Origin of the sequence: Escherichia sp. MOD1-EC7003, from assembly GCF_002965065.1 — a bacterium.
Classification (GTDB): domain Bacteria; phylum Pseudomonadota; class Gammaproteobacteria; order Enterobacterales; family Enterobacteriaceae; genus Escherichia.
In genome coordinates this window covers 1-55014 of record NZ_PTRE01000033.1, presented here as the reverse complement: position 1 = coordinate 55014, position 55014 = coordinate 1, and the positions used below count along the sequence as shown (strand labels likewise).

Here is a 55014-nt window from a genome sequence, read left to right as displayed (position 1 = left end):
CAGTGCCTCCCCGAATCGTCGCCCCATTGCCGCTGCACTCTGCAGTTCGGCAGAGGTCGACTTAACAGGCGTCAGCAGGTCAGTAAACCAGCCCCACAGCGCCTGCACTTTGTCTCCAATCCACTGGAACACAGGCTTAAGTGGTTCGAATGCGGCACTGATGGGACCAGCCGCTGCTTTGAATCCTTCCACCACGCCACCGAGAAATGCGGTGATGGGTTGCCAGTATTTCCAGACAACCAGCGCCACACCCGCCAGTGCAGTAACCACAAGACCTATCGGACTGAGCAAAGCACCTAACAGACCTGATACGGCATACAGGGCAACGCGCAGCATCGCCAGCGAACCGGATGCCAGCACACGCAGCACCGCGCCTGCGGCAGCAAACCCGCCGCGTAGTGCTGCCAGTGGATTCATAAACATCACAGCAACTGCACGTAAACCGGATAATCCAGACCGCAAAAGTGCAACCGGCGCACCTGCTACAGTTTTCAGGACATTTCCCGTCAGTGATGCCGTGCGGCGCAAAGACGACAACGGCGCAGTAAGTAAACCCGCAGCGTTGCCCGATGAAGCAAGCCCGCGTCGCAGCAGTGCCAGTGGTGCGCCAGCCAGCCAGGACAACGCGCTGCTGGTTCGGGTTACTGCTGCCGTAACGGAAGGTAACGTTTTGATACCCAGCACAGAGAACCCCAGACGGATGACTGCCAGCGGCCCCAGCACTGCAGCCAGCGCCACCGCTAAGGTGCCGAGGCCCACGGTAACGGCAGCCACCACAGCGGCTACTTTCATCAGTGTGCCCGTCAGTTCCGGGTTAGCTTCCACCCAACGACGCGACGCTCCCGTGACGCTTTTCACCATGTACAGAATATCCATCAGCGGCTGGCGCAGCGTTTCGCCCAGGCTGCTGAAGGTGTTCTGCGCTCCGGTTTTAACCAGCAACCACTGCGCAGAAAGTGAGTCCTTGTTAATGTCGGATTCTTTCTGCATGGAGCCGAGCGCATCATTGCCCGCTGTCAGTTTTAGCTGGCGCTGCAGTTCCGGCAGGTTGTTTGCCAGTTTCGCCGCGTCATCACCAAACTCTTTACCAAACAACATGGTCATGGCAGACAGACGCTTGTCCTGCGGCAGTGCGTTCACCTTCTCCAGCACGCGCTGGATGGTTCCCATCGCATCCTTCGTCATCTGCTTTTCAATCACTTCAGGATTGAGTTTCAGCAGATTCATCCCTTCAAAGAAACTCTTGCTTTGCATGGTGGCAATGGACAATTCACGCACCATCGCGTTTGCTGCACTGGCTGCAACCTCTGGCGCAGCGCCCAGTGTCAGGAAGGTGGAACCCAGCGCCGCCGCTTTACGATAATCCAGACGATCAGCCACACCACCCAGGCGTTGCATGACATCAATGATATCTGCCCCTTTCGACATGGCGTTATCATCCAGATAGTTCAGCGCATCACCGAGCTGTTCAATATTGCGGGTAGGGATTTTGTAGAGCTGGGCGATTTTCCCCAGACTTTCTGACAGTTCATCCGCTGGCAGCTCAAAGGCTGTTGCCGCCTTTGCTGCCGTACTGGCGAAGGCCAGCAGGTCACGTTTCTGGTCTTCCCAGCTGTCGTCAGGGTTTGCGACGTTCATGCGCGCACCACCTTCAACCAGTGCAGCGAAATCCACCGCACCGTTTTCCATCGGCAACTGTTCGCTGGCAGCCTTGATGGCATCCTGCATTTCATAAAAACGTGCAGTGCGGTTGCCATTATCGTCACGCAGACCATTGACCTGCTTTGCCACACCTTTCATGGCATCTTCCATGCTGGTATAGCTTTTTACTGCCGCCATCACTGGTGCGCCCATTGCCAGCCCTGCAGCCGTGGTGGTGGCTCCGGCACCTGCAATACGATCGCGCACCTCCAGCGAACGGGCATAACTGGCACGTGCTGCATTCATCCTGCGCTGAGCTTCCCCCAGTCGCTTCAGCCGCGCCTCCTGTTTCGACAATTCCTGGTTATAACGTGATGTTTCACGGGCTAAACGGGCGGTTGCTCCCGCATCATCTTTCGCAGAAATTCCCGCCCGGTACAGCTCTGCACGCACAAGCGCCGTTTGCTTCTGCAAATATTTTTGCTGTTCTTCCAGGCGTTGGACTGCCAGCGTTTGCCGACCTAAAGCCACAAGGTGCCGTTGTGATGGTTGTTCCATCGCCTCCAGCTCAGAGCTAAGCAAATTAGCCTTCTGTCTGGCATAGTTCAGCCTGTCGCCTAACTTCTTGTTATCAGCCTGCAGCTTGCGAAATTTTTCCAGGCTGTTACCCGCCTGATTGAGTTGCTTTAATGCGTCACGGGAGTTTCTGATTGCGCCAGCCAGCTCTTTCGAACTGGCCTGTGCAGCACGGAATGGGCGGGTGAGTTTGTCAACCGCATTAAGAATGACCTGCAGCCGCAGGTTATTATCACTCATCGTTGGCCCCGCTTCTCTGAATCGCTTTATACCGCCATTCCAGCACTTCGGTCAGCGGCATAACGTCAGTAACGGATGGCGGCCAGTGAAAGATGGTGGCGATATCAGCCACCAGATCGTCAACCGTCAGGCTGTCGGTAAACCGGCAAGCACCGACTTCTTCAACAAAAAAATGACAACCTCAACCGACATGGCAGTGAGATCTGCCGGGTCCATCTCTGCAATTTCCTGTGCAGTCAGTGCCGGACTGGAGATGCGGGGGATCACGGTCATCATCGCATTCACATCCATATCCATAATGGCCTGCAGGCGTGTACCGCGCAGCGCACCGGACTGCGGTTTACGCAGCACAATTTCGGTGATTTCCGTTTTTCCGCGCTTGATGGGGGTATCCAGTTGAATGGTCTTTTCAGTCTGCTTATCGCTCATTTTGTTGTCCTGTAAATTGGGTTCTGGCGCGGAATCCCGCGCCGTTCAGATACATCAGAGGCCGAGGGCGTTGCGGTGCGCTTCCATCAGGTCCACACCGTCCACAATTTCCACCATGTTGATGAGGTCCACTTCATAGAGCACCTCACCATTGATGGTCAGCTTCGCGTAGCTGTTGGTACTGGTCACTTTGGTGGTGTTGCTTTCGCCCGTCTTCCACTCACCGGAATCCACTTCTTTGTGACGTCCACGCACCACAAGCTCCACGGCCTGCACTTCCCCGGTATCGTCACGCTGGATAGAGCCGGTAAAGCGCAGCTGGATGCCATCCACCGTGGCTTTGCCCATCTGTTTAAACAGCAGCAGTTCAGTACCACCAATGGAAAATTCTGTGTCCAGCGCACTGTCATCAAGCCCCAGATCCACATCCACTGCACCCGGCATTCCGCCGCCGCGATACTTCTCATATTTGCGGGTGAATTTCGGCAGCGTCAGCGACTCAACGATCCCCTGCCAGTTGTTCCCGTCGTTAAACAGGTTCAGGTGTTTTAATTTGCGTGGTAAAGCCATGTTGTCCCCTTACGCGCTGACCTGGCTGGCGAAATTCACCAGGTACTGATCGGTGATGCGCTGGCGCAGCATCAGATTTTCAAGTGGCGGCACTGGCGTGTAGTCATAGTCGATGGTGAGTTTTCCGGCTTTCAGCGTGTCTTTGTCGTTCACCGACTCATCCAGCCAGCAATCACCACCAATGAGATAGCCCTGGCTTACCAGACTGCGCATTTTGGCGCGGATACCTTCGATAATGTCGCGGGCCAGCGACGGGTTAAGCGGTTTGTCCACCGCCCACATGTGCGCTTCTGCCATCGTGTCCGTCAGCACCTGCGCCGTGCGGGTGTAGTTTTCGAAGGCAAAGAGCGGATCATCACTCAGACAGCGGGAACCCCAGAAGCGGAAACCGTCCTTGCGGATAAGGGTGGTGACGTCGTTCTGGTTAAGCAGACCTGCATCGGTTGCCGGGTCCTGCAGATCCCAGAACACATCAGCAGAAATTCCGGTGACACCGTTCACGCCTACGTTGGACAGGCTCTTGTGCCACCCGGTCTGCTCATCAATTTTGGCGCGCAGACCGAGCGCACGGGCGGTGGCATATGCCGTTGCTTCGTCATTCAGCACCGTGTCCCAGCCAGTAAAGTCAGGCCAGATCAGCATCCCTTCGCGCTGGCTGAAGTTTTCACGGTAAGTGATCGCCTCCTGTACCGTCTTGCAGCCATACGCTGACAGGTAAGCAAACCCACGCAGGCTTTGCGCCACGCTCAGCAACTCAGTCGCAACGGCTTTGTTATCGTGACCTGGCACGCCGAGAATGCGCGGTTTAACGCCGAGCTGTGTCTGGGCAGATAACAGGGCTTTCATGCCTGTTTTTTTACCTTCAGCGGTCACTGCGCCGATAATATTAGTCGTGGTTTCTTCTTCCGTTTCACCCTGCGGCACACGCACAACAACGGTCACGGGTTTTGCCTGGTCAGCGATGGCATCCAGCGAACGGGCCAGCGTGCCGGACTCACCCGCTTTACCGCTGGCGGTCAGTACATCAGTGATCAGCACGGGTTTATTAAGAGGAAACATTTTTGCATCGGCATCATCGCCCGTGCAGACCATGCCCACGATGGCGGTGCTCACCGTGGTAATGGATCGGGTGCCTTCGTTGACTTCAACAACGCGCACCCCGTGGTGGTAATCCTGAGCCATAGTGGCGAACCTCCTGATTGGATTAGGCTTCGCCCTATGTTGAAGTGATTGTGCCTGACAAACAGCTAAGCGCAGTTGTACCGTTATTCACACAAAATGACGGTATTTGTCTACTTGCAGGGATAATCAAAATAATGCTGATTCAGGGAGATTCATTACTCTTATTTGCCGGAAATTTTCTATAAATTGTGGAAACACCCACATCAAAAATCAGTGCAATACGCTGTCTTGATTCTCCGGCCTCGAGTAAGCGTCCAATCTGTGCCCACTGTTCGATGGTCAACTTAGGACGGCGTCCACCTACTCTGCCTTTGGCGCGAGCTGCAGCAAGCCCCGCCCTGGTACGTTCAACTATCAGTTCGCGTTCCATTTCAGCCAGGGCACCCATGACATGAAAAAAGAAACGGCCCATTGGAGTACATAGCCTATTAGCATTAGCTCTCCTTTTGTTACCTTGATAAATTTCACTTGTAATGTATATTTATTGGCACCGAAACGAAGTTAAAACTTAAAAACATTTATCGAACATTTATGTAATAATAACCTTCATAGCATCTATAAGGAAAATAAAAATGGAACAGAGAAAACTATATGCTTACTTAAATTTAAACAATCCAATTGTTGCCTGGGAGGTTGCAATAGGAAGAATTGAATCAATCTGTTATAAAAGTGAGTTTGGAGTATCTATTTGGTTCTACAATCTAGTAAGAAAATACTTATCAGATAATCACAATGAAAAATTACAAAATGAGTTAGCTCTTGAAAAGGTACGCTCAGACAATTTCAGAGATAAAGTTTCCCGCCTAACCGGAATATATCTATTCAAAACAAAAGAAATGGCTGAAATAGCAATTGACCGTTTGGGTTTAAATCAAAACTATAAAAACACTATTGCAGAAATTGATTTTCATGGTTTGAACTTTACAGAGGTGGACTCAGAGTGGATCACTGATTATCTCGGCTCTCCGCTTGAGCAAAATGCGCCCTGGATGCACAACTATTGGTCTGGAGTAACTCGCGGGGAAAATCCATTAACCGAAGTTTTGGCCAGTGGCATTGGATATATCAACGATAAAAAAATCAGAAGCATGGCTATCAAAAAACTATATGAAAAATGGGCTACTTCATCTTTGTTATTTAATGCAGCGATTGCCGGTTTTTCTACTGGAGAAATGGATCAGATATGTCGTGTCAAACCAGCGATACTACGTGAAGATGATGGGACCCTATCTGGAGAAATTTTTATTGACATGAAAGAATTCAGTCAAAATCAGACAAAAATAGTAGCCGCTTTAAAGAAAATGTATGACAACGGATATGAGCCTCCTATTGTTGTACCGAATGACCAAAATGCTGCCTTTGCATTACCGGACCTTAAAGATATGTTTTTTAGTACTAAAAACGAAGTAACTAAAAACCTGTTCAACTTATTACATGCTAGTTAACTGCGAACCACCATTTATATAAAATGGTGGCATCTATCTTACTTTTAATAAAAACTTATTAGTTTAATTTATATGAGATTGTGGTTGCTACCGAAGCAGAGAAACAACTGCGAATAGACTAGGCTAACGAGTTTATAAACAGTAAGCAATGGTCTGATAAAGCAGCTATTTATCGCCTGAAAGGTGGCGAACTGGAACAATATAATTCGTGGGTGAGTTATCTGGATGCACTAGAACTGGTCGATACACCCCGTGCTCCAGATATTGAATGACCTACGCCTCCGACAGTTCAGGCCAGATGACATCCGGCGCAGTGCTGGTATCCGTTGTCGTCACCGCATCGATGTAATCCAGCACAGTGTTAAGTCGGGTGGTCTCTGCCTGCATCAGCTTCCGCCCGGCCTGCAATTTCAACTGAATCAGACTAATGGAAGCCATTGCAGCATCAATCAGTGACTGACGCTGTGCTTCTGCTGCGTCTACTGCGGCGCTATGCTGTGCCTCGGTATCCGTCACCCATTTCTCACCATCCCATTTATCGTATGGCGTTAACGGGGCGATAGTGGTTGTATTTTCAGGATAATTACCCGGCACCGTGATTTCTTTTGCTTCTCCTGTTTCGGTGCTATAGATAATTTCACCGCGATGGTCTGGCATATATTCCCATGAGTTTAAATCTACTGAACGGCAGATTGCATAACCAGCCTTATATGTGCCAGGAGCATCTAAACAGGAATATGCCGGGATACCGACACCAACGGCAAGATATTCATTTGAAGTGGAAATATATTCCCGTGTTTCTCCATCATAGTTATAGACAGTAATATTCCCCGCCTTCGTGGCAATAAGCTCGCTATTTAATACAGCGTTATCCATTATGCAGCCCTCACGATAAAGTTAAATGCAATATTTCGCGGACGGGTTTCGCTTCCACCTGTGTTACCAATACTCCCTCGTGTATGTAGCGTTGGTGATGGAATCAGAGTCCCTCCGACATCAGCAGCATCAAGCCCCCGGCCTTGCGTGTATGCTCTTCTGAAGATTGTCGCCAGTTCCCATTCCTCTTTTGAATCATACCCATCGTTGGCAACAACAATATGGCGATGTTTTTCCAGCATCCCAGTCTGAATGCTCAATAAAGCACGTCCAGCATCAACGCCTCGTCCGTCATCCCAGCCACGAATAAACTCACCACGGAGATCAGGTAGTTTCCCTGATGGATATGCTGTAGCAAGACGGGGATATTTAACCTTATCAAAGGCAGCGCCATTGCATTTCAACCAGCCTGTCGGCAGAGTGGCTGAAGGCCACGGAACTGGTACTCCTACAGGTAATGCAGAACCTTCTCCCAAACCAAGGTATGCGAGAAGACCAGCAACATCCTTTCCACTCAAATTAGTCAGCGTATTGTCCAGCGGTTGTTTACCTGCCAGTGCATTAAGCATTGTCGTGGCAAAGTTCGGGTCATTCCCCAGCGCCGCCGCCAGTTCGTTCAGTGTATCCAGTGCCGCAGGTGCAGAACCCACCATTGCCGCAATCGCCGATTTCACAAATGCCGTGGTGGCAATCTGTGTATTGTTGACCGACTGTGCCGCAGTCGGTGCGGTTGGCGTTCCGGTGAGTGCCGGACTCGACAGCGGCGCTTTCAGTGCCAGCGCATTGTTAATGGTGGTACTGAATTTCGGGTCATTGTTTATGGCTGCGGCAATTTCTTTCAGCGTGTCCAGCGTGGCTGGCGCACCATTAATAAGAGCCGTCAGTGCCGCCTGAACAAACGCGGTGGTCGCAACCTGCGTGGTATTATTCCCCGCCGCTGGCGTTGGCGCTTTGGGTGTCCCGGTAAACGTAGGACTTTCTTTGGGTGCATACTGTGAATGCGGGTCCGGTGCTGCAAGATGTTTTGCCATCTGATCATCCACGTACACCTTCAGCTCCAGTACCTTATCATCCACATACTTGCGGGTTGCCAGCACGACGGCAGGGTCGATTTTCAGGGTGATATTGTCCGTGCTGCTGGTAATCAACACCATGCGCACGGTCTGGGTGCGCCCGCTGCCTTCAGCCAGTTGCGGCTTATAGCTTTCCGGGCAGTTGCCCACGGCAATCAATGCCCCGGATTCATCAAACAGGCCCACTTCACGTATCCACCAACCGCCCTCGTTTTCAGGGATCACCTGTTCAGCAATAATCTGGCTGCTGTTTTGCGGGTCGATATAGAGCATATTCAGCGCAGCCCGGCGTTTCTCATTTACCAGTGCAGTCTGCTTTGCGTCCGGCGTTGGTAATGTTCCGCCGCCATCGCCGACCGCCATATGGGTAATTTTTAACGGCACACCGAGCGCGGCGGCGCTGGCAAGTTTCGCCGCGCCAATATCCGTCAGCAGGGTATAAAATTTTGTGCTCATGGATTCACTCTCATTGTGTCAATAACATGGACCGCCCCGCCTTCATGCGCGGTGCCGCCAGAAATAATTGTTTCGTTGATATACGGATAGATCGTGATTTCTTCACCAAGATAGCTGGCGGCCCCTACCCAGTGCGGGCCACTGGTTTGCAGATTGATGGACATGCCGATCATGTGACGGCTACATGGTTTGGCATCGCTTATCAGCCGCTCAAGTTCCAGATAGGTATCTTCAGTGATGCCCTGGTCCTGCACGCCGATGTCCAGGCGAAACGTGCCCGGTGTTTCTCCAGTCTGCCACCACTCAATAATGCGGATCAGGAATCCGAACGGTTCCACCACCCGCCGCACGGCACTGGTGGTTCCTTTATGCTGATGAATATAAAAAGCATCCTTCACTACCTGGCGTTTGACGCTTTCTGTCCAGCCCTCGTCCCAGCGATCCACAGAGAACGCCCAGGCGAGATAAGGCAGGAAGCTGACCGGACAGGTAGCCGGATTCCACAAGTCACGCAGCGGCACCTGCAAATCAGAAATCCCGCTACAGGTTTGCGCCAGTCGGCGCTCCAGTGAAGTTGAACCCGGTGGCAGCAGACTATTCATCCGTTCCTCCGTTGGTTACGCTCCACTGCGTACATGATGCCGCCTGTGTTTTGTTCAGGACCACATCCGCCAGCGGAGAAGCCAGTTCCACACGTTGAACACCCTCAACATGCAGAGCAGCAAAGATGGCGCTACGGCGAATATCCCGACCAAGCCTCGTCTGGCTGGCAATGTACTTCTGCAGACTGGCTTTTGCCGCTGCCATTACCGGCTCTGCTTCCGGTCCCGGATAGAGAAAAATGGTGGCTTCCACGCGATACGGGATGATTTCTGCGCTGCGAACCGTAAGACGGTCAGCCACCGGGCGGACGTTCTCACTGTTCAGAGCTTTTTCCACCACGTCCAGCAGGTCTTTTTCTGCAGTTCCATCGCCTTCGCGGCTAAGGACAGTCAGCACCACCTCTGCAGGTGCCGGGCTGGTTGCACTGGCATCCGCCACCCGACCGTCGGCGCTTCGGGCATGAAATTCATAAGCTGCAGTTGGCCCCGCAACAGAAAGCCCTTCAAAGGCTGCAGGCACACGCAGGCGCAACGCTTCATCGCTTTCCATCACAGCTGCAACGGGCGGCACAGCATCATTATCAGCAGGCGTCACCGTCAGGCGTGTCACGTTGTAGTTGGCAGCGAGCTGGTCAAGATCGCCGCCCATCGCGTAAGCCACCATCACCGCCTGCGCGGCTTCGTTAATACGCTGGCGCAGAAGCAACTCACGGTAAGCGTTCTCCTGCAACAATTTAGTGGCGGGTTCAGATTCCAGTTCCAGCGTGCGGATCACTGCTTCCTGCTCATCTTTCGGATGAAGCGCCACAAATTCTGCCTTGCGTTCGGCAAGCAGCGTCTCAAAGTCCGGCACATCCACAATCTGCGGTGCAGGCAACTGCGAAAGGTCAATCACTGCCATTCTCTGCTCCTGTTGATACGGAAAGGGACACAGGCACACCGTTATTCCGCCGCCCGGTCAGCTCCACCACCATTGAACCGTCAAAATTGCTGTTGATGGTGATGGAATCCAGCGTCAACCGTGGCTCCCAGCGACTCAGCGCCACATACACTGCCGACATGACCTGCAGGCGTAATGCCGGATTTTGTGGCTGATCTATCAGTGCCGACAGCAGGGAACCATATTCCCGGCGGGCAATACGGCTACCCTGCGGTGTCAGCAGAATGTCCCGCACCGACTGGCGCAGATGATCAATATCAGTAATGACTTTGCCGCTGGTATTGTTCATCCCGCTATAAAGCGTCATACCGGGCCTCCGGTTGTATCGCCGCCTTTCAGGACGCCAGTATGCTGATGCGCATCAACCACGATCCCGTTAGAACTCATCGCTCCGCCGCCCTGGGTAACGCCACCATTGATCACCACTTCGCTGTTAATGCGCGTGCGGTCAGCCTCCAGTACAAACTCACTGGTTTTCATGGTGATGTTGTCAGCAGCCTCAATGACCATTGATTTGATGCCCCTGACATACCAGCGCCCGGTGGCGGGTTCGTATTCAAACCAGCCACCGTCAGGATGTTCTGTCACGCAGGCGTCCGCCGACGTCGACGGTGGTGCGAACTGATTCGAATAGACAGCGGGCAGCGCAAAGGCGGTTTCCAGATTGCCGCCCAGACTCAGCAGCACCACCTGCTCACCTTCCGATGGTCGCCACCATGTACGGGCATTCCCGGCACGCAGCGTCAGCCAGCTGATCCAGTTGGTTTCAAGCTCGCCCGTTTTCACCCGGCAAAGCCAGTTTTCCCTGTCCACTTCGGTGACTACCCCTGTGCGGATCAGGTTGGTGATAAGGCGCATGATTTCGGTTAATTGTGCGTTCATAGGGAAAGGTTGCCATCAGGGGAAGAAAGGCGGCAGTGCTGCAACTTGTATCAGTGCTGATACAAAGATCACCCCGCCAGCCATTGCAGAATCATGTCGCGGGTCATTGCCTCAACATCATCATTTACACCCAGCAGGCGGCGCTCTGCGTAACGGACCTCCGGTCCTTTGCGACTGACGCGATCACGCAGGCCGTAATGGTGAACACGGGCAATACGCTGCACCTTGCCTTCAAACTGTACGCTGGCAGAGTCGGCGCTGGCGGCAGTTTTCAGGTATTTTGTGGTGCGCAACTTTGCAAACATCTGACGTTTGATGCGGCCTTTTTTGCTGCGTGCTGTTACCCTGCGCGGTTCATAACTGCTGCCATCTGGATTGCGCTGCATCCTGATATTCTGCTGCTGTGTCCGGCGCAGTTCCTGCGCCAGCTGGCGCATCATGCGGCTTCTCGTGGCTGGTTCCAGATTCGCCAGCAAGGCACTCAGCCAGTCGTCCACCTTCTGCAGTTCAGCCACGTTTCACCGTCCACATTTCTTCAGGTTCATCGGGTTCTGCTACAGCTTCAACGCTCGACACACTGCCGTCAGTACTGACCAGCACACGTTCCGTCAATTGCAGGTTAAGGCTGATATCACAGACATCGTTGCGCAAAATATCCACCTCAAAGGTGAATAGCTTTTCCCGTAACGCCGGGTTATTGATGGCATCGGGCTGGTTATCCCGAAGCCACAGTAAAACCGGGGCCATCAGCAGATTCTGGTCGCCGCTGAAATCCTCTATCACCACGTTCAGGGTATAGCGGTACTCCCATGACATGGAGCTGGCCCCCGTGGCAACCAGCGAACCGTTATCCACAAACAGATGCAGTTTGTCCGGGTTATTGCGGACATAAGGCACCGCTTTATTGAGGGCGTGGCGCAGGGATTGTGGTTTGTTCACTGTTTCGCTCCTGACACGCAATAATCATGTCCACTTTGTCTGCACAGACCGCCCAGGCGGCCTCCGTTTCATCCAGCAACGCATTCAGATCACCGTTAGTGCGCGGTGCTGCCTGCTCCAGCCGACACGGCGTCACTCGCGGACAACCACTGACGGTAAGCTGCACCTCCGGTGAGTGCCGGACGTTCCCGCAGCCGGATAATGTCAGCAGGCAAAGGAGTATCAGCCCAGTGGCGTAAATCCTCGTTCTCACGTTTCAGTTCCTCGATCCGGCGTTGTCGTTGTCTCAGCTGTGCGCTGGTCTGTTCTGCTTCGGCATAGAGCCGCGCCTGCTCCCGGTTATTGGTTTCAGTCAGAATGGACAGGCTGATAAGCTGGCTGTTGCTCTTTGCCAGTGCCTGGCTTTTGCTCTGCAGCTCGTTTGCCTGCGTGCTGATGGTCTGGCTGGCATCAGCCAGCCGCCACGTCTGCCAGCCCAGCGCCGCCAGTAATAACGCCAGCACAACCAGCAGCAACCGGTTCATGCTGCTACCTGTTGCGCCATCTGATTACGGGTGATCCAGAAGGCAATAACGGTCAGCAGATAAAAGACCAGGGTAATAGCCCACCCCGTCCATGCGAGACTTACAACAATCAGCAATCGCATCACCCAACAGATAAATACATTTTCTTTTCGGGTAATTGTCTTCAGCAAAGATGCCCTTAACTCCTGCCAGAGCGGGCCATTCTGAATTAACGCAGCCAGTGCTACCGGAATTACCGCCCATGTCAGCAAACAGGCTACCCAAACGCCGGACGCTGCCAGTACCGGAAAGATCCCCTGCGGATACACCATTGCTGCGATTAACAGCGCCATCCATAACATCAGAAACAGTCCGCTGATTAATTTCTTTTTCATTTCAGTTTGCTCCCTGTAAACACCAGGCCATCTCCCGCGCACGGCGGTTATCCAGCCCCTGATTAAACACACCTTTTACATAAACCCAGCGCGGCAACTGTCGGCACGCATCCGCCCAGCGCCGCTGATTGAGCAATTTCACCAGCGTGGAACTACAGGCATTGCCCGTTCCCACGTTGAAGGCAAACGACACCGTAGCGTCATACACCTTCTGTGGTGGCTGTTGCTTCACACACCTTTCCAGCGCCCGCTCCACACGCAGCACGTTGGAGATCATCCCTTCTGCTGCCTGTCGTTCCGTGATTGTTTTGCCGGGAATGACGCCCGATGTATTACCAATGCCGTCGGTCCAGACACCCGCGCTGCACTGATACGGCTGCAGACGACAGCCTTCGTAATCGGCAATCAGTTTCAGCCCCTCCACGGAGGTGTGAAGCTGCTGAAAACCCGGCAGCGTGGCAGCAATAGCCAGCACGGCCCCGACAAGGCAGCGTTTAACGATTGATGGATTCATAGTCCTCCCGCGAGATCTGCCCGTCGCGCAGAAGCTGGTAGGCTTTGTGTTTGTAGTACCAGTTGATAGCCAGCATCAGCACACCAATCATCAGGCCGCCCAGCGTTGAGGCATCCTTGATGGACAAATCGCCCAGCCAGGCCAGCACGACGGCGATGCAATACGTGATAAAGGCGCTGATTCGCTCAAGCGTCATAATTCAGTCCCATAGCTGGACGGTCTGCACGGTGGTGGTGGTCGGTATGTCCGGCAGCTCCACCTGCAGCCCGTGAGGTAAAAAGGGGCCGTATTCGGCAAGCCCCGGATTTGCCTTCAGTACCTGCTCCGTGACACCCTGCGTGCGCCCGTAATGACGCCAGCAAAGCGCGTCCACCGTGTCATACTGATACGCACGCACTTTCATCAGATAAGCTCCACTGTGCAGTGCGGCGCATCCTGCACCCGGCTGATGGCCCAGCGGGCGTCACGCCACAAATCACCGCTGGCTTCCGCCAGTTCTTCGCCTCGCTTCACACCGGATGCCGTGGCGTCATAGTCCTGGTATCGTTCGTTGAGCATGGCGCGTGCCCAGCAGTAAACCGCGTTGAAATAGTGCTGAATGCGCTCACTTTTCCCGTCCAGCTGTTCCGCCGGAACCTCTGCCAGCGAGGCATACCCCAGCATCTGCTGGCGTCTGCGAAACTCATACAGCTCTGCGTTGACCTCCGAAATTGCCGACAGGGCAACCTGCTTTAAACGCGGCTGCGTCACCGTGCCGTCAGTGCGCATGACACTGCGAAACTCCGACAGGTCCACATCAGGCCAGAACGGCGTATTTCTGATGATTTCCGCCTGTTCCGGTGCCTGTTCTGGCGCAACAAACTTCATGCTGCTTTCTCCTGAAATAGAGGGCGGTGGACGGGGTTTTGATGAGGCTGTGCCTTTCGCCACCCCGTGCCGCCCGTGCGCGGGGGCACGTTCTGTCAGCGGCTGTCATTGCGCAGTCTGCGCTCCAGCTGCTGTTTGTCTTTTTTCACGCCACAGCGGGGATCGAGCTGTAACGCATGGTTGAGATGATTAAGGGCGGACGCCGGATTGCTTTCACTCAGGACAACGCCAATCGCTTTATGCAGACGCGCCCGTGACTGGTCCGGCATATCCAGACCGTCTGTCAGCTCCAGCGTCTGCAGCAACAGATCAGCATCAAAGCCGGTGGCGGCAAGCATTGCGCTCTGCGCGGCGTCTGCCATTTCCTCTGCCAGCACGGTCTGCACGTTGCGGTTACCCAGCGGCATCACCCAGCCATGACGCAGGGCATGACGCCCGATCTCCAGCGCTCCGGCATAATCTCCGGCATCAATGCGCCACAGCATCACGTACATCAGCACGTCATCCTGTTGAGCGCCTCCGGCAGCCAGGACACCCTCTGCCCAGGCGGCGTACTTCGGCAGCAGCTCCACCTTGATTTCCGCTTTTTTGACCGTGGACTGAACGCCCTTGAGACGGCGGCGGTCTTCCGCCAGTTGCAGCAGCATCAGGTCATAGCCCGATGCGTGGCGAACACTGCCGCCCTCGCGGGCGGCCTGTTCAGCCTGAACGCGCAGGCGATGCTGCCGTGCGGGACTCAGGCTCATGGATTACGCTCCTGTTTCGGCTGCGGCGGCGCTGAAATCACCAATCTGGATGTTTTCCACCAGTGCGGCGCAGCGGTAGTCCTCAACCACATAGGCTTCGTTAACGGATTCAAAGTTTTCAATCCGGTCACGTTTCGGGTTGTCGATAACTGAACGGCGGCGGGTGTCTTCCTGCCAGTAGATGGACAGGTTATCCAGACGGGTGATCAGCAGCGCATTCGGCGGGAAGAACGGCGCACGCACGGCCTGCAGGCCACCCATGCGTTTCTGACTGATGATCATATCGGCAGCCAGTTTTTCACTGTTTTCCTGCTCTTTGTTGACCAGCGGGAAATACTTGTCAGACAGCAGTTCACGACCGCAAATCACCACCAGATCGTCATCGTCCTGATAGACCACGTCGATAAGCTCGTTAACGGCATCCATCACCACGGCGTCCAGGTTGGCATATTCGCCACCTTTCCCGACTTTCACTGCACCCGGTGTGGTTTCACCGCCCGTGGTGCTGCTGCCCATGACGTGATCCGGTGCATCCTCACGGATTTTCTGCAGCCAGCCTTTGTTCACATCCTGCAGCAGCGGGTTTTCGCTACGGTTGGAGGTTTTCGCACGCTTCACGCCGTTAAAGCCGATCATGATGCGGTCCAGTGCCTGACGTTTTACGATGGCGTCACGGATACGCACCTGGAAATCCTGAAACTTCGCCCACAGGTCCAGCTTCGCGTAGGTCAGCACCGTGTCAAAGTTAGTCTGCTCGCATTTATATTCCACATCGACCATCAGCGTCGGATCGACAGGCTCACGCTCTTTAGCTGTGGTATCAGTGGTTCCGGCAATGGTGCTGCCAACACCCAGCCCCAGCAACTGACCAGACTGCTCAGTCACTGGCGTGACGTTAATCAGCGTCAGGAATGCGGCGGACTGCTGGATCTGATCTTCCAGCGTCTGCTGCACAGACGGCTCTACAGTGAACTTGCTGGACAGTTCTTCAACGGCCACACCGTTCAGACGCGCCAGCTGCTGCAGGTAAGCGTTAAAAGCAAAGCGGGTATTCTTCTTCATCGGGTTTTGTGCTCCATCAGCAATTGGTCAGAGTGTCAGCGGGGGCGTTACCGCCTGTTGCACGCTGGCGGTAGTCCTGGCGGCTGTCTTCATGACTCAGCTTATTCACCAGTTCGTTAAAGGCGGTCTGCTGTGCCTGCAGGGCAGTCTCCAGCTCAGACAGATGTTCTTCCTGCTCAGACAGGGATTTTTCGGTGCGTGCGCTCAGGTTTTGCTGCTCAGTGGCGACCAACTCCACGGCCTTATGCACATCAGAGAACCGGGCATCGTCGGACTGCTCTTTTTTGGTGAACAGTGCCGTGACGCGGGCAAACAGGGACGGCTTGTCCTCCTGGATTTCTTCCAGTTCGATCACCGTTTCCTCTGCGGCGGTAAAGAGATTGGCGGGATTCTGCTTGCGGTTTGCCAGCGGGTTATGGGCTGCACTGGCGCTGAATGTCAGCATTTCAGTGCCCAGACTGGCAGGGTCATCAGTGGCAGCCAGGCCGACCAGGTAGGCTTTGCCCGTATCAGCAAACTTCGGGCTGACTTCCATAGAGGTGAATAATTTCTGGCCTTTTTTCACCAGTTCCACCAGGGATTCCGTTGGCTCAACGTCGGCATACAGCGCCATCTTGCCTGCCAACGGACCTTCCGTGATTTCTTCAGCAAACAGCGCCGTCACCTTGCCGTAGCGGTTAAAGGTGCTGTCCGGCAGATAAGACTTGATGTGCTCAAGGTTAATCAGCGCGGTATACACCGCCGGGTTGTAGCTGGCTGCCATCTGTTCCAGCCATTCACGCTGGATTTCGCGTCCGTCGGTGGTGGCACCTTCCACCCCGATGCGAAAACGCTTTGCTTTCACTGTCATGAGCCGTGCTCCGTTAGAAAAAACTTACTGGAGCCTTATGGTTGCGGTGATGGGGGCAGTGAAACAATGCGCGGTATTTGTACCGACAACCACACAAACCGCAGGCGGGGAAAGCCTTCATTCAAGGCTGTAGGTTTGTGCCATGAACACCACACTGACACCCGCAGATCTCGATCCCCGTCGGCAGGCCATGCTGCTGTACTTTCAGGGATACCGCGTCGCCCGCATTGCTGAAATGCTGGGCGAGAAAGTTGCAACTGTTCACAGCTGGAAAAAACGCGACAAGTGGGGTGACTATGGGCCGCTGGATCAGATGCAGCTCACCACCGCCGCACGCTACTGCCAGCTCATTATGAAGGAGCACAAAGAAGGGAAAGATTTCAAAGAGATTGACCTGCTGGCGCGCCAGTCGGAGCGCCACGCGCGGATCGGCAAGTTTAACAATGGCGGCAACGAAGCCGACTTAAACCCTAACGTCGCCAACCGCAACAAAGGCCCACGCCGTCAGCCGGAAAAGAATGTTTTCACCGATGAACAGATTGAGAAGCTGGAAGAAATCTTCCATTCCTCCATGTTCAACTACCAGCGCCACTGGTGGGAAGCCGGAAAAACCAACCGCATCCGCAACCTGCTGAAGTCACGCCAGATCGGCGCAACCTTCTATTTTGCCCGTGAAGCCCTGATTGACGCCCTGCTGACCGGACGTAACCAGATTTTCCTTTCCGCCAGCAAGGCACAGGCCCACGTCTTTAAGCAGTACATCATCGACTTCGCCAAAGAAGTGGAGGTGGAGCTGAAAGGTGATCCGATGGTGCTTCCTAACGGTGCCACGCTTTACTTCCTCGGCACCAATGCCCGCACTGCCCAGAGTTATCACGGCAACCTGTATCTGGATGAATATTTCTGGATACCGAAATTTCAGGAGCTGCGTAAAGTGGCTTCCGGTATGGCTATTCACAAAAAATGGCGACAAACCTATTTTTCCACGCCATCCAGCCTGACCCACAGTGCTTATCCGTTCTGGTCCGGTGCGCTGTTCAACCGTGGACGCAACAAAGCCGACAAGGTGGACATCGACCTGTCCCACAGCAATCTGGCCCCCGGCCTGCTGTGCGCAGACGGGCAATACCGCCAGATAGTCACCGTGGAAGATGCGGTGCGCGGCGGCTGTAACCTGTTCGACCTCGACCAGCTACGCATGGAGTACAGCCCGGACGAATACCAGAACCTGCTGATGTGCGAGTTCGTGGACGATCTCGCGTCCGTGTTCCCGCTCAGCGAACTGCAGGCGTGCATGGTGGACAGTTGGGAAGTCTGGACCGACTTTCATGCACTGGCCCTGCGCCCGTTTGGCTGGCGCGAGGTGTGGATCGGTTATGACCCGGCAAAAGGTACGCAGAACGGCGACAGCGCCGGATGCGTGGTGGTGGCACCGCCAGCCGTGCCAGGCGGTAAGTTTCGCATTCTTGAGCGTCACCAGTGGCGCGGGATGGACTTCCGCGCCCAGGCTGACGCCATCAAAAAACTGACCGAACAGTACAACGTGACCTATATCGGCATCGACTCAACAGGTGTCGGTCACGGGGTTTACGAGAACGTGAAAGCGTTCTTTCCTGCCGTCCGGGAGTTTGTCTACAACCCTAACGTTAAAAACGCCCTGGTACTCAAAGCCTACGACATTATCAGTCACCGTCGTCTGGAGTTTGACGCCGGACACACCGACATAGCGCAGTCATTTATGGCAATCCGTCGCGCCACCACCGCCAGTGGCAACCGCCCGACCTATGAAGCCAGCCGCAGCGAAGAAGCCAGCCACGCCGATCTGGCCTGGGCAACGATGCACGCACTGTTTAACGAACCGCTGCAGGGCGAGTCCGCCAATACCAGCAATATTGTGGAGATTTTTTGATGGGAAAGAGTAAGAAAAACCGCGCTGCGGCGACGAATCAGCTCAAGCATAAAAGCCAGACTTCAGCCGAAGCATTCAGCTTCGGTGATCCCGTTCCTGTACTTGACCGCCGCGAACTGCTGGACTATGTGGAATGCGTACAGACAGATCGCTGGTATGAGCCTCCTGTCAGCTTTGACGGACTGGCGCGCACCTTCCGCGCTGCCGTGCATCACAGTTCACCAATTGCGGTGAAGTGCAACATTCTGACCAGCACCTACATCCCTCACCCGCTGCTCAGCCAGCAGGCTTTTTCGCGTTTTGTGCAGGACTATCTGGTATTTGGTAACGCCTACCTGGAGAAACGCACTAACCGCTTCAGTGAAGTTATCGCCCTTGAGCCTGCGCTGGCAAAATACACCCGACGCGGGTTAGACCTGGATACCTACTGGTTTGTGCAATACGGCATGACCACGCAGCCGTATCAGTTCACGAAAGGCAGCATTTTCCATCTGATGGAACCGGACATAAATCAGGAGATCTATGGCCTGCCCGGCTATCTTTCTGCTATTCCGTCCGCCCTGCTCAATGAGTCCGCCACGCTGTTCCGTCGAAAGTATTACATAAACGGCAGTCATGCTGGCTTCATCATGTACATGACCGATGCCGCGCAGAACCAGGAGGACGTGAACAACCTCCGCCACGCGATGAAAAGCGCCAAAGGACCGGGTAACTTCCGCAACCTGTTTATGTACTCGCCTAACGGCAAAAAGGACGGGCTTCAGATCATCCCGTTGTCAGAAGTCGCAGCGAAAGATGAATTTCTGAACATCAAGAACGTGAGTCGTGATGACATGATGGCCGCGCATCGTGTTCCGCCACAGATGATGGGGATTATGCCGAATAATGTTGGGGGTTTTGGGGATGTAGAGAAAGCCAGCAAAGTTTTTGTTCGCAACGAACTTATCCCACTACAGAAAAGGCTACAGGAGCTTAACGACTGGCTTGGTGAAGAAGTGATCCGCTTCGAGCCTTACACCATGAGCTTAGATAAAAATTGAATCAACTTAATAAAAAAGGGCTAAACATAGCCCTTTTCTCAGTTAGGAAACTTCCCGATATCCTGTTCAAAAGTTGTAAAGTTAAAGCTAGGAAGCAGGATCGGTGTATACCCACTTGTCATCAAAAAATTGGCAACAAACGAACGTAAAAACGGGAACGATATCGCAGGAGCATTAACAACTGGAAACTTCGATTCTTTAAAAGAATCGTCAATGTCTTTATCTGTTTCAAAAACACTTTGAAACTCGACTCGTAATGCCCGATCATTCTCAGTAATGTAATAAAAATCAAACAATACTGAAAATTCGCGCGGATTTTCATCAAAAATGGGCTTAAATCGAAGCGCAAAACCAGATTCGATTTTGCGCCCTTCAGCATCGACAAACAACAGTCGAGTAACAGTATTATCCCGTAATCTTAGTTTCATCGTCAGGCCGCTAAATCCAATTCAGTATCATCTGAAAAGAAATCCACTGAACGTTCAGCAGCATGATTGATCAGACGTGGTCTCAATGTAATGAACCCTTCGGAGCTTGGAAGCTCGTAGCTTACGATTGTTGGTCCATAAGCCGGGTACGAGCTTAATTTTTCATAAAGCGACTCAGGAGTATACTGCTGTAATGCCTTGTTAAGTAAGGCCATTCTTTGTTCAAAGGAAAGCATTTTTCCTCCTTAATCCTTCTCACAGAAATGCTCTGGAAAGATAAATCTTCTAAACTCTATCTTACCTCGAGCATGTTCATAAACACACATTTGCTGACGGGTAAATGAAACCATCTGTTCTGGGCGCTCATCTACAAAGTTAAGTCTTATAAGATTAGACACTTTCGTACTATCTTGTGCCTTAACAGCAGCATATGGAAATACGCCTTTAAAATCATCAGATTGCTCGAGCTCTCTAAAAAAGCTAATGACCTGATTGACTGTGATATGCAAGGCGCTCATTCGAGTCAAAGTACTGGCAACTTTCTGACGCATAGCTTCAAATTGCCTGATATCTCGAGCATTTCCAACCAAATCAAGCAACTCATCCTTTGAATCAAAGGTGATAGAAAATTCACTAATGACCGTATCATGACCTTCGTTCCACTGATGAGCCCAGTATGGGTCATCAGTCCAAAAATAGTAACCTTGAGTTAACCATTGTTTAGGGCCTGAACGGCTTAAAAAGGGTACGCTTTGCCGTATCGTCTCATAACTGCCACGATTAAGGCAGTTATGAAACCCTATATGAACTACCTGCACAATAATCCTCTCTTTACAGGTTGTTTGATTACCCTAAAGTGCTAGCGAATACCTATCGTCTACTTCAAGAGTAGACGAGTGTAATCAAGCAGTGACTAACAAACAAACACTTTTTCCTATCTATGCAATCGAAGAACCTTAGTTTGTTACGAAAATGCTACAATAAATTCAAGATAACACAATGTAAAGAATCACCGCTGCAAGCCACAACGCGCGCTCGTATCCCCGCCACGCCTGCCCGCTTTATGTAGTGGTTTTCATGCACCTGCATGATCTACGCAAAAGCCCGCCAGTTCTGGCGGGCCTTAGCAAAAACGATCCTCAAACGATCATGCGATCTCATGCGGCATAGACATGCACTACAGAGCTAACGCCTCGCAAGGGCTCGTTGTTCAACCTTGCTGACGCCAGAAACAAGTTCAGACGCCAGCAACGTTTCTTAATGCAGCCAGCTGTCGTCTTCCCACACCTTCTGCATAATTTTCATCACTTGTTTTCTTTCTTCGTCCAGTTGCAGTCCGGTCAGTTCCACACCGTTAGAGCTACCTTTGCGGATACGAATTACCGTTTTGGGATACAGGGGGCGCAGATTGCGGTAAAGCTCGGATTCAAGGGCGTCCAGTGTAGACTGGCTAATCTTCTGCTCTTTATCGATCATTATTTCAATGCGCATAAAAGTCACCTCAGCTGATGACATCCATTGAGCGGTTGTATTCGTGGGTTCTGATTTTTGCCATGAGTTCATCTGTCAGTTCAGAAACCCACTGCAGGGCCAGCCCCTTCTCTTCATCACTACACTCACTAGCCGCTACAAGCTTAAGAAAAAAATCAATGCGCTGGAGCTTCAAAGACTCCAAAAAATAGTCCTGCATCTTTCCTCCTATGACACCAAAGCAATACTGTATACATAACCACTGTTTATATTTACAGTATATAATAATCTTACTGATGTAAAACGTTTTTTTACGTTCATCAGCCTGATATGCCTGGTATTATTAAGAGCACGAATTGTTAACCCGCGTAATTAATACAGATTCCGCCACTTATCATCTTCCTGCAAACGCTGGTTCCGATAGAAGATACGCAGGCCTGCTCCTGACGGAATACTGCCACCGCGAAGGAGTAAATCGACCTCTTTCTCGCTGCCATCAAATCCTCTGGACTTCAGTTCATAGACGAGCTGCTGTCGTTGATGGTCTGTAATTCGCTGTTTGTAGTCTCTACGCCGTTTCGGCTTCACCAGGCGTAACCTTGCTGCCAGTTCCCGGCGCTCTTTTTTGCTCATACTGTGCAGGTAATCGTGCAACTCCTTGTCATCCATGCGGGTAATGTCCGTTCTGGTGTCCCCATCAGCTGATTTATCTTTCTCCTGTTGGTTCAAATTTTCCGCAAGGGGACAGTTATTGCCACGAGTCCAAGGGGCGCAAGCGCCCTGGTCGGCTGCCGCCTCCTGAACGTCAACGGCCTTACGAACCATTTTCCACTTCACTGCATGAGTGCAGATCTTGCCCTCTGCAATGGGTGACCAGATGCCATAAATACGAATACCGTGATCGCCATAGGCGGTTGGCTCTTCGTTGATTTCATAAGCGGTTCTGATGAGGTGATATTTGCGGGGAACCAGTACGCCGCCCTGCTTCATGATGTAGGTGGCAAAACAACCAGCATCAGCAGCAGCCAGGATGGCATCAAGGCGCGGGTTATCCAGTACCGGCGCACCTGCTTTTTTGTCACCCTGTTGCCTTGCCGCCTGACCAGCCAGCAATCGCAGTTCACGGTAAGCCTGACGCCCCGGAATGCCAAAGAAGCGGAATTGCTGAACACGATGCAGAGACGCCCAGGCATTAACGTATTCAGCGTTATCACGCAGGGATTTACCCGTTTCCTTACTGATCTCGCCAGCCAGACCACGCCCGTCAATATTCTTACTGATATATTTCGCAATGTAGCTTGTCGGCGTTCCTTTGCGCGGGTTTATCAGCTCAGACTTAAAGCGCGGCCCCGTGTTATTGCCCAGCTCCTCGCGGTCTTCACGGATGGCAAACTTACGCAACAATGCAGTAATGGCGCGGCGGTCTTTTTTGCGCATGAAACACAACAGGTGCCAGTGAACTGTGCCGTCATGATGCGGCTCAGCCACCCGCACGCCATACCAGCGCAACCCGGCTTTGTGCATAGCCTTACGAAATGCAGCAAACATACCGACCAGATAATCACTGCTTTGTCTTACCGTCGCATTTGTCCAGGTCGGGTTGGGCCTGCCGTTATTTAGCGTGGAATGGAAACGTGACGGACAGGTGATGGTGTAGAAAACGGCGCAGTCACCACGCATTTCCGCGATAAGCTCCAGACCTTTAACACAGGCCATCATCTCATTGCGGCGATGCGCAGGGTTGCTGCTGCTGGCGTTTACCACGTCTTCCATATCCAGCGTGTCGCCGTCTTCGTTCACCAGTTCATGAGAACGGAAAAACTCCAGCGACTTACGGCGCTGCTCACGTTTATGCATCACGGCTTCATAGCTGACATAGGGAGATGCTTTTTTGCTGACCAGGCAAACAGCACGCAACTGCTCTTCCCGCCATTCGCAACGCATCTTCCATAATTTCCGATACCACCAGTCGGCGCATAACATACGCGCCAGCGAACCCGGAATGAGTTCATAAGGCACGGGTTTACGGCGGTTTCTTTTCCGACAGAGTTGCTCAAACGCAGGCGGGATAACATCCAGACGCAGGGTTTCCGCTGCCACCTTTTCCCATGTCTTGCGGATTTCTTCTGGCGTAACATCATCGGTGGCATACAAATCGCCACAAGCTGTATCAAGGCACATGCTCATATGCGCAGCTACCAAGGTGGACAGGCGTTTCACCTGATCCTGACTCATTTCAGGCAGGATCAGCAGGCCGTCCAGCCCTTCATGGCTTGCCATAAAGCGAAAAGAAGTGGATAGCTGACTGTCGCGTACATGCTCCAGTCGTTCCAAGCATGGCTTAATCGTCTCACGCAAATAGCGGGAATAAGCCTTTGGCCTGCCCAGGCTGCTGAAGTATTTAATACGTTGCATCAGCGGCTTGCTGATATGGGAAGGCTGGGCGTTGACGTCCGCCAGAATGGCCATGTCTGGATTAAAACGCTGCTGCTCATGCGCCAGCTTTGCCCGGCTAATTAGCTTATCCTGCTCCATTTCGCGTTGGACAGGATCACGGGATTCATTAAAGAAATAACGCTCCCAGACCTGATCACTCAGTGCCTCGCGGCGCAGTTGTTCCTGCTCGTTATCGGCAGCGTACAGAGTGATCAGGTTTGAAAGCGCAGAAACCGGCGCAACTTCCGCCGGGTCCAGATAAGGGTTAATGGCCTTTTTCGGGCTGTTCCATGAGAATGCTGCGGCGACCTCGTTAAAGCCGCTGCAGTTGTTCATATCAGCATGGCTCATGCACGCACTCCGTACACGACGGAACAATCCACGCCACGCGAAGGATCAAATCCTACCCAGCAGCGCGGCCCGGAAACAGCGATGATTTCTGTTGCAGATTTACTCTCACCAGCTGCCACGCCGATGCTGCGTTTTGCCTTGATGTAGTGGTGAGTAAAATTGCGATACAGCGAACGGATCAGGGATGTGTCACTGTTAGAAACAATGACCGGATGACCTTCAGATGATCGATGTTCAAGAACGGATGCCAGGTGATACTGGTCATCTTCAGTGAAGCCATCAGTGTGATAGCCGGAAAACGTACCGTCATAAGGCGGATCGCAATACACCACATCCCCCGCCTTCAACATCGCCAGCGTTTCATCAAAGCTGGCGCAGATAAACGTTGCCCGCTGGGCTTTCTCTGCAAATGCGCGAATTTCTTTTTCAGGGAAATACGGATTTTTATAATTACCGTAGGGAATGTTGAAATACCCGCTCTTGTTATAGCGACATAGCCCACGGTAACCATGACGATTGAGATACAGAAAATATACCGCTTTCATGAAATCAGTAATTTCAGTGGAGTAATTAAACTCCTGCCTTATGTTGTAATAAGCCACCTCTCTGTTTGCTTCCTCAAATAAAGCTCTGGCACGAGATATAAACGCCTCACAATCAGCAGCAACCTTTTTATAGAGGTTGATTAAATCAGGATTAATATCCGCAACCAGATAGCTGGGGTAATCCGTCTCCATCATCACAGCACAAGAACCCGCGAAAGGTTCAACCAGTCGCGTGCCAGCAGGAAGGTATTTTTTCAGTTCGGACATAATGGTGGTTTTATTACCCGCCCATTTCAGGATGGTGCTCATACAGCACCTCCTGCAATAACATATCCTAAAGCTTCTAATGGGGTTAATGAGCGAATTGATAGCATCACCCATTGTTCTGAAACTGCCATGACGTCATTAACCGGAAGCACATGAGAGATAACCGCGGCCCATTCCCTACCCGTAAATACGCCATGCTTCCATTCGCAAAGAGAAAGAACATCACCAACTTTATAGCCACGATCGTCTTTACGAAGTTCAGCCGTCTTTTGACCTGCAACCACAGCGTTGAAATACTTAGGTGCAATTTTTAATTGATGGATACGCACAGCCCCTGTCATACAGCACCTCCGTTGTAATGTTTGCCTTTCAGCTCTGCGATTTCCTGACAGGTAATGCAAAGCTGCACTCCTGGAATGGCGCGGCGGCGTGCTGGCGGAATTGGCGCTTCACATTCAATGCAAAGCACGCGAGACACGCCCGGTGTTTTGGCACGGGCAGCACGGATATGGCGCTGGCGTTCTTCTTCAACGCGCTGCTGTACGAGATCCATTGCATCAGCCATTAGTGGATCTCCTGCGCTTCGTTCTGGATTGCTTCAGCGGTCACACGCAGCAGTTCTGCCGCTTCGACGTGGTTTAGCTGGCGGGATGTGATATGACACGCAAGACTATCAAGGCGGGCAGCCATTGCTTCAGCCCTTGCCCGGCGTTCTTCCAGACGAGCCTCTGTCAGTAAAATATTAAGCCCTGCGTCATCCGGTCCGGTTTTAGTCGTGAGGGTTTCAATATTACGCATAATCAATTCTCCTGAATTTAGATAAAGGGATGCCCGGCGGGTTTACGCCATTAATTTCATTAGCTGGTTAATTCGGCATGGTTAGCCGTCTGGGAAATAAGCTCACCACTGCACGAAAATGATTCATTGCTTTAATCAACTCCCGCTTTTCGTCAGTGGTCAGCTCATTAATGCTGATGCTATGACGTTCAGCTGGAATTTTTGCCATAAAGAATATGGCAGCCAGTGCCCGTTTATTTTGTTCGCTATTGATATCCCGTGGATCACGCATATCTTTAATAAACCGCTCAAGCTCTGACTCAATATTCAGGCCAAAAACTTTCGCCCTTAACTCCGCAATGTGATTAAGTCCATTCAGGCGTTCACCGGGGCTTAATGGAACAGTCGCCGCAGCGCCATTAATTGCCATAATTCATATCCCCAAAACGCAACTATCGTTCTTTGTTCTTACGGTAACGTTCAAGAGGAGATACATTTTTTCGTATCGTCTCTTTAACCTGCTCTCCCCGTAAAAACGTCCCATCCTTTAGCGTGAAAAAGTAACTGCCATCGCCCGACAACGACGGATAACAACAGAGCAAATCATCTTCAGGTACTGAATAACTCTCCCCTCTGTAACGAAACTGATAAACCACTTCACTTTCCGCTGCATACATTTTGACTTTCTCCGTTTCCCCGTGGTCAATTCAGACAGCAATTCATCTTGTGAACGGCACGGATGCCAGCGTTTACCATCCTCACCCATGATCCAGCCGTGACCGTAGTGCATTGCCGGGCTTTGTTTTACCAGCAGCGATGCAAATGATGGTTCTTTCGTCAGCATAAGCACCTCACAGCAAACCGAATGAAGCACCGAGGCCAGTCACGGTATCAACTGCACTCGCCATCGCAGGATTAGCCTGTAAACGGGCCTGCAATGAAACAGCCGCCAGCGCCATCAGTCGTGTTACAGAGTTAATGCTGCTGATAGCATCACGACGACCTGCACTGGTTTTTACATCGCCAGATACCGCACCTGCAGCAACACGCCCGATCTCTGCGGTTGCACTCATGACGTAATGTGGCAGTTTCTCTTTTGCTACCTCATTAATCGGTACACATGGCAGACAATGAATCTGTGCCAGAAAACCATCTACCAACGTTGAATCTTCAGTCAGATCGGTAAGCAGCCAGATTTCTGGTGCGGTTAATAAATGAGGTTGAGCTGGGTTCAGCTTGTTCCGCAGAATCTGCACATTCATGCCCGCACGTTCTGCCAGTTGCACCAGATTGTGGCGCAGTGCGAATGCACGACAGGCTTCATCAAAATGTGGATGTTTGGAAACTTGGTAATCAAACATGGTTTTCAACTCCGAACTTATCGCAAAATCGAACTCAGCGTCTTATTGCGAAAATAGACGTCTATTAAGCAGACAAAGCATCAACAGTCAGAGCAGCCAGGTTAATCATTACCTTTTCACGTTTTTTGTCTTTACGAAGACGATGACGAGGTAGTCGGCCATCAGCCAACATGTCGTTAATCGTATCAATAGAAAGGCCAGTCAGTTCGCTATAACGTTCGATTGTGACATGTGGTGTATTCAGAGTAATTGAAATGTTAGGTGTCATAAGGCAACATTCCTTCTAGATATGGCTTGTGGCGAGCCGTTGTTTGTCGTGATTAGTAGTGAAGGCTCCAAAAGAACACTTCTGGTTCAACTTTAAGATCGCTTTTGGAATCTGTCAACGAATTTTGGATTTCTTTGGAGGACTTGTGGATTTCAATAGCGGCGGTAAGAAAGCCATAGAACGTTTAGTTGAAGCATATGGGTTCGGTACTCGTCAGGCTCTCTGTGATCATTTAGGTGTTTCTAAGAGCACCATGGCAACGCGCTATATGCGTGATATTTTTCCAGCAGATTGGGTAATCCAGTGCGCCCTTGAAACGGGCACCTCGCTTAATTGGCTAACAACAGGGCATGGTTCAAAGCAAGCATCAGCAAATACAAATACTATAGAAGTAGAAAAATATTTATTGTCTGATGGAGCATTGCAGAAAGACGGTTTTTATATTTTTGATAAGGGATTTCTACCCTCTACGTTTAAAAAACCTTTTGTCATCACAGATAACAATTCTGAATTTATTTGTGATAAAGAATTTGATGATATACGTGATGGTAAATGGGTAATAAGTATTGATGGCGAAATAACGATCCGTGACATTACTCGTTTACCCGGTGGAAGAATCTTCGTCGAGGGTGGAAACAGAGCCTTCGAATGCAAGATAGAAGACATTGAAATAATTGGTAAAATTATAAGTTTAACAGTCAAGTATGTTAAATAGTACCGGGAGGAAACTATGCTTGGTAAGGTATTTTTTGTGGTTTTGTCATGTTCTTTGTTATTAAACCCACTAACTACCTATGCTAGAAATTATCCCTGCTCAGGGAAAAAGGGAGGTGTTTCTCACTGTACCTCAGATGGCAAATTCGTTTGCAATGATGGAACTATTAGTAAATCCAAAAAAATCTGTACTAAAAACTCACGATAACTTTTGTTTTTATATCTGCGTCTAAAATAAAAATGAGCCGCAGGTTAACCGCAAAAGTTACATGCTCACATAGCAAAAAGAATAGCCAACTTCATTATGGCTTCAGTGAGATGTATGGTCGTAGGATTTCATACATTGACACTGGTTATACATACAGTAAAAATGCTCTCTACTGGAGGGCATTTTTTATGGCAGTACGAAAACTCACCACAGGGAAATGGCTTTGCGAATGTTACCCCGCCGGACGAAGTGGGCGTCGTGTGCGTAAACAATTCGCCACCAAAGGCGAAGCTCTGGCTTTTGAGCGTCACACGATGGAAGAAACCGAATCAAAGCCCTGGCTGGGCGAATCAGTGGATCGTCGAACCCTGAAAGACGTGGTTGAGCTATGGTTCAAACTACATGGTAAATCTCTGACTGCTGGACAGCATGTCTATGACAAATTGCTGCTGATGGTTGACGCTCTAGGCAATCCTCTTGCAACCGATCTCACCTCTAAAATGTTTGCCCACTATCGAGATAAACGCCTGACAGGCGAGATCTACTTCAGCGAGAAATGGAAGAAAGGAGCAAGCCCGGTCACCATTAACCTGGAGCAAAGCTATCTAAGTAGTGTTTTTAGCGAACTATCCCGTCTGGGCGAATGGTCGTATCCGAACCCACTGGAGAACATGCGAAAATTCACCATCGCAGAAAAAGAGATGGCATGGCTTACCCATGAGCAGATTGTTGAATTGCTGGCTGATTGCAAACGTCAGGACCCAATTCTGGCACTGGTAGTTAAGATATGCTTAAGCACAGGCGCACGCTGGCGTGAAGCCGTAAATCTTACCCGCTCACAGGTGACCAAATACCGAATTACCTTTGTCAGAACGAAGGGGAAGAAAAACAGAAGCATCCCTATCAGTAAAGAGCTTTACGAAGAGATCATGGCGCTTGATGGGTTCAATTTCTTCACAGACTGCTATTTTCAATTTTTATCCGTGATGGAAAAAACGTCTATCGTGCTCCCTCGCGGTCAACTCACACACGTTCTGCGCCATACGTTTGCGGCGCACTTCATGATGTCGGGTGGAAACATTCTGGCCTTACAAAAAATTCTCGGACACCACGATATAAAAATGACTATGCGTTACGCACATCTGGCACCGGATCATCTGGAAACGGCGCTCCGTTTCAATCCTCTGGCAACGCTGCCAAGTGGCGACAAAGTGGCGGCAGCGGTTGGCATTACCCCGTAATAACCACCACTGACCACCAACCTAACTTATTGTTTTTAATCTAACTTATTGTTTTAATTAACCCGTTTACATAAATGGGTTTTTTGTTGCCTGAAATTTATCTACTACTACCCTGCAACCCTCTCAACCATCCTCAAAATCTCCTCACGCGATAGCGGCTTACGGTCGGTAACAAAATGCAGCGTCATTCCCTCAATAAACGCATCAAGCGCGCGGGCAGTTCCGGGATCAAACCATTGTTCGAGCGTTTGCTGACTACGCTGCATCCAGTTTTGCATTACCGTTTTTAATAGCGGTTTTCGACTAGCCAGCGCGTAGAGCTGATACATCAGCTCCATGTTATCCGGCGTTGCAACCTGCGAGCTGTAGATCATCTCGGTGATAGCCTGGCATGCGCCTGTTGCATCACTGACGTCGCTAAAAAATGCCTGATATTGCCGGGACATGATCTCGGTAAAACTGCTGAACGCCTCCAGCAGCAACTCATCAATTCCTGAAAAATAGTAGGTCATCGATCCCAACGGCACCCCGGCAAGGGTAGCAATTTTGCGGTGCGTAACAGCATGTATTCCGTAAAGTTTCACCGCCTCCAGCGTGGCCTGGATGATTTTTTCTCGCCGTTGCGGATCGTTAGCGCGACGCATGTCATTTCCTCTCTCTGTAATTGTGTACAAATGTACACAACCTTGCTAAGGTTGTCTCCCCTCTTCCTTTTTGACGTGATCTATGACCGTAAATTCTTCACGTAATGTATTGAAACGCCGAACCTGGGCGTTGTTTATGTTCTTCTTTTTGCCGGGCCTGTTAATGGCGTCCTGGGCAACCCGTACGCCTGCTATCCGCGATATTCTTTCTGTCTCGATCGCTGAAATGGGGGGTGTCCTCTTTGGCCTGTCGATCGGTTCGATGAGCGGTATTCTCTGCTCAGCGTGGTTAGTGAAACGCTTTGGGACGCGTAAGGTCATCCAGGTCACAATGTCCTGCGCATTGATTGGGATGATGATATTAAGCCTGGCGCTCTGGTTGACATCGCCCGTGCTCTTTGCCGTTGGTCTCGGCGTCTTTGGGGCAAGTTTTGGTTCTGCGGAAGTGGCGATAAACGTTGAAGGTGCCGCCGTTGAGCAAGAAATGAATAAGACGGTTTTGCCGATGATGCACGGTTTTTATAGCCTGGGCACGCTGGCAGGCGCTGGGGTCGGGATGGCTCTGACGGCCTTTGGCGTTCCGGCAACGGTGCACATTTTATTGGCGGCGCTGGTAGGCATCGCGCCTATTTATATCGCCATTCAGGCAATCCCTGACGGTACGGGCAAAAATGCTGCCGATGGCACGCAGCATGGCGAAAAAGGCGTCCCTTTTTATCGCGATATCCAGTTGCTGTTGATTGGTGTTGTAGTGCTGGCGATGGCCTTTGCCGAAGGTTCTGCCAACGACTGGTTACCCTTATTAATGGTTGATGGTCACGGTTTTAGCCCCACTTCTGGCTCGCTGATTTATGCCGGTTTTACCCTGGGGATGACCGTTGGACGCTTCACCGGCGGTTGGTTCATCGACCGTTACAGTCGCGTTGCCGTAGTTCGGGCCAGTGCGCTAATGGGCGCGTTGGGTATTGGGCTAATTATTTTTATCGATAGCGCCTGGGTCGCAGGAGTGTCTGTTGTACTTTGGGGACTGGGTGCCTCGCTGGGCTTCCCGCTGACCATTTCAGCCGCCAGCGATACCGGCCCCGATGCGCCGACCCGCGTCAGCGTGGTAGCAACGACCGGTTATCTCGCTTTTCTCGTCGGGCCGCCGCTGCTGGGCTATCTCGGCGAACATTATGGATTACGTAGTGCAATGCTGGTTGTACTGGCGCTGGTTATTCTCGCGGCAATTGTCGCGAAAGCTGTCGCCAAACCCGATACCAAAACGCAGACGGCGATGGAGAATAGTTGATGAGCATTAAATTAATTGCGGTAGACATGGATGGTACTTTCTTAAGCGATCAAAAAACCTATAACCGTGAGCGGTTTATGGCTCAGTATCAGCAGATGAAAGCACAAGGCATTCGCTTTGTGGTCGCCAGCGGGAATCAATATTATCAGTTGATCTCTTTTTTCCCTGAAATTGCTAATGAAATTGCCTTTGTGGCAGAAAACGGCGGTTGGGTAGTAAGCGAAGGCAAAGATGTTTTTAATGGCGAGCTGTCGAAGGATGCGTTTGCTACTGTCGTGGAACATTTGCTGACGCGCCCGGAAGTGGAAATTATTGCCTGCGGAAAAAATAGCGCCTATACCCTCAAAAAATATGACGAAGCCATGAAAACGGTAGCGGAAATGTATTATCACCGTCTGGAATACGTCGATAACTTTGACAATTTAGAAGATATCTTCTTTAAGTTTGGCCTGAATCTTTCCGATGAACTGATTCCACAAGTGCAAAAAGCATTACATGAAGCCATCGGCGATATTATGGTGCCGGTCCACACCGGCAACGGCAGCATCGATCTGATTATCCCCGGCGTACATAAAGCCAATGGCCTTCGCCAACTCCAGAAATTATGGGGAATAGACGACAGCGAAGTGGTGGTCTTTGGCGATGGCGGTAACGATATTGAGATGCTACGTCAGGCAGGCTTTAGTTTTGCAATGGAAAATGCCGGCAACGCGGTCGTCGCAGCGGCAAAATACCGAGCTGGCTCCAATAATCGTGAAGGCGTACTGGATGTGATTGATAAAGTTCTTAAACACGAAGCGCCATTTAACCAATAAAAACGGCAGCACGCCCGGCAACACAATGCCTGAATGAAGGCTGCATAATTCGCGGAAATTAACCCGCTGCATTATTTCAGGTGAAATGATTATGAAAAATTGTCTACTGTTGGGCGCGCTTTTGATGGGCTTTACTGGAGTGGCGATGGCGCAAAGTGTCACCGTCGATGTGCCGAGTGGATACAAAGTGGTTGTGGTTCCTGATTCAGTCAGCGTGCCACAAGCGGTCAGCGTCGCGACCGTGCCGCAAACCGTCTATGTGGCTCCTGCGCCAGCTCCGGCTTACCGCCCGCATCCGTACGTTCGCCATCTTGCCAGCGTAGGTGAAGGGATGGTTATCGAACACCAGATTGACGACCATCACCATTAATTCGAAAATGCCTGATCGCACAAAGCAATCAGGCATTTTTTTACCCTTCGTGCGAACTTCCCATCTGTTTATCTTTTAAAAAGATAAACATCAGCAGCAGCCACAAAATTCCGTTGGCAAGGTTGAAGAGATTAAACAGGCCGTTGCCCCCGTTCAGCCAGGCATGTTTGCTGATTTCAATACCGACGGTAAAGATCAGCATTTGTAACATTCCCATCGCCGCAGAAACCGTACCTTTACTCATATCGCTGGCAAACAGGGTTAATCGCACCAGCCCCGCATTCGCCAGGCCAATACCGAAAGCATAAATACTTAACCCGGCAGTCATCCATAAATACGCGTGCGATGAGATAACCGTTGCCGCAGTAGCGACCAACAGACCAATCATAATCGGCCAGCCGCCCATAATAATCAGCGAACGTACGGTGCGGCGCGAGGTCAGACGCGCTAACAGCAAGTTACCCGCAATTAACGCCCCAAAAATAGGCACTTGCAGCAAGCCATATTCATAGCTGCTCAACTGTTCGCCGGTAATGATGATAATCGGCGACTGGGCGATCCACGCCAGCAACGGCAGGCTAACGAATCCCAGAGCCAGCGCCCCCGCCACAAAGCGACCATTCTTCAGCACCAGCTTATAGTCACGACCGAGCTCTTTCAGCGACAATTTCTCGCCTATACGCGTGGCGGTTTCTGGCATGGCACGTTGCAGGCCGAAAAAGGCGATCGCGGCCAATGCAGCAAACAAGACAAACATCCCTTCCCAGGGCAGCACATGGATCCACGCCGCGCCCACCAGCGGACCGAGTAGCGGAGCAATCAGCGCCACGTTCGCCATCAGCGCGGTGATCTTGATACAAACCGCCTCTTCGAAGGACTCCTGAATTGCGGCGTATCCCACAGCGCCAATGAAACAGAGGCTTATGCCCTGCAAGAAGCGCAACAGGGTGAATTGTTCAATGTTTTGCGCCAGTAATATTGCCAGACAGGTGACGATAAACCACACCACGCCCGCCAGCATCACCGGACGGCGACCAATACGATCCGACAGCGGCCCCAGTAGCCATTGTAAAAACATCCCGCCCGCCAGATACGCGGTCATCGAAGTAGGAACCCAATCAATTCCCGCCTGATATTGTTCCACCACGGCCAACATGCCGGGTTGAATCATATCGTTGCCGATATAGGTTGAAAATTCGTAAAGCACCAGACAGAGAGGGAAAAGTAACGCCTGACGTCCAAGTCTGGCACCGGAAGCTAATCTATTTTGCATGCAATTTCTTCGCCAATAATAATCGCGCAAAGTTTAATAAAAGCGCAGCTAACGAGAAAGCAAATTTTGTAGCTAAAACTACGGTTAAGTACATTCTTACATTATTGCGAGTATAGCTACGCTTTCTTTAAGTTTTATTTAACCTATGTCCGTTACAATCCCCCATCGTAAACAGGGCCGCTTGAGGGAAATAAGACGATGCCGCTTTACCCGGTTTAACCTGCACTTTATTCTCAACGACTTGCCTGTATTGGCCCCCTTTTCATCACTTTGCGTCGGGAAGTTATGCTGGAAAATTTGAATCTCTCTCTGTTCTCTCTGATTAACGCGACGCCAGACTCTGCGCCGTGGATGATCTCGTTGGCGATTTTTATTGCTAAAGATTTGATTACCGTGGTGCCCCTGTTAGCTGCGGTACTTTGGCTGTGGGGGCTTACAGCACAACGGCAACTGGTGATAAAAACCGCTATCGCGCTGGCGCTCAGCCTGTTTGTGTCCTGGACGATGGGGCATATTTTTCCGCACGACCGGCCCTTTGTCGAGAATATCGGCTATAACTTCCTGCATCATGCGGCGGATGACTCATTTCCGAGCGATCACGGTACGGTGATTTTCACCTTTGCACTGGCATTTTTATGCTGGCATCACCTGTGGTCCGGTTCCCTTTTAATGGTGCTGGCTGTCGTCATTGCCTGGTCGCGCGTTTATCTTGGCGTGCACTGGCCGCTGGATATGCTCGGGGGATTGCTGGCAGGTATGATTGGCTGCCTTAGCGCCCAGATTATCTGGCAAGTGATGGGGCATAAACTCTATCAACGTCTGCAATCATGGTATCGCTTCTGTTTTGCATTACCAATCCGCAAAGGCTGGGTGCGTGACTGATCTCTGTTAAAAAGTGTAGTATTAAGCGGCTCGCTTCAATAACTATTCAGAGGGATTATGGAAACACGTCGCGAAGAGCGTATCGGGCAGCTGCTGCAAGAATTAAAACGCAGCGATAAGTTACGTCTTAAAGATGCCGCCGCCCTGCTTGGGGTTTCGGAGATGACGATTCGTCGCGATCTGAACAACCACAGAGCGCCCGTCGTTTTGCTCGGCGGCTATATTGTTCTGGAACCGCGTAGCGCCAGCCATTATCTGTTAAGCGATCAAAAATCCCGCCTGGTAGAAGAAAAACGCCGGGCGGCAAAACTGGCTGCGACGCTGGTAGAACCCGATCAAACCCTCTTTTTTGACTGTGGCACCACCACACCGTGGATTATTGAAGCGATTGATAATGAAATCTCTTTCACCGCCGTTTGTTATTCGCTAAATACCTTTCTGGCGCTGAAAGAGAAACCCCATTGCCGCGCGTTTCTGTGTGGTGGTGAATTTCACGCCAGCAACGCCATTTTCAAACCCATCGATTTTCAGCAAACACTGAATAATTTTTGCCCGGATATCGCTTTTTATTCTGCGGCGGGCGTGCATGTCAGTAAGGGCGCGACCTGTTTTAATCTTGAAGAGTTGCCGATAAAACACTGGGCGATGTCGATGGCGCAAAAGCATGTGCTGGTTGTCGACCACAGTAAATTTGGCAAGGTGCGTCCGGCACGCATGGGTGACCTGAAACGCTTTGATATTGTGGTGAGCGATTGTTGCCCGGAAGACGAGTATGTGAAGTACGCGCAGACGCAGCGTATTAAGCTGATGTATTAATGGCGTATAACCGGATGACGTTTCCACGCCATCCGGTTATCACAAGATTAAGAGAACCAGCTGCCAAACCACTGATGGAATTTCATCATCACGAAGTCCCATATCCGACTAAAGAATCCCCCCTCTTCCACATTTTCCATCACGATCAGCGGACGCCGTTCAATGGATTTACCGTTAAGCTGGAAATCAATGGTGCCAACAACCTGACCTTTTTTCAGCGGTGCGGTGAGCTGTGGTTCCGTTAACGTATAACTCGCTTTCAGGTTTTTCAGCTGCCCACGCGGTATGGTCACTGATCCCCCTTCGCCTGCCCCGAGATTCACTTCGCTCTTATCACCAAACCAGACGCGCTGAGTCACAAAGGTGGCATCAGGTTTAATTGGCGTCACGGTTTCAAAGAAGCGGAAACCCCAGGTCAATAATTTCTCAGACTCATTAAAACGGATACGGTCAGTTTTCGCCCCCAGCACTACGGAGATCAAACGCATATCGCCCTGGGTAGCTGAAGCAACCAGATTGTATCCCGCGCCTGCCGTGGTTCCTGTCTTCATGCCATCAACATTCAGATTGCTGCTCCACAGCAGACGGTTACGGTTAGGCTGACGAATTTTGTTGAAGGTGAACTCTTTCTCTTTATGAATGGCGTACTCTTCCGGCACATCGTGGATCAATGCTTTACCCAGCAATGCCATATCGCGCGCGGTACTGAATTGCCCCGGCGCATCCAGACCATGCACCGTCTGGAAGGTAGTGTTGGTCAGCCCCAGTTTTTTGGCATAACCATTCATCAAACCAATAAATGACTCCTGGCTCCCGGCAACGTAATCAGCCAGCGCAATACAGGCGTCATTACCGGACTGGATAATCACACCTTTGTTCAAATCTGCCACCGAAACCTGATCGCCCGGTTTGAGGAACATTACCGATGAACCACGCAGTGCCGGGTTACCCGTCGCCCAGGCATCTTTACCGACCGTCACCATATCGGTAAGTTTAATCTTATCGGCCTTAAGCGCCTGCCCAACCACATAGCTGGTCATGATTTTGGTCAGGCTCGCGGGGTCCAGTTTCTCATCCGCATTGCCTTCTGCCAGCACTTTACCGCTGGCGTAATCCATTAAAATCCATGCACGCGCGTCCACGCTCGGCGCGTCAACGGTTTGTTCCGCCGCAAATGCTGTTGGGGCAAAAAGGAATAAAAATGCAGAACCCGCTGCAAGACCACGAAGGAGAGAGGAGTATTGCGTCATAAATGCCACCCGAGTATCCATTCAAAAAAATACGTTATATCGCCGTATGATAAGTTCGGTGATTAATAACGCACACACAAACTTAAAGAAACTGTAAGTTGGTAAAGTTTTTAAAGTTTATGCAATATCCTGCCGCTCCGCTGCTTCTGGCGTCATTTTTTTGCCAGCTGTTGCTTAAAAGTTAACTTTACTTCACCATCAACGTCCTGTTCAGCCTGTGGCTGCCTGTCGGAAAAGGGGTGAGTATGATTACGCTGTGGGGCCGGAATAATTCAACCAACGTAAAAAAAGTATTGCTGACGCTCGAAGAACTGGAACTACCTTATGAGCAAATTCTCGCGGGCCGTGAGTTTGGGGTAAACCACGATGCTGATTTTCTGGCGATGAATCCTAACGGGCTGGTGCCGTTGTTGCGTGACGACGAAAGTGATCTCATTCTTTGGGAATCAAACGCCATTGTCCGCTACCTGGTGGCACAGTACGGGCAAAAACGTCTGTGGATCGACTCACCGGCACGTCGTGCGGAAGCGGAAAAATGGATGGATTGGGCAAACCAGACGCTCAGTAATGCCCATCGCGGGATCCTGATGGGAATAGTCAGAACACCACCGGAAGAGCGCGATCAGGCCGTCATTGATGCCAGTTGCAAAGAGTGCGACGCACTGTTTGCTCTGCTTGATGCGGAACTGGCAAACGTAAAATGGTTCTCTGGCGACGAGTTTGGTGTGGGCGATATCGCTATCGCACCGTTCATCTACAATTTGTTTAACGTTGACCTGACCTGGACACCGCGTCCAAATCTGCAACGCTGGTATCAGCAACTCACCGAACGCCCCGCAGTGCGCAAAGTGGTGATGATCCCCGTTAGCTAATTGCGTGGACTAACCAAATTCATTTTTACAAAAACTTAAACATGAAGGGGGAGACGCCTTCTCCCCCTTTGTTTTCAGGCCTTCTCAAGCATGGCGTGCTTCTGCAGGCTCTGGATACTCAGCGTTAAGCTCATCAGACAATTTTCAAGCTTATCGGCGTTGACGGTAATAACTGTCGGGCAATCATGATGCCCACTCATCAAGCATACTGCGGCTGTCGTTAATGCTTCTTCAGCATGATGAAGAGCACTCCACTCTTCCTGATCCAGATGAAGATTCAACCGCAGCGATTTATCGTGCAGTTCGCGATTCAGTTTAAAAACGTTATCTCGTAGATGATTGCTTTCGCTGACGGACATGTATCCTTTTGCCTTCCTCAGTTGCACGTATGCGGCGAGGTCAACGCGTGCGTCGATCAACCGGTTCAGCAGATCGATTCGCTGTCTGTCAACGAACATTCTTCGATCCTCCTCTTTGCAGCCTTGTTGCAATTAAATAGTATGGCTATTATTTGAGCAAAATGCTGTCTGGAATCAATTTTTCACACTGAATTAACAAAATTTACATTTCTTTCGCCTCTGCCAGCGAATGAGATTGCGATACAAATTTTATCCAGAACTCTGTAGAATCCCTGCCCTGACCTTTCCTGTAACTGAATATTTTTTAAGCTATGAGCAAAGTAACTCCCCAGCCGAAAATCGGCTTTGTTTCCCTTGGCTGTCCGAAAAACCTTGTCGATTCAGAGCGTATTCTCACCGAACTACGCACTGAAGGTTATGACGTGGTACCGAGCTATGACGATGCGGACATGGTGATCGTCAACACCTGCGGCTTTATTGACAGCGCGGTACAAGAATCACTGGAAGCCATTGGTGAAGCGTTGAATGAAAACGGCAAGGTGATTGTGACAGGCTGTCTGGGGGCGAAAGAAGATCAGATCCGCGAAGTCCACCCGAAAGTGCTGGAAATCACCGGACCTCATAGCTATGAGCAGGTTCTGGAGCACGTTCATCACTACGTGCCAAAACCGAAACACAACCCATTCCTGAGCCTGGTGCCAGAACAAGGTGTGAAACTGACGCCGCGTCATTATGCCTATCTGAAAATTTCTGAAGGCTGTAATCACCGCTGCACCTTCTGCATTATTCCATCTATGCGCGGCGACCTGGTAAGCCGCCCGATTGGCGAAGTGTTAAGTGAAGCAAAACGTCTGGTTGATGCGGGCGTTAAAGAGATTCTGGTGATCTCGCAGGATACGTCTGCCTATGGCGTCGATGTTAAACATCGTACTGGCTTCCACAACGGTGAGCCGGTAAAAACCAGCATGGTCAGCCTGTGCGAACAGTTATCGAAACTGGGGATCTGGACACGTCTGCACTACGTTTACCCTTATCCGCATGTGGACGACGTCATCCCACTGATGGCAGAAGGCAAAATCCTGCCGTATCTGGACATTCCGTTGCAGCACGCCAGCCCGCGCATTCTCAAACTGATGAAGCGCCCAGGTTCTGTAGATCGCCAACTGGCGCGCATCAAACAGTGGCGCGAAATCTGCCCGGAACTGACCCTGCGCTCAACCTTTATTGTCGGCTTCCCTGGCGAAACGGAAGAAGATTTCCAGATGTTGCTCGACTTCCTGAAGGAAGCGCGCCTAGATCGCGTTGGCTGCTTTAAATACAGCCCGGTTGAAGGTGCAGATGCCAATGCTCTGCCAGATCAAGTGCCGGAAGAAGTGAAAGAAGAACGCTGGAATCGCTTCATGCAGCTGCAACAGCAGATTTCTGCCGAACGTCTGCAAGAGAAAGTGGGCCGTGAAATTCTGGTAATTATCGACGAAGTGGACGAAGAAGGCGCGATTGGTCGCAGCATGGCTGATGCACCGGAAATCGATGGCGCGGTTTATCTCAATGGTGAAACCAACGTTAAGCCGGGTGATATCCTGCGAGTGAAAGTCGAGCACGCTGATGAGTATGATTTGTGGGGTAGCCGGGTTTAACTAATCTACGCCGCCTGCCGGATGCGGGCGGTATTCCCACTAATAGAAATAAAAAATGAACGAAAATTACCGTCGTCGTAAACAAAATCAAGAAATTGCGGCATTCGAATATTGCCGAACACTGAATAAAGACAGTTTATATCGCCATTTAGGCGATAAAAACCCCAAAATTCGTTCCGCTTCTCCGTCTCATTTGCCATCGGTTGTTTGCGCGATGATACGCTGTTGCCGCCACTCATCACGTTACTTCACGATCCTGATGATGATGTTCGCGACTGGGCAGCATTTGCTATTAATCAGCAAGGCTATGATTCTGCGGAAATTCGCGCCATTCTGACAACCATGCTAAATGATCATCATGAAGGCGTACGTACAGAGGCAGAAATTTGGTTTGAAGAACACGAGTAACAGCCCCCTCTTCAAAGTATTACTGCCAGCTAATCGGCACCCTGCCATTTTCTTACTTTTATACAGCCGTTCAAAGGTTCGCAAATAGCGAACTTGTGAGGTCGAACAACATTCTCCCATGACTATCCTTTAATTTTCGGATCCAGCGCATCGCGCAAACCGTCGCCCAATAAATTGAACGCCAGTACGGTCAGAAAAATAGCCAGGGCCGGAAAAACAGCGACATGCGGCGCGATAACCATATCCGCTCGTGCCTCATTGAGCATCACTCCCCACTCTGGTGTCGGCGGCTGCGCACCGAGGCCGAGAAATGACAGGCTGGCGGCAGAGATAATCGAGGTCCCAATGCGCATGGTGAAAAACACGACGATAGAAGAGACGGTCCCAGGCAGGATATGACGCAACAAAATGGTCATATCGCTGGCACCAATACTGCGTGCTGACTCAATAAAGGTTTGCTGTTTCAACACCAGCGTGTTGCCACGCACCAGTCGGGCAAACGCGGGGATGGAAAAAATGGCGACTGCGATAATCACGTTAGCAATGCCGCTTCCCAACACCGCAACAACAGCGATAGCCAGCAAAATACCCGGGAAGGCAAACAGCACATCGCAAATGCGCATGATCAGACGATCCCACCAGCCTTCATAATATCCCGCCAGCAAGCCCAGCAACGTCCCGATCGCCGCACCGATAAACACGGCAAACACGCCCGCCGCCAGCGAGATTTGCGCCCCAATCAGGACACGGCTGAAAATGTCGCGCCCCAGTGAATCGACGCCAAACCAGTGCTGCAACGAAGGTCCGTTATTCAGATTGTCATAATCGAAATAATTTTCGGCGTCATAGGGGGCGATCCAACGTGCAAAAATGGCCACCACAATCAATAAAATAACGAACAATGCGGCGGTCATCGCCATATGCTGACGGCGAAATCGTCGCCAGAATTCATGCCACGGTGTACGTACCTGGTCAGGTTTGACCCGTGGCATGGCGTTTAACACCGCCTGGCGTCGCCAGTTAAATAGTCGCATCCTTACTTGTACCTGATAGCCGGGTTAATGGTGGCGTAAAGCACATCCACCACTAAGTTGAGAAGAATAAATTCCAGCGAGAAAAGCAAAATTTCTGCCTGAATCACCGGGTAATCACGCATTTCTACGGAGTCAACGAGTAAGCGTCCAAGTCCGGGCCAGTTGAAAACTTTCTCCACCACAATGGAACCACCGAGCAAAAAGCCAAACTGTAAGCCCATCATGGTCACAACCGGAATCATCGCATTGCGTAGCCCGTGTTTGAGGACAACCCAGGTTTCGCTCACCCCTTTCGCCCTCGCAGTACGCATATAATCTTCGCTTAAGACGTCGACAAACGACGCGCGGGTAAAGCGCGCCATCACGGCTGCCACTGCCGCGCCAAGCGTCAGGGAGGGTAAAATGTAGTGCTGCCAACTGTCTGCACCTACGGTAGGTAGCCAGCCCAGTTCAACGGAGAACACCTGAATCAAAAGCATCCCCAGAGCAAATGCCGGAAACGAGATCCCCGACACTGCGATGGTCATGCTCAATCGATCTGGCCAGCGGTTACGCCAGACGGCGGCGATAATTCCCGCCGCCATACCAAATATCACCGCCCAGACCATACTGGTTATGGTCAACCACAGCGTTGGCATAAAGCGGCTGGCAATCTCATCGGCAACCGGACGACGCGACACCATCGACAGGCCAAAATCCCCCTGCACAGCATTGCTGATATAGTGCCAGAACTGGTGATACATCGGCTGATCCAGCCCCAGCTGCTGACGCACCAGTTCTATAACCTGCGCATCAGCTTCGGGCCCGGCAATCAATCGCGCCGGATCGCCAGGCAACATGTGGACAAATAAAAACACCAGTACCGAGACGATAAACAGCGTCGGAATCAACCCCAGTAAGCGTTTGATAACGTAATTAAGCATTCCACTCCCTGCGTTGCTTATTGCAAATCCGCATCTTCAAAGCTAAAGCCGGTGTCTGGCATGATCCAAAAACCCGTCAGATTTTTACTGTGCGCCGACACCAGTTTTTCTACCACCAGCGGGACCCACGGCGACTCTTGCCAGATGATATCCTGCGCCGCCTTATACAAGCGGGTCTTTTCCAGCGGATCATTGGTTTTCAGAGCCTGAGCCAGGAAGTCATCCACCTGTTTATTGCTGTAAAACGCAGTATTAAACAGCGTCGGCGGCCAGTTCTGCGACGCAAACAGCGGCGATAATGCCCAGTCAGCTTCGCCGGTCGAAGCCGACCAGCCTGTGTAGAACATCCGCACGCTGCTCTCTTTTTGCCCTTTACTTTCGACTTCTGCCGCCCGCTGCCCGGCATCCATCGCGATCACCTGGGCTTTAATTCCCACCTGCGCTAACTGCTGCTGGGTAAATTGCAGCACTTTCTGCGCGGTGCTGTGGTTATGTGACGACCACAGCGTGGTACTGAAACCGTTGGGATATCCCGCCTCTTTCAGTAATTCGCGCGCTTTCGCCGGATCGTAAGGCCACGGTTTATAACTTTGCGCGTAGGCGATACTCGGCGGTACTACACCCGTAGCTGGCGTTGCATACCCCGAGAAGGCCACTTTCACCAGCGCCGGGCGGTTAATAGCGTAATTCAGCGCCTCACGGACCTTCAGGTTATCGAACGGTTTTTGTGTCACATTCATACTGATATAACGCTGCATAATTGACGGACTGGCCATCAACTCGATATTTTTGTTTTTCTCCAGCAGCGCGGCCTGCTCGTAGGGAATGGGGAAAGCAAACTGCGCTTCACCGGTTTGCAGCATTGCCGCACGGGTGTTGTTATCTGCCACCGGACGCCAGGTTATGCTGTCCAGTTTGGGCAAGCCTGGCTGCCAGTAACCCGCGAATTTTTTCACCTTCACAAAATCGGTCTGATTCCAGGTATCCAGTTCATACGGTCCGGTGCCAACCGGATGAAAACCAATCTCCTTGCCATATTTTTCCAGCGCTGCCGGTGAAATCATCGCGGTCGCCGGATGGGCAAGAATATTAATAAACGCGGAGAACGGTTGTTTGAGCGTAATCTTTACTGTTGTCGGATCGATCGCTTCCGTTTTAGCAATATTCTTATACAGGTTGTAGCGTTTAAGATGATTCGCCGGATCGCTGGCCCGGTCCAGATTCGCTTTTACCGCCACTGCGTTGAAGTCAGTGCCATCCTGGAATTTAATTCCTTCACGTAATTTCACGGTGTAAGTGAGGCCGTCATCGGAAACGGTATAACTCTCTGCCAGCACGTTTTTCAGTTTCATCTCTTTATCCAGACCAAACAGCCCCTGATAAAACGATTTCGCTACGGCCTGAGATAACGTGTCATTCGCGTCATACGGATCGAGCGTGGTGAAGTTCGAGCCTACCGCCACCACCACATCTTTGGCTGCGAATGCACAAGATGCCATCAACGCTGTCGCAATGCCCAGCGCCACTAACCCACTACGGTGTACAGCTCTTGCCATTTTATTCTCCACCTGAATGTTATCTACGCATGAATGCGTATTCTGATTGTGGTCGTGCGACGTAATGCCCCGGCCCGACGCATTGCAACACGACGGCGGCAACCTCTTCGCCACGCAGATGAATATTGCTGGGAAGATCGTCCGACAGCAGTACACGCTGAGGTCGTTGCCGGGACGGTTCAGCGACCGGAACTGCCGCCAGTAATTTACGCGTATAAGGGTGCTGCGGATTTTCAAAGACCGCGCGCCGTGGACCAATTTCAACAATTTGCCCGAGATACATCACCGCCACACGATGACTAATCCGCTCAACCACGGCCATATCGTGGGAGATAAACAGATACGCAATACCGAAATCACGCTGGAGATCGAGCAACAAGTTGATAATCTGCCCGCGAATAGAAACATCCAGCGCCGAGACGGCTTCATCGGCAATGATCACTTTTGGATTCAATGCCAACGCGCGAGCAATGCAGATGCGCTGGCGCTGACCGCCGGAAAACTCATGCGGGTAACGCCACGCATGTTCAGGTAACAGGCCCACGCGCTCCAGCAACCACGCAACGCGTGCAGCAGCTTCTTTACCCTGCAATAAACCGTGAACACGCAGCGGTTCGATAATCGAATCACCGATGGTCTGACGTGGGTCCAGCGAAGCGTAAGGGTCCTGAAAAATAAACTGAATATCGCGGCGCAATGCCTGAAGTTTGCCGGGTGACAGGGTATCGATTCGCTGACCATTAAAGATAATTTCGCCGCCCTGCGATTCGACCAGGCGCAACAACGCCCGCCCGGTAGTGGATTTACCGCTGCCAGACTCGCCCACCAGCGATAGCGTTTCGCCAGGCCAGAGATCAAAACTCACTTTTTCAACGGCATGCACTTCCCGCGTTACGCGATTCAACAAACCGCTGCGCAAAGGGAAACGGGTGACCAGATTACGCACCCGTAAAACAGGTTCGCCATCCACCACCGTTTTCTGCTCAATGGGCGGTTCCTGTTTCGCCGGATGTTCAAGCGATATCACCGAGAAACGTCGGGGATAATCTCCCCCTTTCATCGCACCAAGTTGCGGAACAGCAGCTAACAGCGCACGGGTGTAAGAATGCTGCGGTGCATGAAAAATCTGTTCGACGCTACCCGTTTCCACCGCCTCGCCCTGATACATCACCAGTACCCGATCGGCTATCTCTGCCACCACGCCCATATCGTGAGTGATAAAGATAACGCCCATCGACATCTCTTTTTGCAATACTTTGATTAATTGCAGGATCTGCGCCTGAATGGTGACATCCAGCGCGGTGGTTGGCTCATCGGCAATCAGCACCGCCGGGCGGCATGACAGCGCCATCGCAATCATCACTCGCTGGCGCATCCCGCCAGAAAGTTGATGCGGATAACGCGAAAGTATGGTTTGTGCCTCCGGAATGCGCACCTGATCCAGCATCCGCTTCGCTTCGACCATCGCTTCTTCACGACTGGCGTTTTGATGCAGACGAATTGATTCGGCAATCTGTTCACCCACAGTAAATACCGGGTTCAACGATGTCATCGGCTCCTGAAATATCATCGCCATATCCGCACCGCGCACATGGCGCATTTGTGCAGCGCTCTGCTCGCTAAGTTCAATCACTTCGCGACTGCGTCGCCGCAACAGCATTTGATCGCACTGCACTAAACCGCTCGCCTGTTCCAGCAGGCGCATCAATGCCAGCGCAGTCACTGACTTACCGGAGCCGGATTCGCCTACAATTGCCAGCGTCTCACCGCGTCGCAGGCTAAAAGAGAGATTGCGGACCGCAGTTATTTTCTGCTGGTCCTGCATGAAGGCAATATTCAAATTTGCAACCGCCAGCACATCGCCGGCATCAAGTTCATCACTGTGTGGCAACGGTGTCCCCTTTTTCACGGTAGATACCGGTGGTTGGCGTATCACCTGCGTAGCCCCAGGCGCGATACATTCCTTCGGTGTTAAACGGTAGCGCAACGTTACCTTCATGGTCGATAGCGATTAACCCTCCGCTACCGCCAAGCGCAGGGAGTTTTTCCATTACCACCCGCTCGCAGGCTTCTGCGAGACTTAAACCGCCGTAATCCATTAACGCGGCGATGTCATACGCCGCCAGCGCACGGATGAAGACTTCACCCGTGCCGGTACAAGAAACTGCCACACTGGCGTTATTGGCGTAGCATCCGGCACCAACTAAGGGACTGTCGCCAACTCGTCCGGGTAATTTATTGGTCATTCCACCCGTGGACGTGGCTGCCGCCAGATTGCCGTCTAAATCCAACGCCACGGCCCCCACGGTGCCCATTTTCTGTTTTTCATCCAGCGGCGCACCGCTATGGTCGAGAACCGTTGCCCCTTCCTCGCGCGCCACCAGTAGCTGTTCATAACGCAAAGGTGTGGAGAAAATCTCCGGCGAGACGCGCTCCATGCCATGAGCAAACGCAAAATTTTCTGCCCCTTCGCCAATCATCATCACATGCGGGCTTTGCTCCATCACCAGCCGGGCGGCAAGAACCGGATTACGCAGATGACTAACGCCCGCCACCGCCCCGGCTTTCAGGGTGTTACCATCCATCACACAGGCGTCCAGTTCATGGGTTTCATCTCGCGTAAAGACAGCGCCAATTCCGGCGTTAAACAGTGGACATTCCTCCAGCCGACGCACCGCTTCCGTCACTACATCCAGCGCACTTTCACCCGCTTCCAGCATTTTCTGCCCGTTTTCAACAATGGCAGACAACGCCTCGATATAGCGTAATTCTTGTTGCAGACTCATCTGCGCACGGCTAATTGCACCTGCGCCGCCATGAATTGCAATGACTGCTTTGCCCATAGTATTCGTCCATTAAGGGTGGCTCGCCACTTTTGCTATAAATATCAGAATTTTTATGAATTACTCATTCAATTTTTGAATATAGAAAGATGGATATGGCATGTAAAGGCAGGTGCCAGCGCTACGTCCGAGGTAGCATACAGTCTGTAGCGTTTTTCTGACATAATAGGCAAATTCGATTTTGCCTCCGCAGGAGTGTTTTCATGGAATTTACCACCGGATTGATGTCGCTCGACACCGCGCTTAATGAGATGCTTTCTCGCGTTACCCCACTGACCGCCCAGGAAACACTGCCACTGATTCAGTGCTTTGGTCGTATTCTGGCAAGCGATGTGGTTTCGCCGCTGGATGTCCCGGGGTTTGATAACTCCGCAATGGACGGCTACGCGGTACGTTTAGCCGATATTACCTCCGGGAAACCTCTGCCCGTTGCCGGTAAATCCTTTGCCGGTCAGCCATACCATGGTGAATGGCCTGTGAGTACCTGCATTCGTATTATGACCGGTGCGCCAGTGCCGGAAGGCTGCGAAGCGGTAGTCATGCAGGAACAGACAGAACAAACGGACAATGGCGTGCGTTTTACTGTTGAAGTGCGTAGCGGGCAAAATATTCGCCGTCGCGGTGAAGATATCTCTGCGGGTGCGGTTGTTTTCCCGGCGGGGACTCGCCTGACTACCGCTGAGCTGCCGGTGATTGCTTCGCTGGGGATTGCCGAAATTCCGGTGATTCGTAAAGTGCGAGTGGCGCTATTTTCCACCGGTGATGAACTCCAGTTACCCGGTCAGCCGCTAGGCGACGGTCAAATCTATGATACTAACCGTCTCGCCGTACACCTGATGTTAGAACAGCTGGGTTGCGAGGTAATTAACTTAGGGATTATCCGCGACGATCCACATGCCCTGCGCACCGCATTTATTGAAGCCGACAGCCAGGTGGATGTGGTGATCAGTTCCGGCGGTGTATCGGTTGGTGAAGCGGATTACACCAAAACCATTCTCGAAGAACTGGGAGAAATCGCCTTCTGGAAGCTGGCGATTAAACCGGGTAAACCGTTCGCGTTCGGTAAACTCAGCAATAGCTGGTTCTGCGGCCTGCCGGGTAATCCGGTTTCAGCGACGCTGACATTCTATCAACTGGTACAGCCTTTGCTGGCAAAATTAAGTGGCAACACCGCCAGCGGCCTGCCCGCACGTCAGCGCGTACGCACGGCATCCCGTCTGAAGAAATCACCAGGTCGACTTGATTTCCAGCGCGGCGTGCTGCAACGCAACGCGGACGGCGAACTGGAAGTTACCACCACCGGGCATCAGGGTTCACATATTTTTAGCTCCTTTAGCCTCGGCAACTGCTTTATCGTGCTGGAACGCGATCGCGGCAATGTAGAAGCGGGCGAATGGGTGGAAGTAGAACCGTTTAACGCGTTGTTTGGAGGCCTGTAATGGCAGAACTCAGCGATCAGGAGATGATGCGCTACAACCGGCAAATCATCCTGCGTGGCTTTGATTTTGAGGGTCAGGAGGCGCTGAAAGATTCTCGTGTACTGGTCGTTGGCCTCGGTGGACTCGGTTGCGCAGCCTCGCAGTATCTGGCAAGCGCCGGTGTCGGCAACCTGACGCTGCTCGACTTCGACACGGTTTCACGCTCAAATTTACCGCGTCAAACACTACACAGCGATGCCACGGTCGGGCAACCGAAGGTTGAATCTGCACGTGACGCCCTGGCGCGAATCAATCCACATATCGCGATTACACCGGTCAATGCACTGCTTGATGACGCGGAGCTTGCAGCGTTGATTGCTGAACATGATCTGGTGCTCGACTGTACGGATAACGTTGCGGTACGTAATCAACTGAACGCTGGCTGTTTTGCCGCGAAGGTGCCGCTGGTTTCCGGCGCGGCAATTCGCATGGAAGGCCAGATCACCGTCTTTACCTGGCAGGACGGCGAACCGTGCTATCGCTGCCTAAGCCGTTTGTTTGGCGAGAACGCGCTAACCTGTGTGGAAGCAGGCGTGATGGCGCCGTTGGTTGGGGTGATTGGTTCATTGCAGGCCATGGAAGCAATTAAACTGCTGGCAGGTTATGGGAAACCTGCCAGCGGAAAAATCGTGATGTACGATGCGATGACCTGTCAGTTCCGTGAAATGAAACTGATGCGTAATCCGGGGTGTGAGGTGTGTGGGCAGTAACTGCCACCTCCAGGCCAGATAAGACGCGGCACTCCGCCACGTCATCAGCAATTTATGAGGATGCATAACGTCCGGTTAAATCGACGTTCTGCCAAACGCTCCCTGCCAGTCCTGCTCAAACTTCGCCACAGCGGCATCAACCGCCGGATAGCTAATCATCTGTTGTGCCACATCCAGTGGCAGAGTAATTGATTCACATCCTGCCAGTAAGCAGTCCAGCGCCTGACGCGGGGTTTTGAAACTCGCTGCCAGCACTTTCGCCCGCGGCGCATGCATTTTCAATAACTGGTGTAAGTCGGTCACAGTCTGAATACCGCTACCGCCCTGAGCATCAATACGATTAACGTAAGGCGCAACATATTCCGCACCTGCCAGCGCCGACAGCAGCCCTTGTGCCGCGCCATATACCGCGGTTCCCAGCGTCGGAATCCCTTCCGCTTTTAACATCTTAATAGCTGCCAGCCCCTCGGTGGTCACCGGAACTTTCACCACGATATCCGCAATAATAGAACGCAATTTACGTGCGTCATTCACCATCCCTTCAGCAGTGGTAGCCATTACCTGGGCAAACAGACGCCCCTGACCGCCCATCGCTTCATGAAGTTGCGGAAGCACAACCTCCAGCGGTTTTTTACCTGCGGCGATAATGCTTGGGTTAGTGGTCACACCCGCCAGCGGAAAAATACGTGACAGCGCCTTCACCGCAACAACGTCTGAAGTATCCAGATACAGTTCCATAACCATCCTCAAAATGTACTTTTTGTCTGAATGTAGACTATCACGGGAAAACTCTCTGAACAGTTGACACGCATCAATCCAGCTTTCATTCGAAAGCCGTTTAATATTTGAACGAAGCAGAGAGGCAACTATGATTTTCAATATTCAACGCTACTCAACCCACGACGGCCCTGGCATCCGTACGGTCGTTTTTCTTAAAGGTTGCTCGCTAGGCTGCCGCTGGTGTCAGAACCCGGAAAGCCGCGCCCACACGCGGGATCTGCTGTATGACGCACGTCTGTGCCTGGAAGGCTGCGAGCTGTGTGCTCAGGCCGTGCCGGAAGTGATTGAGCGCGCCCTGAATGGCTTGCTTATCCATCGGGAAAAATTAACCCCGGAGCATCTGACGGCGTTAACCGACTGCTGCCCGACACAGGCGTTAACCGTGTGTGGGGAAGTGAAAAGCGTTAAGGAGATCATGGCGACCGTTCTGCGCGATAAACCGTTTTACGATCGCAGCGGCGGCGGCTTAACGCTTTCTGGCGGTGAACCCTTTATGCAGCCGGAAATGGCGATGGCACTACTGCAAGCCAGCCACGAGGCCAACATTCATACTGCGGTAGAAACCTGTCTGCATGTGCCGTGGAAATATATCGCCCCTTCTCTGCCCTATATCGATCTGTTTCTTGCCGATTTAAAACACGTTGCCGACGCGCCGTTTAAACAGTGGACTGACGGTAGCGCCGCCAGAGTGCTGGATAACCTGAAAAAACTCACTGCGGCGGGAAAAAAAATCATCATCCGCGTGCCGTTGATTCAGGGTTTTAATGCCGATGAAACCGCTGTGAAAGCCATTACCGATTTTGCCGCCGACGAGCTGCGCGTTAACGAAATTCATTTCCTGCCCTACCACACGCTGGGCATCAACAAATATCACTTACTTAATCTGCCCTATGACGCCCCGGAAAAACCGCTTGATGCGCCAGAACTGCTCGACTTTGCCCAGCAGTATGCCTGCCAGAAAGGGTTAACCGTGACCTTACGAGGATAACAACCATGACCACATTGAATCTGGACACGCTCAGCGACCGTATTAAAGCGCACAAAAATGCGCTGGTACATATTGTAAAACCGCCGGTCTGTACCGAGCGCGCGCAGCACTATACCGAGATGTATCAACAACATCTCGATAAGCCGATCCCGGTACGTCGCGCGCTGGCGCTGGCACATCACCTGGCGAATCGCACCATCTGGATCAAGCACGATGAGTTGATCATCGGCAACCAGGCAAGCGAAGTTCGTGCCGCGCCGATCTTCCCGGAATATACCGTCTCCTGGATCGAAAAAGAGATTGATGATCTGGCTGATCGTCCGGGTGCTGGTTTTGCGGTGAGCGAAGAGAACAAACGCGTTCTGCATGAAGTGTGCCCGTGGTGGCGCGGTCAGACCGTACAGGATCGCTGCTATGGCATGTTTACCGATGAGCAAAAAGGCCTGCTGGCAACCGGCATCATTAAAGCGGAAGGTAATATGACCTCCGGCGATGCGCACCTGGCGGTCAATTTCCCGCTGCTGCTGGAAAAAGGGCTTGATGGTCTGCGCGAGAAAGTAGCAGAGCGTCGCTCGCGTATCAACCTGACGGTGCTGGAAGATTTACACGGTGAGCAATTCCTGAAAGCGATTGATATCGTACTGGTGGCAGTCAGTAAACACATTGAACGTTTCGCTGCACTGGCGCGTGAAATGGCAGCCACTGAAACCCGCGACAGCCGTCGCGATGAACTGCTGGCGATAGCAGAGAACTGCGACCTTATCGCCCACCAGCCGCCGCAGACTTTCTGGCAAGCGCTGCAACTGTGCTACTTCATCCAGTTGATTTTGCAGATTGAATCTAACGGTCATTCGGTGTCGTTTGGTCGTATGGACCAGTATCTCTATCCGTACTATCGCCGCGACGTTGAACTGAACCAGACGCTGGATCGCGAACACGCCGTCGAGATGCTACATAGCTGCTGGCTGAAACTGCTGGAAGTGAACAAGATCCGCTCAGGCTCACACTCAAAAGCCTCTGCGGGAAGTCCGCTGTATCAGAACGTTACCATTGGAGGGCAAAATCTGGTTGATGGTCAGCCGATGGATGCGGTGAATCCACTCTCTTACGCAATCCTCGAATCCTGCGGTCGCCTGCGTTCGACTCAGCCTAACCTCAGCGTGCGCTACCATGCGGGAATGAGTAACGATTTCCTCGACGCCTGTGTGCAAGTGATCCGCTGCGGCTTCGGGATGCCGGCCTTCAACAACGACGAAATCGTCATCCCGGAATTTATTAAACTCGGTATTGAACCGCAGGACGCATACGACTACGCAGCGATTGGCTGTATCGAAACCGCCGTCGGCGGTAAATGGGGCTATCGCTGCACCGGCATGAGCTTTATCAACTTCGCCCGCGTGATGCTGGCGGCGCTGGAAGGCGGTCGTGATGCCACCAGCGGCAAAGTGTTCCTGCCACAAGAAAAAGCGTTGTCAGCGGGTAACTTCAACAACTTCGATGAAGTTATGGACGCGTGGGATACGCAAATTCGTTACTACACGCGTAAATCAATCGAAATCGAATATGTCGTCGACACCATGCTGGAAGAGAACGTGCACGATATTCTCTGCTCGGCGCTGGTGGATGACTGTATTGAGCGAGCGAAAAGTATCAAGCAAGGCGGCGCGAAATATGACTGGGTATCAGGCCTGCAGGTCGGTATTGCCAACCTCGGCAACAGCCTGGCGGCAGTGAAGAAACTGGTGTTTGAACAGGGCGCGATTGGTCAGCAACAGCTGGCTGCCGCACTGGCAGATGACTTCGACGGCCTGACTCATGAGCAACTACGTCAACGGCTGATTAACGGCGCACCGAAGTACGGCAACGACGATGATAGCGTCGATACGCTGCTGGCTCGCGCTTATCAGACCTATATCGACGAACTGAAGCAGTACCATAACCCGCGCTACGGTCGTGGTCCGATTGGCGGCAACTATTACGCGGGTACGTCGTCTATCTCCGCTAACGTACCGTTTGGTGCGCAAACTATGGCAACGCCGGACGGACGTAAAGCGCATACCCCGCTGGCAGAAGGCGCAAGCCCGGCCTCCGGTACTGACCATCTCGGCCCAACGGCAGTCATTGGTTCGGTGGGTAAACTACCTACAGCAGCGATTCTCGGCGGCGTGTTGCTCAACCAGAAACTGAATCCGGCGACGCTGGAGAACGAATCTGACAAACAGAAACTGATGATCCTGCTACGCACCTTCTTCGAGGTACATAAAGGCTGGCATATTCAGTACAACATCGTTTCCCGCGAAACGCTACTGGAAGCGAAAAAACATCCGGATCAATATCGCGATCTGGTAGTGCGCGTTGCGGGTTATTCTGCCTTCTTCACCGCACTCTCTCCAGACGCACAGGACGATATCATCGCCCGTACCGAACACATGCTGTAATCCTCTCAGCCCGGCGGCGGCGTCGCCGGGCCAAATCATTCACATCATCACTTTCATTCGAAATATAATTTGTGCTCTGCGTCACATTGTTATTACACTGTGACGGTTTCATTTTCGAGCCTGGAGCACACCTATGAGCGTTAAAGTTATCGTCACAGACATGGACGGTACTTTTCTGAGCGACGCCAAAACGTACAACAAACCACGTTTTATGGCGCAATATCAGGAACTGAAAAAGCGCGGCATTGAGTTCGTTGTCGCCAGCGGTAATCAGTATTACCAGCTTATTTCGTTCTTTCCTGAGCTAAAAGATGAGATCTCTTTTGTCGCGGAAAACGGCGCACTGGTTTACGAGCATGGCAAGCAACTGTTCCACGGCGAACTGACCCGACATGAGTCGCGGATTGTTATTGGCGAGTTGCTGAAAGATAAGCAGCTCAATTTTGTCGCCTGCGGTTTGCAAAGCGCGTATGTCAGCGAAAATGCGCCGGAAGCCTTCGTTACCCTGATGGCAAAACACTACCATCGCCTGAAACCCGTAAAAGATTATCAGGAAATTGATGATGTACTGTTCAAGTTTTCGCTCAACCTGCCGGATGAACAAATCCCGTTAGTGATCGACAAACTGCACGTAGCGCTCGACGGCATTATGAAACCCGTCACCAGTGGTTTTGGCTTTATCGACCTGATTATTCCCGGTCTGCATAAAGCAAACGGTATTTCGCGGTTACTGAAACGCTGGGATCTGTCGCCGCAAAATGTAGTAGCGATTGGCGACAGCGGTAACGACGCAGAGATGCTTAAAATGGCGCGTTATTCCTTTGCGATGGGCAATGCTGCGGAAAACATTAAACAAATCACCCGTTATGCTACCAATGATAATAATCATGAAGGCGCGCTGAATGTGATTCAGGCGGTACTGGATAACACATCCCCTTTTAACAACTGACCTCTCTACCGGAGCCATGCGCTCCGGTTTTCCCTTCTTTTTACATCCTGTACATCACATCAAATAATTAAACTTATATTAACTTATTTACAACATGCATTGTCATATGCAAGCCTACACCATTCCGAATGAAGATTAATGCACGTCGTGCCCATTCCTGAAGCCATAGCGTACGTGCTGTTATGCCCGCTGCTTGATGATGTGCCAGAGGATGAACTGTGCGGCGTAACGCCCGGAAGAGTGTTGCCGGTATCAGAGCAATGGCATCCACTGTTAATTGAGGCGTTAACCAGCATTCCACAGCTGGAAGCCGGAGACTCGGTCTGGTGGCACTGCAACGTCATCCATTCCGTTACCCCCGTTGAAAATCAACAGGGGCAACGTGATGTACATCCCTGCGGCACCGATGTGCGAGAAAAATCTTGCCTACACGCACAAGGTGAAGGCCGCACTGGAAAAAGGTGCATCGCCGGGCGACTTCCCACGCGAGGACTATGAAACAAACTGGGAAGGACGCTTTACGCTTGCCGACCTCAACATTCACGGTAAGCGAGCGCTGGGAATCGACAGTTGAGTGTCGTACAGCCCTTCCCGTTCCACAGCGGTGTTCCCTTTTCCTGGGCGAACTCGCCGCACCGACTCCCGCACCACCAATCGTCCGTGCAGCAGCAGCGAGCCCACCGGAGCATCCGGGCGAATCAGCCGCTGTTGCAACATTTGCACCGCTTCATTGCCTAGCTCATCACGTGGCACATGCACAGCCGTCAGGGGAACATCCTCGATTGCCGCAAGGTTAAAGCCGTCGATACTCATCACCGAGACATCCTGTGGTACGCGCAAACCACGACGATGCAGCGCATTTACCGTTCCCGCCGCCATAAAATCCCCACCGACC

Annotated in this window: 67 protein-coding genes and 5 pseudogenes (1 of these 72 only partly in view); 21 read left to right on the top strand and 51 right to left on the bottom strand. The window is 51.7% G+C overall.

The genetic code is table 11. The annotated features are described in order from the left end of the window. From A7090_RS06345 to A7090_RS06320, 6 genes and pseudogenes are all read right to left on the bottom strand, one after another. Positions 1-2457: the 5' portion of a phage tail tape measure protein gene (locus A7090_RS06345; protein WP_105273377.1), read on the bottom strand. Its footprint begins 621 nt before the window's first position; only the first 2457 of its 3078 coding nucleotides appear in the window; the start codon lies at positions 2455-2457; its stop codon lies beyond the left edge, outside the window. Next, positions 2450-2569, bottom strand: a complete 120-nt coding sequence (locus A7090_RS06340) for a GpE family phage tail protein (RefSeq protein WP_000763311.1) — start codon at positions 2567-2569, stop codon at positions 2450-2452. Before A7090_RS06340 ends, A7090_RS06345 begins: the two co-directional genes overlap by 8 nt. Before the next feature lie 14 nt (positions 2570-2583). Continuing rightward, complete coding sequence (locus A7090_RS06335; RefSeq protein ID WP_097311209.1) at positions 2584-2886, bottom strand: phage tail assembly protein; 303 nt, start codon at positions 2884-2886, stop codon at positions 2584-2586. A 54-nt stretch (positions 2887-2940) separates the two neighbouring features. After that, entirely contained in the window at positions 2941-3456 is a 516-nt protein-coding gene (locus A7090_RS06330) for a phage major tail tube protein (RefSeq protein ID WP_001207660.1), read from the bottom strand. A 9-nt stretch (positions 3457-3465) separates the two neighbouring features. After that, a complete protein-coding gene (locus A7090_RS06325) occupies positions 3466-4638 on the bottom strand; it encodes a phage tail sheath protein (protein WP_105273376.1) in 1173 nt (390 codons plus the stop codon). A gap of 142 nt (positions 4639-4780) precedes the next feature. Beyond that, a pseudogene (locus A7090_RS06320) lies at positions 4781-5056 on the bottom strand (helix-turn-helix domain-containing protein); the annotation flags it as partial. A 154-nt stretch (positions 5057-5210) separates the two neighbouring features. Here A7090_RS06320 and A7090_RS06315 point away from each other — a divergent pair. Together A7090_RS06315 and A7090_RS06310 are read left to right on the top strand one after the other, a co-directional pair. Further along, positions 5211-6083 carry a hypothetical protein gene (locus tag A7090_RS06315; protein ID WP_105273375.1) on the top strand — a complete coding sequence of 291 codons (873 nt, stop codon included), beginning with the start codon at positions 5211-5213 and terminating at the stop codon, positions 6081-6083. 122 nt (positions 6084-6205) lie between these two features. Then, positions 6206-6355 (top strand): annotated as a pseudogene (locus A7090_RS06310) (tail fiber assembly protein); the annotation flags it as partial. A 1-nt stretch (position 6356) separates the two neighbouring features. On the opposite strand, the gene A7090_RS06305 reads toward A7090_RS06310, so the two are convergent. From A7090_RS06305 to A7090_RS06220, 18 genes are all read right to left on the bottom strand, one after another. Next, positions 6357-6959: a tail fiber assembly protein gene (locus A7090_RS06305; RefSeq protein WP_059331868.1), complete on the bottom strand. Its 603-nt coding sequence runs from the start codon at positions 6957-6959 to the stop codon at positions 6357-6359. Continuing rightward, on the bottom strand, positions 6959-8488 hold the full coding sequence (locus A7090_RS06300; protein ID WP_105273374.1) for a phage tail protein: 1530 nt from the start codon (positions 8486-8488) through the stop codon (positions 6959-6961). The genes A7090_RS06305 and A7090_RS06300 overlap by 1 nt, the downstream gene beginning before the upstream one ends. After that, a complete protein-coding gene (locus A7090_RS06295) occupies positions 8485-9090 on the bottom strand; it encodes a phage tail protein I (protein WP_001086836.1) in 606 nt (201 codons plus the stop codon). The genes A7090_RS06300 and A7090_RS06295 overlap by 4 nt, the downstream gene beginning before the upstream one ends. Beyond that, positions 9083-9991, bottom strand: coding sequence for a baseplate assembly protein (locus A7090_RS06290; protein ID WP_000268280.1), 909 nt, complete (start codon positions 9989-9991; stop codon positions 9083-9085). Before A7090_RS06290 ends, A7090_RS06295 begins: the two co-directional genes overlap by 8 nt. Further along, positions 9978-10337 carry a GPW/gp25 family protein gene (locus A7090_RS06285; protein ID WP_000177590.1) on the bottom strand — a complete coding sequence of 120 codons (360 nt, stop codon included), beginning with the start codon at positions 10335-10337 and terminating at the stop codon, positions 9978-9980. The genes A7090_RS06290 and A7090_RS06285 overlap by 14 nt, the downstream gene beginning before the upstream one ends. Then, positions 10334-10912, bottom strand: a complete 579-nt coding sequence (locus A7090_RS06280) for a phage baseplate assembly protein V (RefSeq protein WP_000993775.1) — start codon at positions 10910-10912, stop codon at positions 10334-10336. The genes A7090_RS06285 and A7090_RS06280 overlap by 4 nt, the downstream gene beginning before the upstream one ends. 68 nt (positions 10913-10980) lie before the next feature. Then, complete coding sequence (locus A7090_RS06275; protein WP_000829146.1) at positions 10981-11427, bottom strand: phage virion morphogenesis protein; 447 nt, start codon at positions 11425-11427, stop codon at positions 10981-10983. Beyond that, on the bottom strand, positions 11420-11851 hold the full coding sequence (locus A7090_RS06270; protein ID WP_001039945.1) for a phage tail protein: 432 nt from the start codon (positions 11849-11851) through the stop codon (positions 11420-11422). The genes A7090_RS06275 and A7090_RS06270 overlap by 8 nt, the downstream gene beginning before the upstream one ends. Continuing rightward, positions 11814-12062 (bottom strand): Rz1-like lysis system protein LysC, encoded by a 249-nt coding sequence (gene lysC / locus A7090_RS26460; RefSeq protein ID WP_223229653.1) that lies wholly within the window; start codon positions 12060-12062, stop codon positions 11814-11816. The genes A7090_RS06270 and lysC overlap by 38 nt, the downstream gene beginning before the upstream one ends. Continuing rightward, positions 11947-12375: an Rz-like lysis system protein LysB gene (gene lysB, locus A7090_RS06260; RefSeq protein ID WP_001337513.1), complete on the bottom strand. Its 429-nt coding sequence runs from the start codon at positions 12373-12375 to the stop codon at positions 11947-11949. Before lysB ends, lysC begins: the two co-directional genes overlap by 116 nt. Beyond that, on the bottom strand, positions 12372-12749 hold the full coding sequence (locus A7090_RS06255) for a DNZ54_00345 family protein (protein WP_000727855.1): 378 nt from the start codon (positions 12747-12749) through the stop codon (positions 12372-12374). The genes lysB and A7090_RS06255 overlap by 4 nt, the downstream gene beginning before the upstream one ends. Before the next feature lies 1 nt (position 12750). Continuing rightward, positions 12751-13263 (bottom strand): glycoside hydrolase family protein, encoded by a 513-nt coding sequence (locus tag A7090_RS06250; protein ID WP_198599569.1) that lies wholly within the window; start codon positions 13261-13263, stop codon positions 12751-12753. Then, the gene (locus A7090_RS06245; protein WP_000171568.1) at positions 13244-13459 is read right to left on the bottom strand and encodes an HP1 family phage holin; all 216 of its coding nucleotides are present in this window, start codon (positions 13457-13459) and stop codon (positions 13244-13246) included. Before A7090_RS06245 ends, A7090_RS06250 begins: the two co-directional genes overlap by 20 nt. A gap of 3 nt (positions 13460-13462) precedes the next feature. Next, positions 13463-13666, bottom strand: coding sequence for a tail protein X (locus A7090_RS06240; protein ID WP_000868192.1), 204 nt, complete (start codon positions 13664-13666; stop codon positions 13463-13465). Further along, positions 13666-14130, bottom strand: a complete 465-nt coding sequence (locus A7090_RS06235) for a head completion/stabilization protein (protein WP_000673523.1) — start codon at positions 14128-14130, stop codon at positions 13666-13668. Before A7090_RS06235 ends, A7090_RS06240 begins: the two co-directional genes overlap by 1 nt. 95 nt (positions 14131-14225) lie before the next feature. After that, entirely contained in the window at positions 14226-14876 is a 651-nt protein-coding gene (locus A7090_RS06230) for a phage terminase small subunit (RefSeq protein ID WP_001471288.1), read from the bottom strand. Between the two features lie 3 nt (positions 14877-14879). Then, positions 14880-15938, bottom strand: a complete 1059-nt coding sequence (locus A7090_RS06225) for a phage major capsid protein, P2 family (protein WP_000742503.1) — start codon at positions 15936-15938, stop codon at positions 14880-14882. A gap of 16 nt (positions 15939-15954) precedes the next feature. Further along, the gene (locus A7090_RS06220; RefSeq protein WP_105273373.1) at positions 15955-16788 is read right to left on the bottom strand and encodes a GPO family capsid scaffolding protein; all 834 of its coding nucleotides are present in this window, start codon (positions 16786-16788) and stop codon (positions 15955-15957) included. 142 nt (positions 16789-16930) lie between these two features. Between A7090_RS06220 and A7090_RS06215 the strand changes: the two genes are divergently transcribed. Both A7090_RS06215 and A7090_RS06210 read left to right on the top strand, forming a co-directional pair. Further along, a complete protein-coding gene (locus A7090_RS06215; protein ID WP_001098431.1) occupies positions 16931-18697 on the top strand; it encodes a terminase ATPase subunit family protein in 1767 nt (588 codons plus the stop codon). Beyond that, positions 18697-19737 carry a phage portal protein gene (locus A7090_RS06210; RefSeq protein WP_105273372.1) on the top strand — a complete coding sequence of 347 codons (1041 nt, stop codon included), beginning with the start codon at positions 18697-18699 and terminating at the stop codon, positions 19735-19737. Before A7090_RS06215 ends, A7090_RS06210 begins: the two co-directional genes overlap by 1 nt. A gap of 38 nt (positions 19738-19775) precedes the next feature. Here A7090_RS06210 and A7090_RS06205 read toward each other — a convergent pair whose 3' ends face one another. From A7090_RS06205 to A7090_RS06135, 16 genes and pseudogenes are all read right to left on the bottom strand, one after another. Next, positions 19776-20165 carry a protein-export chaperone SecB gene (locus tag A7090_RS06205; RefSeq protein WP_061089971.1) on the bottom strand — a complete coding sequence of 130 codons (390 nt, stop codon included), beginning with the start codon at positions 20163-20165 and terminating at the stop codon, positions 19776-19778. A gap of 2 nt (positions 20166-20167) precedes the next feature. Next, positions 20168-20401: a hypothetical protein gene (locus tag A7090_RS06200; protein ID WP_061089970.1), complete on the bottom strand. Its 234-nt coding sequence runs from the start codon at positions 20399-20401 to the stop codon at positions 20168-20170. A 9-nt stretch (positions 20402-20410) separates the two neighbouring features. Then, positions 20411-20983: a hypothetical protein gene (locus tag A7090_RS06195; protein ID WP_061089969.1), complete on the bottom strand. Its 573-nt coding sequence runs from the start codon at positions 20981-20983 to the stop codon at positions 20411-20413. Between the two features lie 157 nt (positions 20984-21140). Then, positions 21141-21326 (bottom strand): annotated as a pseudogene (locus tag A7090_RS27115) (hypothetical protein). Between the two features lie 96 nt (positions 21327-21422). Continuing rightward, positions 21423-21656, bottom strand: coding sequence for a DinI-like family protein (locus tag A7090_RS06185; protein ID WP_001217575.1), 234 nt, complete (start codon positions 21654-21656; stop codon positions 21423-21425). Positions 21657-21666: 10 nt separating this feature from the next. Further along, positions 21667-21855, bottom strand: a complete 189-nt coding sequence (locus tag A7090_RS06180) for a hypothetical protein (RefSeq protein WP_001154434.1) — start codon at positions 21853-21855, stop codon at positions 21667-21669. A gap of 152 nt (positions 21856-22007) precedes the next feature. After that, positions 22008-24422 carry a replication endonuclease gene (locus A7090_RS06175; protein WP_105273371.1) on the bottom strand — a complete coding sequence of 805 codons (2415 nt, stop codon included), beginning with the start codon at positions 24420-24422 and terminating at the stop codon, positions 22008-22010. Continuing rightward, positions 24419-25276 (bottom strand): DNA adenine methylase, encoded by an 858-nt coding sequence (locus A7090_RS06170; protein ID WP_032291301.1) that lies wholly within the window; start codon positions 25274-25276, stop codon positions 24419-24421. Before A7090_RS06170 ends, A7090_RS06175 begins: the two co-directional genes overlap by 4 nt. Then, positions 25273-25575: a DUF3850 domain-containing protein gene (locus tag A7090_RS06165; protein WP_000145290.1), complete on the bottom strand. Its 303-nt coding sequence runs from the start codon at positions 25573-25575 to the stop codon at positions 25273-25275. Before A7090_RS06165 ends, A7090_RS06170 begins: the two co-directional genes overlap by 4 nt. Beyond that, on the bottom strand, positions 25572-25799 hold the full coding sequence (locus A7090_RS06160; RefSeq protein ID WP_000752613.1) for a TraR/DksA family transcriptional regulator: 228 nt from the start codon (positions 25797-25799) through the stop codon (positions 25572-25574). Before A7090_RS06160 ends, A7090_RS06165 begins: the two co-directional genes overlap by 4 nt. After that, positions 25799-26032: a DUF2732 family protein gene (locus tag A7090_RS06155; RefSeq protein ID WP_001244228.1), complete on the bottom strand. Its 234-nt coding sequence runs from the start codon at positions 26030-26032 to the stop codon at positions 25799-25801. Before A7090_RS06155 ends, A7090_RS06160 begins: the two co-directional genes overlap by 1 nt. Positions 26033-26099: 67 nt before the next feature. Beyond that, complete coding sequence (locus tag A7090_RS06150; protein ID WP_001747374.1) at positions 26100-26441, bottom strand: DUF5347 domain-containing protein; 342 nt, start codon at positions 26439-26441, stop codon at positions 26100-26102. 22 nt (positions 26442-26463) lie between these two features. Next, the gene (locus A7090_RS27110) at positions 26464-26688 is read right to left on the bottom strand and encodes a hypothetical protein (RefSeq protein WP_001374083.1); all 225 of its coding nucleotides are present in this window, start codon (positions 26686-26688) and stop codon (positions 26464-26466) included. Positions 26689-26699: 11 nt separating this feature from the next. Beyond that, positions 26700-26855 (bottom strand): annotated as a pseudogene (locus A7090_RS26455) (phage filamentation protein Fil family protein); the annotation flags it as partial. 7 nt (positions 26856-26862) lie between these two features. After that, on the bottom strand, positions 26863-27372 hold the full coding sequence (locus A7090_RS06140) for a phage regulatory CII family protein (RefSeq protein WP_000460893.1): 510 nt from the start codon (positions 27370-27372) through the stop codon (positions 26863-26865). A gap of 64 nt (positions 27373-27436) precedes the next feature. Beyond that, a complete protein-coding gene (locus tag A7090_RS06135) occupies positions 27437-27640 on the bottom strand; it encodes a hypothetical protein (RefSeq protein ID WP_000188450.1) in 204 nt (67 codons plus the stop codon). Positions 27641-27785: 145 nt separating this feature from the next. Between A7090_RS06135 and A7090_RS06130 the strand changes: the two genes are divergently transcribed. From A7090_RS06130 to A7090_RS26990, 3 genes are all read left to right on the top strand, one after another. Next, entirely contained in the window at positions 27786-28355 is a 570-nt protein-coding gene (locus tag A7090_RS06130) for a phage repressor protein CI (RefSeq protein ID WP_001346406.1), read from the top strand. A 15-nt stretch (positions 28356-28370) separates the two neighbouring features. Further along, positions 28371-28562 carry a YdcA family protein gene (locus A7090_RS06125; RefSeq protein ID WP_000900883.1) on the top strand — a complete coding sequence of 64 codons (192 nt, stop codon included), beginning with the start codon at positions 28371-28373 and terminating at the stop codon, positions 28560-28562. A gap of 188 nt (positions 28563-28750) precedes the next feature. Then, positions 28751-29803 carry a phage integrase gene (locus A7090_RS26990; protein ID WP_000290950.1) on the top strand — a complete coding sequence of 351 codons (1053 nt, stop codon included), beginning with the start codon at positions 28751-28753 and terminating at the stop codon, positions 29801-29803. Between the two features lie 107 nt (positions 29804-29910). Here A7090_RS26990 and rcdA read toward each other — a convergent pair whose 3' ends face one another. Beyond that, a complete protein-coding gene (rcdA, locus tag A7090_RS06115; RefSeq protein WP_105273370.1) occupies positions 29911-30447 on the bottom strand; it encodes a DNA-binding transcriptional regulator RcdA in 537 nt (178 codons plus the stop codon). 82 nt (positions 30448-30529) lie between these two features. Between rcdA and A7090_RS06110 the strand changes: the two genes are divergently transcribed. From A7090_RS06110 to ybjH, 3 genes are all read left to right on the top strand, one after another. Then, entirely contained in the window at positions 30530-31738 is a 1209-nt protein-coding gene (locus A7090_RS06110) for an MFS transporter (protein WP_105273369.1), read from the top strand. After that, on the top strand, positions 31738-32553 hold the full coding sequence (gene ybjI, locus A7090_RS06105; protein WP_105273368.1) for a 5-amino-6-(5-phospho-D-ribitylamino)uracil phosphatase: 816 nt from the start codon (positions 31738-31740) through the stop codon (positions 32551-32553). Before A7090_RS06110 ends, ybjI begins: the two co-directional genes overlap by 1 nt. A gap of 85 nt (positions 32554-32638) precedes the next feature. Then, positions 32639-32923: a protein YbjH gene (gene ybjH / locus A7090_RS06100; RefSeq protein WP_000605480.1), complete on the top strand. Its 285-nt coding sequence runs from the start codon at positions 32639-32641 to the stop codon at positions 32921-32923. A 40-nt stretch (positions 32924-32963) separates the two neighbouring features. Here ybjH and mdfA read toward each other — a convergent pair whose 3' ends face one another. Next, positions 32964-34196: a multidrug efflux MFS transporter MdfA gene (mdfA, locus tag A7090_RS06095; protein ID WP_105273367.1), complete on the bottom strand. Its 1233-nt coding sequence runs from the start codon at positions 34194-34196 to the stop codon at positions 32964-32966. 285 nt (positions 34197-34481) lie between these two features. Between mdfA and ybjG the strand changes: the two genes are divergently transcribed. Both ybjG and deoR read left to right on the top strand, forming a co-directional pair. Next, positions 34482-35078: an undecaprenyl-diphosphate phosphatase gene (gene ybjG, locus A7090_RS06090; protein WP_105273366.1), complete on the top strand. Its 597-nt coding sequence runs from the start codon at positions 34482-34484 to the stop codon at positions 35076-35078. 57 nt (positions 35079-35135) lie between these two features. Beyond that, entirely contained in the window at positions 35136-35894 is a 759-nt protein-coding gene (deoR, locus tag A7090_RS06085) for a DNA-binding transcriptional repressor DeoR (RefSeq protein WP_105273365.1), read from the top strand. A 47-nt stretch (positions 35895-35941) separates the two neighbouring features. On the opposite strand, the gene dacC is transcribed toward deoR, so the two are convergent. Then, the gene (gene dacC, locus A7090_RS06080; protein ID WP_105273406.1) at positions 35942-37144 is read right to left on the bottom strand and encodes a serine-type D-Ala-D-Ala carboxypeptidase; all 1203 of its coding nucleotides are present in this window, start codon (positions 37142-37144) and stop codon (positions 35942-35944) included. A 245-nt stretch (positions 37145-37389) separates the two neighbouring features. Between dacC and gstB the strand changes: the two genes are divergently transcribed. Continuing rightward, positions 37390-38016, top strand: coding sequence for a glutathione S-transferase GstB (gene gstB / locus A7090_RS06075; protein WP_105273364.1), 627 nt, complete (start codon positions 37390-37392; stop codon positions 38014-38016). Positions 38017-38090: 74 nt separating this feature from the next. Here gstB and bssR read toward each other — a convergent pair whose 3' ends face one another. Further along, the gene (bssR, locus tag A7090_RS06070) at positions 38091-38474 is read right to left on the bottom strand and encodes a biofilm formation regulator BssR (RefSeq protein ID WP_105273363.1); all 384 of its coding nucleotides are present in this window, start codon (positions 38472-38474) and stop codon (positions 38091-38093) included. Positions 38475-38686: 212 nt separating this feature from the next. On the opposite strand from bssR, the gene rimO reads away from it, so the two are divergent. Then, positions 38687-40012, top strand: a complete 1326-nt coding sequence (gene rimO, locus A7090_RS06065) for a 30S ribosomal protein S12 methylthiotransferase RimO (protein WP_000049367.1) — start codon at positions 38687-38689, stop codon at positions 40010-40012. A gap of 225 nt (positions 40013-40237) precedes the next feature. Next, positions 40238-40420, top strand: a complete 183-nt coding sequence (locus A7090_RS26440) for a HEAT repeat domain-containing protein (RefSeq protein WP_240245888.1) — start codon at positions 40238-40240, stop codon at positions 40418-40420. A gap of 122 nt (positions 40421-40542) precedes the next feature. Here the strand turns inward: A7090_RS26440 and gsiD are convergent, their stop codons facing one another. The 5 genes from gsiD to iaaA are packed head-to-tail and all read right to left on the bottom strand — an operon-like array spanning position 40543 to position 46776. Beyond that, complete coding sequence (gene gsiD / locus A7090_RS06055) at positions 40543-41454, bottom strand: glutathione ABC transporter permease GsiD (protein ID WP_105273362.1); 912 nt, start codon at positions 41452-41454, stop codon at positions 40543-40545. Positions 41455-41456: 2 nt separating this feature from the next. After that, complete coding sequence (gsiC, locus tag A7090_RS06050) at positions 41457-42377, bottom strand: glutathione ABC transporter permease GsiC (protein ID WP_105273361.1); 921 nt, start codon at positions 42375-42377, stop codon at positions 41457-41459. 17 nt (positions 42378-42394) lie between these two features. Next, positions 42395-43933: a glutathione ABC transporter substrate-binding protein GsiB gene (gene gsiB / locus A7090_RS06045; RefSeq protein ID WP_105273360.1), complete on the bottom strand. Its 1539-nt coding sequence runs from the start codon at positions 43931-43933 to the stop codon at positions 42395-42397. A 19-nt stretch (positions 43934-43952) separates the two neighbouring features. After that, positions 43953-45824 carry a glutathione ABC transporter ATP-binding protein GsiA gene (gene gsiA / locus A7090_RS06040; protein ID WP_105273359.1) on the bottom strand — a complete coding sequence of 624 codons (1872 nt, stop codon included), beginning with the start codon at positions 45822-45824 and terminating at the stop codon, positions 43953-43955. Beyond that, entirely contained in the window at positions 45811-46776 is a 966-nt protein-coding gene (gene iaaA, locus A7090_RS06035; protein WP_105273358.1) for a beta-aspartyl-peptidase, read from the bottom strand. The genes gsiA and iaaA overlap by 14 nt, the downstream gene beginning before the upstream one ends. 203 nt (positions 46777-46979) lie before the next feature. On the opposite strand from iaaA, the gene moeA reads away from it, so the two are divergent. Together moeA and moeB are read left to right on the top strand one after the other, a co-directional pair. Continuing rightward, the gene (gene moeA / locus A7090_RS06030) at positions 46980-48215 is read left to right on the top strand and encodes a molybdopterin molybdotransferase MoeA (protein ID WP_105273357.1); all 1236 of its coding nucleotides are present in this window, start codon (positions 46980-46982) and stop codon (positions 48213-48215) included. Beyond that, complete coding sequence (gene moeB, locus A7090_RS06025) at positions 48215-48964, top strand: molybdopterin-synthase adenylyltransferase MoeB (RefSeq protein WP_105273356.1); 750 nt, start codon at positions 48215-48217, stop codon at positions 48962-48964. Before moeA ends, moeB begins: the two co-directional genes overlap by 1 nt. 75 nt (positions 48965-49039) lie before the next feature. Here the strand turns inward: moeB and fsa are convergent, their stop codons facing one another. Continuing rightward, complete coding sequence (gene fsa, locus A7090_RS06020; protein WP_105273355.1) at positions 49040-49702, bottom strand: fructose-6-phosphate aldolase; 663 nt, start codon at positions 49700-49702, stop codon at positions 49040-49042. Between the two features lie 130 nt (positions 49703-49832). Between fsa and A7090_RS06015 the strand changes: the two genes are divergently transcribed. From A7090_RS06015 to A7090_RS06000, 4 genes and pseudogenes are all read left to right on the top strand, one after another. Continuing rightward, on the top strand, positions 49833-50732 hold the full coding sequence (locus A7090_RS06015) for a glycyl-radical enzyme activating protein (protein WP_105273354.1): 900 nt from the start codon (positions 49833-49835) through the stop codon (positions 50730-50732). A 5-nt stretch (positions 50733-50737) separates the two neighbouring features. Further along, positions 50738-53170, top strand: coding sequence for a glycyl radical protein (locus tag A7090_RS06010; protein WP_105273353.1), 2433 nt, complete (start codon positions 50738-50740; stop codon positions 53168-53170). A gap of 133 nt (positions 53171-53303) precedes the next feature. Continuing rightward, positions 53304-54119: a sugar-phosphatase YbiV gene (gene ybiV, locus A7090_RS06005; protein WP_105273352.1), complete on the top strand. Its 816-nt coding sequence runs from the start codon at positions 53304-53306 to the stop codon at positions 54117-54119. Positions 54120-54254: 135 nt separating this feature from the next. Then, positions 54255-54693 (top strand): annotated as a pseudogene (locus A7090_RS06000) (YbiU family protein); the annotation flags it as partial. Here A7090_RS06000 and A7090_RS05995 read toward each other — a convergent pair. Continuing rightward, positions 54660-55014, bottom strand: a 355-nt coding sequence (locus A7090_RS05995; RefSeq protein WP_198599568.1) for a substrate-binding domain-containing protein, incomplete at its 5' end; no start/stop codon positions are given. The pseudogene A7090_RS06000 and the gene A7090_RS05995 sit on opposite strands and share 34 nt — an antisense overlap.

Bases quoted from the DNA above. Each gene is read 5' to 3' on its own strand.
- ybjG (WP_105273366.1), top strand. From the start codon at position 34,482: ATGCTGGAAAATTTGAATCTCTCTCTGTTCTCTCTGATTAACGCGACG.
- A7090_RS06335 (WP_097311209.1), bottom strand. From the start codon at position 2,886: ATGAGCGATAAGCAGACTGAAAAGACCATTCAACTGGATACCCCCATC.
- A7090_RS06175 (WP_105273371.1), bottom strand. From the start codon at position 24,422: ATGAGCCATGCTGATATGAACAACTGCAGCGGCTTTAACGAGGTCGCC.
- A7090_RS06290 (WP_000268280.1), bottom strand. From the start codon at position 9,991: ATGGCAGTGATTGACCTTTCGCAGTTGCCTGCACCGCAGATTGTGGAT.
- A7090_RS06015 (WP_105273354.1), top strand. From the start codon at position 49,833: ATGATTTTCAATATTCAACGCTACTCAACCCACGACGGCCCTGGCATC.
- A7090_RS06180 (WP_001154434.1), bottom strand. From the start codon at position 21,855: ATGCAGGACTATTTTTTGGAGTCTTTGAAGCTCCAGCGCATTGATTTT.
- mdfA (WP_105273367.1), bottom strand. From the start codon at position 34,196: ATGCAAAATAGATTAGCTTCCGGTGCCAGACTTGGACGTCAGGCGTTA.
- moeB (WP_105273356.1), top strand. From the start codon at position 48,215: ATGGCAGAACTCAGCGATCAGGAGATGATGCGCTACAACCGGCAAATC.
- A7090_RS06220 (WP_105273373.1), bottom strand. From the start codon at position 16,788: ATGACAGTGAAAGCAAAGCGTTTTCGCATCGGGGTGGAAGGTGCCACC.
- A7090_RS26990 (WP_000290950.1), top strand. From the start codon at position 28,751: ATGGCAGTACGAAAACTCACCACAGGGAAATGGCTTTGCGAATGTTAC.
- A7090_RS06300 (WP_105273374.1), bottom strand. From the start codon at position 8,488: ATGAGCACAAAATTTTATACCCTGCTGACGGATATTGGCGCGGCGAAA.
- A7090_RS06135 (WP_000188450.1), bottom strand. From the start codon at position 27,640: ATGACACCTAACATTTCAATTACTCTGAATACACCACATGTCACAATC.
- fsa (WP_105273355.1), bottom strand. From the start codon at position 49,702: ATGGAACTGTATCTGGATACTTCAGACGTTGTTGCGGTGAAGGCGCTG.
- A7090_RS06315 (WP_105273375.1), top strand. From the start codon at position 5,211: ATGGAACAGAGAAAACTATATGCTTACTTAAATTTAAACAATCCAATT.
- A7090_RS06285 (WP_000177590.1), bottom strand. From the start codon at position 10,337: ATGACGCTTTATAGCGGGATGAACAATACCAGCGGCAAAGTCATTACT.
- A7090_RS06295 (WP_001086836.1), bottom strand. From the start codon at position 9,090: ATGAATAGTCTGCTGCCACCGGGTTCAACTTCACTGGAGCGCCGACTG.
- A7090_RS06305 (WP_059331868.1), bottom strand. From the start codon at position 6,959: ATGGATAACGCTGTATTAAATAGCGAGCTTATTGCCACGAAGGCGGGG.
- gsiB (WP_105273360.1), bottom strand. From the start codon at position 43,933: ATGGCAAGAGCTGTACACCGTAGTGGGTTAGTGGCGCTGGGCATTGCG.
- A7090_RS06110 (WP_105273369.1), top strand. From the start codon at position 30,530: ATGACCGTAAATTCTTCACGTAATGTATTGAAACGCCGAACCTGGGCG.
- A7090_RS06155 (WP_001244228.1), bottom strand. From the start codon at position 26,032: ATGCGTAATATTGAAACCCTCACGACTAAAACCGGACCGGATGACGCA.
- bssR (WP_105273363.1), bottom strand. From the start codon at position 38,474: ATGTTCGTTGACAGACAGCGAATCGATCTGCTGAACCGGTTGATCGAC.
- A7090_RS06010 (WP_105273353.1), top strand. From the start codon at position 50,738: ATGACCACATTGAATCTGGACACGCTCAGCGACCGTATTAAAGCGCAC.
- A7090_RS06140 (WP_000460893.1), bottom strand. From the start codon at position 27,372: ATGTTTGATTACCAAGTTTCCAAACATCCACATTTTGATGAAGCCTGT.
- moeA (WP_105273357.1), top strand. From the start codon at position 46,980: ATGGAATTTACCACCGGATTGATGTCGCTCGACACCGCGCTTAATGAG.
- A7090_RS06170 (WP_032291301.1), bottom strand. From the start codon at position 25,276: ATGAGCACCATCCTGAAATGGGCGGGTAATAAAACCACCATTATGTCC.
- ybiV (WP_105273352.1), top strand. From the start codon at position 53,304: ATGAGCGTTAAAGTTATCGTCACAGACATGGACGGTACTTTTCTGAGC.
- A7090_RS06225 (WP_000742503.1), bottom strand. From the start codon at position 15,938: ATGAAGAAGAATACCCGCTTTGCTTTTAACGCTTACCTGCAGCAGCTG.
- rcdA (WP_105273370.1), bottom strand. From the start codon at position 30,447: ATGCGTCGCGCTAACGATCCGCAACGGCGAGAAAAAATCATCCAGGCC.
- A7090_RS06125 (WP_000900883.1), top strand. From the start codon at position 28,371: ATGCTTGGTAAGGTATTTTTTGTGGTTTTGTCATGTTCTTTGTTATTA.
- ybjI (WP_105273368.1), top strand. From the start codon at position 31,738: ATGAGCATTAAATTAATTGCGGTAGACATGGATGGTACTTTCTTAAGC.
- A7090_RS06205 (WP_061089971.1), bottom strand. From the start codon at position 20,165: ATGAAACTAAGATTACGGGATAATACTGTTACTCGACTGTTGTTTGTC.
- ybjH (WP_000605480.1), top strand. From the start codon at position 32,639: ATGATTATGAAAAATTGTCTACTGTTGGGCGCGCTTTTGATGGGCTTT.
- deoR (WP_105273365.1), top strand. From the start codon at position 35,136: ATGGAAACACGTCGCGAAGAGCGTATCGGGCAGCTGCTGCAAGAATTA.
- gsiC (WP_105273361.1), bottom strand. From the start codon at position 42,377: ATGCTTAATTACGTTATCAAACGCTTACTGGGGTTGATTCCGACGCTG.
- A7090_RS06325 (WP_105273376.1), bottom strand. From the start codon at position 4,638: ATGGCTCAGGATTACCACCACGGGGTGCGCGTTGTTGAAGTCAACGAA.
- gstB (WP_105273364.1), top strand. From the start codon at position 37,390: ATGATTACGCTGTGGGGCCGGAATAATTCAACCAACGTAAAAAAAGTA.
- A7090_RS06255 (WP_000727855.1), bottom strand. From the start codon at position 12,749: ATGAAAAAGAAATTAATCAGCGGACTGTTTCTGATGTTATGGATGGCG.
- A7090_RS06245 (WP_000171568.1), bottom strand. From the start codon at position 13,459: ATGACGCTTGAGCGAATCAGCGCCTTTATCACGTATTGCATCGCCGTC.
- A7090_RS06250 (WP_198599569.1), bottom strand. From the start codon at position 13,263: ATGAATCCATCAATCGTTAAACGCTGCCTTGTCGGGGCCGTGCTGGCT.
- A7090_RS06230 (WP_001471288.1), bottom strand. From the start codon at position 14,876: ATGAGCCTGAGTCCCGCACGGCAGCATCGCCTGCGCGTTCAGGCTGAA.
- A7090_RS27110 (WP_001374083.1), bottom strand. From the start codon at position 26,688: ATGTATGCAGCGGAAAGTGAAGTGGTTTATCAGTTTCGTTACAGAGGG.
- gsiD (WP_105273362.1), bottom strand. From the start codon at position 41,454: ATGCGACTATTTAACTGGCGACGCCAGGCGGTGTTAAACGCCATGCCA.
- A7090_RS06235 (WP_000673523.1), bottom strand. From the start codon at position 14,130: ATGAAGTTTGTTGCGCCAGAACAGGCACCGGAACAGGCGGAAATCATC.
- A7090_RS06165 (WP_000145290.1), bottom strand. From the start codon at position 25,575: ATGACAGGGGCTGTGCGTATCCATCAATTAAAAATTGCACCTAAGTAT.
- rimO (WP_000049367.1), top strand. From the start codon at position 38,687: ATGAGCAAAGTAACTCCCCAGCCGAAAATCGGCTTTGTTTCCCTTGGC.
- A7090_RS06160 (WP_000752613.1), bottom strand. From the start codon at position 25,799: ATGGCTGATGCAATGGATCTCGTACAGCAGCGCGTTGAAGAAGAACGC.
- A7090_RS06215 (WP_001098431.1), top strand. From the start codon at position 16,931: ATGAACACCACACTGACACCCGCAGATCTCGATCCCCGTCGGCAGGCC.
- dacC (WP_105273406.1), bottom strand. From the start codon at position 37,144: ATGACGCAATACTCCTCTCTCCTTCGTGGTCTTGCAGCGGGTTCTGCA.
- A7090_RS06200 (WP_061089970.1), bottom strand. From the start codon at position 20,401: ATGCTTTCCTTTGAACAAAGAATGGCCTTACTTAACAAGGCATTACAG.
- A7090_RS06240 (WP_000868192.1), bottom strand. From the start codon at position 13,666: ATGAAAGTGCGTGCGTATCAGTATGACACGGTGGACGCGCTTTGCTGG.
- lysB (WP_001337513.1), bottom strand. From the start codon at position 12,375: ATGAACCGGTTGCTGCTGGTTGTGCTGGCGTTATTACTGGCGGCGCTG.
- A7090_RS06280 (WP_000993775.1), bottom strand. From the start codon at position 10,912: ATGAACGCACAATTAACCGAAATCATGCGCCTTATCACCAACCTGATC.
- A7090_RS06330 (WP_001207660.1), bottom strand. From the start codon at position 3,456: ATGGCTTTACCACGCAAATTAAAACACCTGAACCTGTTTAACGACGGG.
- A7090_RS06210 (WP_105273372.1), top strand. From the start codon at position 18,697: ATGGGAAAGAGTAAGAAAAACCGCGCTGCGGCGACGAATCAGCTCAAG.
- iaaA (WP_105273358.1), bottom strand. From the start codon at position 46,776: ATGGGCAAAGCAGTCATTGCAATTCATGGCGGCGCAGGTGCAATTAGC.
- A7090_RS06185 (WP_001217575.1), bottom strand. From the start codon at position 21,656: ATGCGCATTGAAATAATGATCGATAAAGAGCAGAAGATTAGCCAGTCT.
- A7090_RS06150 (WP_001747374.1), bottom strand. From the start codon at position 26,441: ATGGCAATTAATGGCGCTGCGGCGACTGTTCCATTAAGCCCCGGTGAA.